The sequence below is a fragment of the Streptomyces sp. NPDC086023 genome, assembly GCF_044540325.1.
Classification (GTDB): domain Bacteria; phylum Actinomycetota; class Actinomycetes; order Streptomycetales; family Streptomycetaceae; genus Streptomyces.
The window spans coordinates 678,601-734,729 of sequence record NZ_JBITRX010000002.1; the positions used below are offsets into that span (position 1 = coordinate 678,601).

Here is a 56,129-nt window from a genome sequence, read left to right on the forward strand (position 1 = left end):
ATGCCAGCGCAATGTCACAGTCATCGAAGCCGCAACCGGCCGGCGCCGCCGCCCCCTCCGTTCCGACCAGCGCCGACGTCGCCCGCCTGGCCGGTGTCTCCCGCGCCACCGTGTCGTACGTGCTCAACAACGCCGAAGCGGTCCGGATCAGCGAACCCACCCGCCGCAAGGTCCGCGAGGCCGCCGAGGAACTGGGTTACGTCCCGCACGCCGCCGCCCGCAGCCTGCGCGCCGGGCACACCCGGATCGTCCTGCTGCCCACCCCGCACATCCCCATCGGCCCGCTCTACAGCCGCTTCCTCAACGAACTCCAGTGGGCCCTGCGCCGCCTCGACTACACCGTCGTGCAGTACGGCAGCCTCGGACTCAGCGGCGACCAGGCCGCCCGCGCCTGGGCGGAGCTGCGCCCCGTCGCCGTGATCTCCCTCGGCGAGATCACCCTCTCCCCGCGCAACGTCGCCACCCTCAAACGCGCCGGCGCCCGCGCCGTCATCACCCTCGGCCCCCGCACCGTCGCCGGAGCCCACGCCCTCCTCATGGACCAGACCGAGGTCGGCGCCCGGGCAGCCGCCCACCTCGCCGAGCGCGGCCGCCGTCGGATCGGCGTCGTCGTCCCCGAGGAGGAGGGCCTGGAACTCTTCTCCGCCCCCCGCCTCGAAGGCGCACGCACCGTCGCCGCCACCGCCGGCGTGCACGTCGAACCGCTCCCCATGAGCTACACCGAGGTCTCCGCCGAACGCCTCGCCGCCCGCTGGCCCGCCCTCGGCCTCGACGCCGTCTTCGCCTACAACGACGAGTACGCCATGCTCCTGATGCGCGCCCTCCAGGACGCCGGCCTCCGCGTCCCCGAGGACGTGGCCGTCGTCGGCGCGGACGACCTCCTCATCGGCCGGCTGCTCCGCCCCCGGCTGAGCACCGTCCAGCTGGAGATGCCCACCGGCGACAGCCTCGCCGAGCTGGTCGACCGGGTGGTCCGCGAACCCGCCGAGCCCCAGGAGCACCACGACCTGATGGCCGCCCGGCTGGTCCACCGCGAATCCAGCTGACCCGGACGCCGCCCGGCGGCGCGGCGGCCTCCCGGCCCGCCCCGAGTCACCCCGCCCCGAGTCACCCCGCCCCGCCCCCGGATGCCGTCTGCGCAGGTCAGCGGGGGTCACCGTTGACACGCGGCGGTGGCGGGCGGAGACTGCGGGCGCGTTGATCAGACGCGCCCCCGCGCAGCGGCACCCCCGCACGCGCCCCGCAGTCCCCGCACGGACCGGCCCAGGAGAGACCCCGATGAGCATCCGCGACGTGTACATCGTCGACGCCGTCCGCACCCCGATCGGCAAGTTCGGCGGTGCGCTGGCCGGGGTCCGCCCCGACGACCTGGCCGCGCACGTCGTTCGCGCTCTGGTGGACCGTACGCCCGATCTCGACCCCGCCCGGATCGACGACGTCGTCTTCGGCGACGCCAACGGCGCCGGCGAGGACAACCGCGACGTGGCCCGGATGGCCGTGCTCCTCGCCGGCCTGCCCGTGTCCGTCCCCGGCGTGACCGTGAACCGCCTCTGCGGCTCCGGCATGGAGGCCGTCGTCCAGGCCGCCCGCGCCATCGCCCTCGGCGACGCCTCGGTGGCCGTCGCGGGCGGCGTGGAGTCGATGACCCGCGCCCCCTGGGTGGTGCAGAAGCCCGAGCGGGCCTTCCCCGCCGGCCACCAGCAGATGTGGTCCACCACCCTCGGCTGGCGGATGACCAACCCGCGGATGCCCGAGGAGTGGACCGTCTCCCTCGGCGAGGGCGCCGAACTCGTCGCCGACAAGCACGGCATCACCCGCGAGGCCCAGGACGCCTTCGCGCTGGAGAGCCACCGCAAGGCGGCCGCCGCCTGGTCCGCGGGCCTGTACGACGGCGAGGTCGTCCCGTACCCGGGCGTCGAGCTGGTACGCGACGAGTGCATCCGGGAGGGCTCGACCCCCGAGGCCCTGGCCCGGCTCAAGCCCGCGTTCCGCCCGGACGGCACCGTGACGGCCGGCAACGCCTCCCCGCTCAACGACGGCGCCGCCGCCCTGCTCCTGACCGACGAGGAGGGGCTGCGGGCCACCGGCCGCGAGCCGCTCGCCCGCATCCGCACCTCCGCCGTCACCGGCATCGAGCCGCACCTGTTCGGGCTCGGCCCGGTGGACGCCGTCCAGCGCGCCCTCGCCAAGGCCGGCCGCGGCTTCGGCGACCTGACCACCTTCGAGCTGAACGAGGCCTTCGCCGCCCAGGCCCTGGGCTGCCTGGCCGAGTGGCCCGAACTCGACCCCGCCCTGGTCAACCCGCGCGGCGGCGCCATCGCCATCGGCCACCCGCTCGGCGCCTCCGGCGCCCGGCTCGCGGGCTCCGTCGCCCACCAGCTGGCCGCGGCCGGCTCCGGCACCGGCCTCGCGGCCCTGTGCATCGGCGTCGGCCAGGGCATCGCGCTGGTCCTGGAACGCTGACCGCCAGGCGACCGGCCGGCGAACGTTTCCGGTCACCAACTGCCTGATAACCGGCCTGATATGGGGACCGGCCGTGGCTAGCATGACGCGTGCCCGCTGCCCGGCCGGGCCCCCGCCGCCCGGGCGCCCACCCCCGAAAGGCGCCGTCATGCCGCTGCTCGACCCCGCCACCTGGCAGTCCGCCGCTCCGCTCACGGGCGGCACCGCCCCGGTCGTCGAGCCCGCGACCGGCGACACCCTCGCCACCGTCGAACTCGCCGTTCCCGCCGACGTGTCCGCCGCGGCGGCCCGGGCCGCCGCCGCGCAGCGCGCGTGGGGCCGCGCCCCGTACACCGAGCGGGCGGCCGTGCTGCGCCGGGCCGGCGACCTGCTCGCCGAGCACGCGGCCGAGCTGCGCACCTGGATCGTGCGGGAGACCGGCTCCATACCGGGCAAGGCCGACTTCGAGCTGGGCACCGCCGCCCAGGAGTGCTACGAGGCGGCCGCCCTGGCCTCCCGTCCGGGCGGCCAGGTGCTGCCGTCCGCCGAGCCCCGGCTCTCGTACACGCGGCGCGTGCCGGCCGGGGTGGTCGGGGTGATCGCGCCGTTCAACGTGCCGCTGGTGCTGGCCGTGCGCTCGGTGGCCCCGGCGCTGGCGCTGGGCAACGCGGTGCTGCTCAAGCCGGACGCGCGGACCGCCGTCTCCGGCGGCCTGGCCCTGGCGGCCGTACTCGCAGCCGCCGGCCTGCCCGAGGGGCTGCTGCACGTGCTGCCCGGCGGGCGGGACACCGGGGCGGCGCTGGTGGCCGAACCCCGGGTGCGGGTGGTGTCGTTCACCGGCTCCACCGAGTCCGGGCGGGCGGTCGGCGCGGCCGCCGGGCGTGAACTCAAGCGGGCCCACCTGGAGTTGGGCGGCAACTCCGCCCTCGTCGTGCTGGCGGACGCAGACGTCGAGGCCGCCGTGGGGCAGGCGGCCTGGGGCTCCTTCTTCCACCAGGGCCAGATCTGCATGACCGCGGGCCGCCACCTGGTCCACGAGTCGCTGTACGCGGAGTACGTCGAGCGGCTCGCCGAGCGCGCCGAGTCGCTGGCCGTCGGCGACCCGCACCGCGAGCAGGTGCACCTCGGGCCGCTGATCGACCGCGGTCAGCTCGACCGGGTGCACGCGCTGGTGGAGGCGAGCGCCGCCCAGGGCGCCAAGCTGGTCGCGGGCGGCACGTACCGGGGGCTGTTCTACCGGCCGACCGTGCTGGCCGGCGTCACCGACGACACCCCCGCCTACCGGGAGGAGGTGTTCGGGCCGGTCGCACCCGTACGCTCCTTCGCGACCCTGGACGAGGCGGCGGAGCTGGCCGCGGCGGGTCCGTACGGGCTGTCCCTGGGCATCGTCACACGTGACATCGCACTCGGCCTGGAGCTGGCCGACCGCATCCCGACCGGCATCGCCCACGTCAACGACCAGACGGTGAACGACGAGGCCGTCGCGCCCTTCGGCGGAGTCGGCGCCTCCGGCACCGGGGCCCGCTTCGGCGGCGAGGCCAACCTGGACGCCTTCACGGAACTCCGCTGGACCACGGTGAGGCGCGAGCCGGCCGGGTACCCGTTCTGAGGGGGACCTCCGTACGGGGCGTGCCGGGCGGCCCCCGGCACGAACCGGAATACCCGGCACCCGCCAGCGGTTGACGGGGACGCCTGAGCAGGGCCTCGGAACGGGGCCCGCGGTTGACGAAAGCAGGGACGACGCGATGGCCACCGTAGAGCTGACCAAGGACAACTTCGACCAGGTCGTGAGTGAGAACGACTTCGTCCTGATCGACTTCTGGGCGTCCTGGTGCGGCCCGTGCCGGCAGTTCGCCCCCGTTTACGAGCGGGCCTCCGACACCCACTCCGACCTGCTCTTCGGCAAGGTCGACACCGAGGCACAGCAGGAGCTGGCCGCGGCCTTCGGGATCTCCTCCATCCCCACCCTCATGATCGTCCGAGACCGCGTGGCGATCTTCGCCCAGCCCGGCGCGCTCCCCGAGGCGGCCCTGGAGGACGTGATCGGCCAGGCCCGCGCCCTGGACATGGACGAGGTCCGCAAGAAGATCGAGGCGGAGCAGGCGGGCGCGGGCGGCGGCACCACCGAGGCCTGACAGCCGGTCCCCGGCACCGCCGAAGCCCGCCCCGCCGGCGGGGCCTGTGCCCGCGGGAGCGCCCGGCACCCGCCCCGAGGCCGCGGAGGCGGCGCGTTGTGCCCACCCGCGCCGGCGCCGGCCGCCAGACTGACCGTATGACCGAAGCTGTGGAGTACGACGTCGTGGTGCTCGGCGGGGGACCGGCCGGCGAGAACGTGGTGGACCGGACCCGCGCCGCCGGGCTCAGCACCGCACTGGTGGAAGCGGAACTGATCGGGGGCGAGTGCTCGTACTGGGCCTGCGTCCCCAGCAAGGCGCTGCTGCGCCCCGCCCTGGCCCGGGCGGACGCGCGGCGGGTGCCGGCCCTGCGGGACGCGGTCGCGGGACCGCTCGACGCGGCGGCCGCGCTGGCCCACCGCGACTACTGGACCGGCCACTGGAAGGACGACGGCCAGGTCGACTGGCTCGACTCCATCGGCGCCCACGTCTACCGCGGCCACGGCCGCCTCCACGGCACCAGGAAGGTCGTCGTCACCAGCCCGGAGGGCGAGCACCACGTGCTCTCCGCCCGGCACGCGGTGGTCGTCGCCACCGGCAGCCGCGCCCGCCTCCCCGACCTGCCGGGCCTGACCGGGGCCCGCCCGTGGACCGGGCGCGAGGCGACCTCCTCCCCGCACGTGCCGGGGCGCCTGACGGTCGTCGGCGGCTCGGTGGTGGCCGTCGAGATGGCCACCGCCTGGCAGGCGCTGGGCTCCGCGGTCACCGTACTGGCCCGCGGTTCCGGGCTGCTGCCCCGGATGGAGTCCTTCGCGGGCGAGCTGGTGGCGGACGGCCTGCGCGAGGCGGGCGCGGTGGTCCGCACCGGCACCACGGTCGAGGCGGTGGTGCGCGACGGCAGCACCGGACCGGTCACGGTGGTCCTGGCGGGCGGCGAGACGATCGAGTCGGACGAGCTCCTCTTCGCGACCGGCCGCACCCCGCGCACCGAGGACATCGGGCTGGAGACGGTGGGCCTGACGCCCGGCGACTGGCTGCCCGTGGACGACGGCTGCCGGGTGCCGGGCCACGACTGGCTGTACGCGGTCGGGGACGTCAACCACCGCGCCCTGATGACCCATCAGGGCAAGTACCAGGCCCGGATCGCGGGCGGGGCCATCGCGGCCAGGGCGGCCGGGGTGCCGGTCCTGGAGACCGACCGCTGGGGGGCGCACACGGCCACGGCGGACGTCGAGGCGCTGCCGCAGGTGGTGTTCACCGACCCCGAGGTGGCCTCGGTGGGCCTGACGCTCGCGGCGGCCGAGGAGGCCGGCCGCCGGGCGCGGGCGGTCGACTACGACCTCGGCAGGGTCTCCGGCGCCGGGCTGTACGCCGACGGCTACCGCGGGCACGCCCGGATGGTCGTGGACCTGGACCGCGAGACGGTGCTCGGCGCGACCTTCGTGGGGCCCGGTGCCGGCGAACTGCTGCACGCCGCGACGATCGCGGTCGCGGGCGAGGTACCGCTGGCCCGCCTCTGGCACGCGGTCCCCGCCTTCCCGACCGTCAGCGAGGTCTGGCTCCGCCTCCTGGAGACCTACCGCGGCTGACGGGTCGGGCCGCCCCCGGCCGCCCGTGACCCGCCCGGGCCCTTCCGCCGCCGTCCGCGACGGGGGTCCGGGCCCTTCCGCCGTCCGTGGCGGGTCCGCCCGGGCGCACGGCGGCGGCGCGTCGGCGCGGCGGCGCGTCGGCGCGTCGGCCCGGTCCCGGGCGCGGCTGGTCCCCAGGATGGGGTGCCGCGAACAGCCGGGAGGCGCCGTGCAGATCACCGAGGGGACCGTGCCCTTCCGGGGCAACCGCACCTGGTACCGGATCGCCGGGCCCTGGCCGGCCCGGGACCGGCCGCCGCTGCTGGTGCTGCACGGCGGCCCCGGCGTACCGCACGGCTACCTGTGGGACCTGTCGGACTTCAGCTCGCGGGGCCGCACCGTGGTCTTCTACGACCAGTCGGGCTGCGGCCGCTCGGGCCCGCTCGCCGACCCGGCCGAGTGGACCGTCGCCACCTTCGCCGCCGAGATCGACGCGGTCCGGGCCGGCCTCGGGCTGGACCGGGTCCACCTCTTCGGGCATTCGTGGGGCGGAATGCTGGCGCTGTCGTACGCGCTGGGGCGGCCGGACGGGCTCGCGAGCCTGGTGCCGGCCGGCACGCCGGCCGCCTCGGCGCTCTTCGCGGCCGGGGTGCGCGGCCTGCCGGCCACCCTGCCGGGGACGGTCGCCGAGACTCTCGCCCGGCATGAGGAGGCGGGGACGACCGACAGCGAGGAGTACCAGGCCGCGGCCGGTGAGTTCTACGTACGGTGGATGTGCCGTGTGACACCGTACCCGGACCACGTCGCCGAGGCTTCGGCGCGACGAACCGGGAGCTGTACGGGGCGATGGTCGGCGCCGAGTGGAACCTCACCGGCAGTCTCGCGGACTGGGACGTGACCGCCCGGCTCCCGGAGCTGCGCCTGCCCGTCCTGATCACCACGGGACGGTACGACGAGCTCACTCCGGAAGCCGTGCGGCCGCCGGCCGAGGGGATCCCCGGCGCCCGGTGGGAGGTGTTCGAGCACAGTGCCCACCTCGCGACGGCCGAGGAGCCCGAGCGCTACCGCGCCGTGGTCGACGGCTTCCTGACGGAGGCCGAGGCGGCCGGCTGACGCCGGGCTCCGGCGGCCGGCGCGGGTGGGGGGCGGGGTCGGTCAGTCGAGGTGGTAGCTGTCCCCGTAGACCTTCCAGTCCAGCGGAGTGCGCAGTTCGAGGTTGCGCTTGCGGAGGAAGACGCGCTGGGCGGTGTCCACGCGGCTGGTGTCGCTGTGGGCCTCCTCCTGCCGCATGGCCCAGACGCGGGCGTCGAGGAACGCGCCGATCCAGGTCACCTCGTCGCCGCCCTGGGCCGGCGGCTTGGCCGAACGCAGCGCCCGCTTGCGGATGTTGCGGAAGCTGGTGGAGTCCGTGCCGTCGCCGTGCATCACGATGGCGTCGTAGTACGTGAACTGGCCCAGCACGCCGATGCCGTCGGCCTTGCCCTGCCGTACGGCCGGGTTGAAGTAGACGCGGTCGCGCTCGTCGTCCTGGGCCTTGCGGAAGACGGGGTCCTGGGCCGCGGTGCGCCAGTCGCGCGTGAAGTTCGGGTCCAGGCCGTCGTGGGAGTCGGAGCCGTCGACCTCGCGCAGGGCGGGGAGGTAGCGGGACAGGACGTTGCCGGGCTTGCGGCGGTCGTACAGCTCGACCAGGTCCAGCATGTCCCCGGTGCCGGAACAGAAGCCGATGATGCCCGCCGTGTATCCGCGGCCGTCGTCGATGTCCTCGATGTACTTGTACTGGGCCTTCCAGTCGAGCGAGGAGTTCTCGGCGCTGGAGACCAGCTTCATGGCGATCTCCTTCTTCGCCGGGTCGTCGAGGCCGAGCGCGGCGGCCTGCGGGGTGCTCGTGCCGGCGGCCAGGGCGGTGGCCGGCACGGCGAGGGCGGCGGCGCCCAGGAGGGCCCCGGTGAGCAGGGTCCGACGTGAGGGGTTCGGGCGCCGGTGGGGGGCTGTCACGGTACCTCCAGTGATTGACAGTAAACTTTCCTGTCAGTCTGGTGGGGGTGGCGTGCTCGCGTCAATGGGGCGGCTGGGGCAGGCTGTTGGGCCCGGCCGGCCGCTTCGCGCGGTCGGCCGAATCCCGGCGGCCCGCCGAGCGCCACCCTGCGAAAGCGGCACCCCGCGCATAGGGTGGGCGGCGTGCGACGCACGCCGCCGCCCCGCACCAGGAAAGGCCGCCCCACATGTCCGACACGATGCGCGCCATGACCTACAACCGCTTCGGAGGCCTGGAGGTACTGGAACTGACGCAGCGTCCGCTGCCCAAAGTGGCACCGGGCGAGGTCCTCGTCCGGGTGCGGCGGGCCGCGGTCAACCCGGTCGACTGGAAGCTGATGTCGGGCGGCCTCGACGGCGCCATGGACACGCTCTTCCCCGTCGTCCCGGGCTGGGACGTGGCCGGGGTGGTCGAACGCCTCGGCATCGACGTGCCCGAGTTCGCGCCGGGCGACGAGGTCATCGCGTACGCGCGGAAGGACTACGTGCACGGCGGCACCTTCGCCGAGTTCGTCAGCGTCCCCGTCCGCGCCCTGGCGCCCAAGCCCGCCGCGCTGAGCTGGGACGAGGCGGCCGGCCTGCCGCTGGCCGGGCTCACCGCGTACCAGCTGCTCACCCGGCTCGGGGTGGGCAGGAAGGACACCGTGCTGATCCACGGCGCGGCCGGGGGAGTGGGCTTCCTCGGCGTGCAGATCGCCCGCGCCCTCGGCGCCCGGGTCATCGGCACCGCCTCGCCCCGCAACCACGACCGGCTCCGCGAGGCCGGTGCCGAGCCCGTGGAGTACGGGGACGGCCTGGTCGGCCGGGTGCGCGCGCTCGCCCCCGACGGCGTGACCGTGGTCGCCGACTTCGTCGGCGGGGTGGTGGACGTGACGCGCGCCGTGCTCGCCGACGGCGGCCGGCACGCCTCCATCGCCGACCATGCGGTGCTGGCCGAGGGCGGTCAGTGGATGTGGGTGCGCCCCGTCGGCAAGGACCTCGAAGCACTCGGCCAACTCGCCGACAGCGGACGCCTGACCGTGCCCGTGGCGCAGGTCTTCCCCCTGGAGGAACTGGCCGACGCCTTCGCACTCAGCCAGACCGGCCACGTGCACGGGAAGATCGTCATCTCGGTCTGAACGGGTCGCCGTACGACTCACCAGACGGGGATGTCGGCCGCCTCCGTCGGTCCCAGGTCGGGACGGTCCCTCAACTCCACCAGCATGCCCGGCTCGTGGAGCTCCAGCACCACCAGTTCGTTGACGCCCGACCGCCACAGCGGGGCCGGCGCGTACAGCGTGCGCTGCGGTCCCCGGTCCCAATACCTGCCCAGATGGAAGCCGTTGAGCCACACCGCCCCCTTGGTCCAGCCGGGCAGCGCGAGGAACCCGTCGGCGGGAGAGGCGACTTCGAGCTCCAGCCGGTGGAAGGCCGGCCCCCCAGCCCCGCCGGGCGCACCGAACTCCAGGCCGGACAGGTCCGCCAGCGGAAGGGGCCGGACCTCCCAGCCGAACTGGTACTGGTTGTCCAGCCGCACCCCGCCGGTGATCCCCTTGCGATCGGCCAGCAGCGGACCGTAGTTGATGCGTCCCATGTTCTCCACGAGCAGCTCCAGCACCGCGCCGCCCGCCGGCACGGCGACCGGCAGCGCCTCCTCCGGCCGGTCCCGCTCCAGCACCCCGAGCGGGTGCCCGTCGAGGAGGACCAGCGCCCGGTCGGCGAGCCCGTCCACCCGCAGCTCCGCCCCGTCCAGCGGCCCGCGCAGCCGGGTCCGGTAGTGGATCAGGCCGAGGTTCTGGCCGAAGGCCTCCATCGGCTCGGGTTCGAGGCGGTGGTGTACGTCGGCCAGCGCGTCCAGCGACCCGATCAGCGAGACGCTCCCGCCGACGGCGGCGGCGGCCGGGGCCAGCCGGGCGGGTGCCCCGGGCAGCGGGTCTCCGGGCACCGGCAGGTGACGGGCGATCACCTCCCGGAACAGGTGGAACTTCTCGGTCAGTTCACCCGCCTCGCCGACCGGGGCGTCGTAGTCGTAGCTGGTGGTGTCGGGACGGTAGCGGCCGTCCTCGTGGTTGGCGCCGTTCCACCAGCCGAAGTTGGTGCCCCCGTGGCCCATGTAGATGTTGACGGAGGCGCCGGCGGTCAGCAGGCGGTCGAGCACGCCCGCGGCCTCCTTGGCGTCCCGGGTGCGGTGCGGGCCGCCCCAGTGGTCGAACCAGCCGTGCCAGAACTCCATGCAGACCAGAGGGCCTTGGGGCTGGTGGCGGCGCAGGCAGTCGAGTGCGGCGTCGGGGCGCGAGCCGAACGTGCCGGTGGTCAGCAGCCCGGGCAGGGTGCCGCCCAGCTGGAAGCCGTCCGCCGCGCCGTCGGCGGTGAACAGCAGGCAGTCCACGCCCCGCCGGACCAGACCGTCCCGCAGGTGCTCCAGGTAGCCGGTGTCGTTGCCGTAACTGCCGTACTCGTTCTCGACGGCCATCGCGACGACCGGGCCGCCCGCGGAGGCGAGCAGCGGCAGCAGGCGCGGCACGAGCAGGTCGAACCAGGCGTCGACGGCGGCCAGGTAGGGGGCGTTGCCGCGGCGGAGCCGCATCGCCGGGTCGGCCGACAGCCAGCCGGGCAGTCCGCCTGCCTCCCACTCGGCGCAGATGTACGGGCCCGGGCGGACGATCACGTCCAGGTCCAGCTCGCCGGCGAGCCGGATGAAGGCGGCCACGTCGCGGTCCCCGTCGAAGTCGGCCCGCCCCGGCGTGGGCTGGTGGAAGTTCCAGGCGACGTACGTCTCGACGGTGTTGACGCCCATCGCCCGCAGCCGCTGCAGCCGGTCCCGCCACAGTTCGGGGCGGACCCGGAAGTAGTGGATCGCGGCGGACACGATGCGGTGCGGCCGGCCGTCGCGCCGGAACATGTCACCGGTCACATCGAGCCGGCGGGAGCCGACGGCGGCGGTGGCGGCGGACCCGGGCACGTCGGCACCTTCGGACGCGGGGGACGCGGGGGACGCGGGAGACGCGGGGGATGTGGGGGAGGCAGGGGACGCGGGGGACGGCGGAGACGGCTCGGGGAGCGGGGACGGCTGGGGCGGCCGGTGCGGCGGTGGCGTCATGGGGGCATCCTGATCGAGGATCCCGGGCGGGGCGCGGTCCTTGACTACGCTGTGACCCGCGCGGCCAGCACGGCGATGTCGTCCTCGGCCCGGGCGGCGGACAGGTGGGCCAGCACCCGGTCGAGCGCCTCCGCCAGGGGCAGCTCGGGGGCCACCTCCAGCCCGACCAGCCTGGCGAGCGAGCGGTCGATGTCCTCCCCGCGCCGCTCGACCAGCCCGTCGGTGAACAGCAGCAGCACGCACCCGGGCCGCAGCCCGTACCGGATCTCCGTGTACTCGGCCAGGCCCGACCCGAGGGGCGGCCCCGGCTCCACCGGCACCAGCACCGACGCCTCCTCCGGCCGCAGCACGACCGGCGGCAGGTGGCCCGCGCTGGCGTACGTACACAGGCCCTGCCGCGTGTCGACGCTGACCAGCAGGCAGGTGGCCACCCGGTCGAACCCGGAGCGCGCGACCATGGCGTCCGCGTACCGCAGGATCTCGCGCGGCGGGTGCCCGGAGACGGCGAGCGCGCGGATCATCGACCGGTAGTGGCTCATCGCCACCGCGGCCTCCACCCCGTGCCCCATGACGTCGCCCATCACCAGCAGCGTCCGCCAGCCGGGCAGCGCGATCGAGTCGTACCAGTCGCCGCCCACCAGCGCGCCGTTGCCGGACGGCAGGTAGCGGGCCGCCACCTCCAGGTCGGGGTGCGGGAGGGAGGGCTCGGAGAGCAGCGCGCGCTGGAGTTCGAGGGCCATCGTGTGCTCGCGGGTGAACCGCTCGGCCTTGGCGAGGCTGAGCGAGGCGCGCTCGGCCAGGCTCTGCGCCACCAGCACGTCCTCCGGACCGAAGACGGGCGAGGCCCCGGCCCGGACCAGCGTGAGCGTGCCCAGGGGGTGGTCGGGGGCCAGCAGCGGCACGACGAGGGAGGAGTGGATGCCGGCGGCCCGGTACGCGGCCACCCGCTCCGCGCTCGGGGCCGCCTTGCTCATCACCTCGTCGGAGGAGAGGTTGTCCATCCAGGGGTGCCCGGTCTCCAGGCTGCGCCGGATGGCCGCGCCGGGCTGCAGGTCGACGTACGAGCCCGCGGTCCCGAAGGCGGCCACGTGCGCGGTGAGCTGGGGGACGGAGGCCATGGCCGCGCGGCGCAGCCGGAGGATGCCGGGCGGGGGGAGGGGATGGCCGTTGGGCTCCTCCGGGATGAGGAGCTCGACGCTGGCCGCGTCGGCCAGGCCGGGCACGAGGAATTCGGCCAGTTCGCGGCAGGTGGTGTCGACGTCGAGGGTGGTGCCGATCCGGACGGCCGCGGTGTCGAGCAGGATCAGCCGCTCGTGGGCCCGCTCCAGGGACCGCTGGTGCTCGCGGGATGCGCTGATCTCCAGGCCGATGCCCACCAGGCCGAGGACCTCGCCGTCCTCCTCCAGGCGGTGATATGTCACACGCCACACCCTGCTCTCGTGGGGTGAGTCGGCCAGGGTGCTGCCCGTGCCGACCACCTCACGGGGCTGTCCGTCCCGCAGCACGTCGTACAGGGCCTCGTCGGGCCGCCGGACGGCCGGCAGCAGCTCGGCGAGGGTGTGCCCCAGGTGCTCTTCGGCGGGGATGCCGGTCATCACGGCCATGTGGGGGTTGACGTAGAGGTAGCGCAGCTCGGTGTCGAGCACGGCCACCCCCGCCAGGGTGCCGTGCAGGATCTGGCGCAGCAGGCGGTACTCGCGGGCCAGGGTCCGCCCGGCCGCGGCGATCACCGCCTCGGCGTCCGCCGAGAAGAGGTACGGCCCCGGGTACGCCGGGTCGGGGCCCTCCGCGCACATCCGCCTGCCTCCTCGCCGCCCGGGGGCGCCGACCGCCCTCGGTCCCCATGGTCGGCCACGGGGCGGCCGACGGCATGCGGGACGGGGCGGCCGGTCCGGCCGTCAGCGGGTCTTGACCGCGCGGAGCACCACGAACTTGGCGTCGCTGGCCACCAGCTCGCAGTTGCCGAAGAGGCGGCGCAGTTTCAGGTGGTAACCGAGGTGGCGGTTGCCGATGACCCACAGCTCGCCGCCCTTGCGCAGGGCGCGGCGGGACCCCGAGAACATCCGCCAGGCGGTGGCGTCGGTGAGCGACTGGTGGGAGTGGAACGGCGGGTTGTTGAGCACCGCGTCCACCGAGTTCGCCGGGAGGTCGGCGATGCCGTCGCCCACCAGGAACCGGGGGATGCCGAGGGCGCCCGGGCCGATGTTCTCCCGGTACGTGGCCTCCGCGGAGGCCACCGCCTGGTACGACTCGTCGGTGAAGATCACGTCGGCCTCGGGGCTGCCCTTGGCGAGGGCGGTGCCGACCACGCCGTTGCCGCAGCCGAGGTCCACGATGGTGCCGGGGCCCCGCCACGGCGGCAGGTGGGCCAGCAGGAAGCGGGTGCCGATGTCGAGGCGGTCGGCGCAGAAGACGCCGGCGTGGTTGGTGACGGTGAGGCCCTCGGCCGGGCCCGCGCCGGCCTCCGGTCCCAGGGTGTAGACCAGCGGCCAGGGGCTGGGCACGGGCTTCTCGCGGGGCTCGGGCGTGGCGAAGATCAGCCGGGCCTTCTTCTCCGCGAGGGAGGTGACGGTCGGGCCGATGATCCGCTCGAAGAGGTCCAGGGTCGAGGTGTGGATCTCCTTGACCATGCCGGTGCCGATCACGACGCTGCCGGCGTGCAGGGAGGGCGCCAGACGGCAGAGCTGGTCCTCCAGCAGCGCCAGGCTCTTCGGGACCCGTACGAGCAGGACGTCGATGCGGGTCGGCGGCTCGTCCTGGGTGGTGAGGAGGCGTACGCCGTCCTCGGGCACGCCGGCCCGGGCGAGGTTGGCCTCGGTGGCCCGGCGGCCCAGGTACGAGTCGGTGATCTGGGTCAGGGAGGCGGCGCGCCCGGCGAGGGCGGTGGCCAGGGCGCCCCAGCGGTCACCGAACACGGTGACATTGCACTGTGACACGTCAACGGCCGGCACCTCCCCGGTGCCGCCGACCAGGTGCCTCAGCAGGTACTCGTCGGAGGCGTCCCAGGCGCGCAGCTGGTCGCGGGGGTCCTCGGGGAAGCGGGTGAGGCCGTAGTCGCCCCAGGACGTCGTCAAGCGGTTCTCAGTGGTGCCAGTCATCGTGGCCCCAGGCTAGCCGAGCCGCCCCGCCCCGGCCGCCGCGCGGCCCCGGGGCCGGCCCGGGGGAGAGGCGTCTGGCCCCGCGGCCGTTGCCGGCAGTCCGCCGCGCTCCGGGCCGCACCCACTCCAGCGCCTCCCTGCCGGCCCGCACCGCACGCCGTCCGCCCGCGCGCGCCACGCCACGCCGTCCCGCCCCCGGGCTCACTCCTCGCCGAAGTCGCCGGACATCGCGGCCGCCAGCCGCAGGTACGGAGCCGCCTCGGCCCGGCGGCCCTGCCGCTCCAGCGTCCGCCCCAGCATCAGCTGGGCGTAGTCCTCCACCGGCCAGCGCTCCAGGACGGCCCGCAGCTCCGCCTCGGCCCGCCGCAGCTGGGCCGAGTGGTAGTAGGCGCGGGCCAGCAGCAGCCGCGGCGCGAGCTGCTCGGGCGCCTCCGCGGCCAGCGGCTCCAGCACCCGCGCGGCCGTGGCGTACTCCTTGGCGTCGAAGAACAGCCCGGCCCGCTCCCAGCGCTCGGCCGCCGTGCCGTGGTCGTAGTAGTGCTCCGCACGCTCGGTCATCTCGCCGCTCGTCCTCTCTCGTCTCTCGGGTGCTCCATGGCCTCAACACCCACAGAAGGTTTAACATTCCACTACGTAGGGCGAGCATCCGGCGCGGTACGGGGCCGCGCCCCGCCCCCGCGGGACTAGGTTGTGGACATGAGCAATCTCGATCGCCAGGCAACGCTCTCCGTGTGCGGCGGCCGCGGCTTCGTCGTCGCCGAACCCGTACGCGAACTCCTCACCCCGCGCCAGGTCAGGCTGGGTGAATCCACCGAGGTGCGCAGACTGCTCCCGAACCTCGGGCGCCGGATGGTGGGCGCCTGGTGTTTCGTCGACCACTACGGCCCCGACGACATCGCCGACGAGCCCGGCATGCAGGTCCCGCCGCACCCACACATGGGCCTCCAGACCGTCAGCTGGCTCCACCAGGGCGAGGTGCTGCACCGCGACAGCGTCGGCAGCCTGCAGACCGTACGCCCCCGCGAACTGGGCCTGATGACCTCCGGCCGCGCGATCAGCCACTCCGAGGAGAGCCCCCGCTCCCACGCCCGCTTCCTGGAGGGCGCACAGCTGTGGGTCGCCCTGCCCGACGAGCACCGCCACGTGGAGCCGCACTTCCAGCACCACGCCGAACTCCCGCACGTCACCGCGCCCGGCGTCGACGCCACGGTCATCCTGGGCACCCTCGACGGCGCCACCTCGCCCGGCACCACGTACAGCCCGCTGCTCGGCGCCGACCTCAGCCTGGTCTCCGGCACCGAGACCCGGCTCCCCCTGGAACCGGACTTCGAGTACGCGGTCCTCGCCATGTCCGGCGAGGCGTACGTCGACGGCGTCCCCGTGGTCCCCGGCTCGATGCTCTACCTCGGCTGCGGCCGCACCGAACTCCCCCTGCGCGCCGCGTCGGACGCCTCGGTGATGCTGCTCGGCGGCGAGCCGTTCGAGGAGGAGATCGTCATGTTCTGGAACTGGATCGGACGCTCCCACGAGGAGATCGCCGAGGCCCGCGAGGCGTGGATGACCGGCACCCGCTTCGGCGAGGTCAAGGGCTACGACGGCGCTCCGATTCCTGCTCCCGAGCTTCCGCCGACGCACCTGAAGCCCAGGGGAAGAGTGCGTTGACCTGTTGTTCTGTGCGGATCAGGGCTGGGTGAGACGTTCGCGCCCAGCCCTCCGCGGCCGGTACGGGCGTCCGTCAGCTGCGTCCGGTCCCGCTGCCTGTGGCGGTGACCAGCCAGGAACTGCTGCGCAGCCACACGGCCCCGTCCGCCTCGTGGCGGCGCAGGGTTTGCGTCAGCGCCTGGCGCGCCTCCACCTGCTCCGGTGGGGTGATCTGGCTGAGCAGGTGGCGTCCCGGGCCGGAGTCCAGCAGGAACGCCGCGGCATCGGCCGCGTCCGCGCCCCAGTCTCCCGGCACCTCGATCCGCTGCACGTCGACCCCGGTGAATCCGCCCGCGGCAAGCAGGTCGCGGATGCGGTCGGGGTCGGTGAGCGAGAACATGCCGGGTCCGCCGGGCTTGCCGAAGCCGCCGAGCGGCAGGATGCCCTCCAGTGATGCCAGCGCCTCAAGCCACTCGTTGGCCTCGGCTTCGGCGGCGCAGACGAACGCCAGTCGGCCGCCGGGCCGCAGCGCACCGTGGAGGTTGGCGAACGCCGTGACCGGGTCGGCGAAGAACGTCATGCCGTACCGGCTGATGACCGCGTCGAAGCACTCGGTGTCGAAAGGGTGCACCTGGGCGTCGCCCTGAACGAAGGAGACGTTCTCCACCCCTTCGCGCTGGGCGCCGGCGCGGGCCCTCTCCAGCATCGGACCGGACAGGTCCAGGCCGAGTGCCCGGCCACGGGCGGCGCGCCGGGCCGCGAGGAGGGTGCTGCGCCCGGCCCCGCAGCCGATGTCCAGCACGCGATCGGTTTCCGTGATGGCCGCGGCGTCCAGGAGCGGCTGGTTGAAGCCGTCGTTGACGGCGTCCCAGCGCTCCTGGCTGCGGGCCCACTGCTCGCCCTCGTAGCCGTTCCACGCCTCGGCCTGTGAGGTGTTGGCGATGCGACTCATGGCTGCTCCGTCCCGCCTGGGCACAGCGCGGCGCCCCGGCCCTAGTATGGGCAAGTGCCCAAACAGTATGGGCGATCGCCCGTACCTGCAACGGGCTTGAGGGGAGGGGTTGTTGTGTCACCTCGTGGAGTGGCGATTCCGGACCTGCGCGAGCGGTTGTTCGCGGCGGCGGAGCGTGTGGTGGCCCGTGACGGTGCGGCGGGCCTCACGAGCCGGGCCGTCACTGCTGAGGCCGACTGCGGCAAGGGTGTCCTGCACGCCCACTTCGCCGGTCTGGACGAGTTCGTCGCCGAACTGGTCCTGGACCGGTTCGCGCACAGCGCCCGCCAGGCCGAGGCGCTGGGCGAGAAGGTGGGGCGGGCCACCGTCGCGGAGAATCTCCAGAGCGTCGTCCTCGCCCTGCTCGGTGCTCTGCCTCCCGCGGTGGTGGGTCTGGCGCTCACGCGGCCGGCGGCTGCGCTCCGGACCCGGCAGGGCTTCCAGGCCGGAGCGCCTGCTTTCGACGCGATTCAGCATGCCTTCGCCGCCTACCTGAAGGCGGAGCAGCGTGCCGGCCGGATCGCAGCGGACGCCGACACCGCCACCATCGCGCTGGCGCTGGTCGGCACGGTGCATCACCTGCTGATGACACGCGTTCCCGGCCGCGGCGAGGAGCCGGAAACCGTCATCGGGCGGCTGCTGGCCGTGCTGCTGGGTGGTGCCGGGCAGCCGCCGACGGGGTGACGTCGGAGTCGGTGCCCGTGCGCGTGCCCGTGTCGTGGGACTGCCCAGCCGACGGGGTGGCAGGAGTGGTGCGGGCCGTGGTCGGCGGTGCCGCTTCCTGGTCTTCCGCGTTCGTCCAGGCAGGCATGGGAAGGGGCAAGACCACGGGGTCGGGCTGTCGTGCCCCGCGGGTGCCCTGTTCGGCTGGCCCTCCTCGGGAGCCGAGCCGCGGCTCAGGTCGCGGTGCCGCGGTGCGCCGCCAGGGGCGGGGGGTGATCCTGGCCTCAAGGACGCCGTACGGCTTCGCAGAAGGCGAACCTCACCTCCGGTCGGCGGCGGGAGAGCGAGGGCCGTCGTCATGAACGCGCCCGTCAAAGACATGCTGCAGAGCTACCCTGCCGACCTCGGGAACATCGACCAGGACAGGCTCGCCCGCTGCATAGAGGAGTGTCTCGCCTGCGCCCAGGCCTGCACGGCCTGCGCCGACGCCTGTCTCTCCGAGGGGATGGTGGGTGACCTCACCAAGTGCATCCGCACCGACATGGACTGCGCCGACATCTGTACCGCGACCGCCGCGGTCCTCTCCCGCCACACCGGATACGACGCCAACATCACCCGCGCCCTCCTCACCGCCTGCGCCGTCGCCTGCAAGGCGTGCGCGGACGAATGCGCCACTCACGCCGACATGCATGAACACTGCCGACTCTGCGCCGAGGCGTGCCGTTCGTGCGAACAGGCATGCAACGACCTGATGGCGTCCCTCGGCTGACCGCCTCGTCGACGGAATGCGCGAGAACCGCTGCCCCGGCCCGGGGCCCGGGGCCGGGTTCGAGGACCAGCGCCCGAGCTGTCGTAGACGTCGCCTTCGCAGTTCTGCCAGACCGGATGGTGGTCCCGGCCCACGGGCGGGGCCATGGGTGGGGCCATGGGTGGGAGACGTCCGTGGTGACGTGGTCCCGGCTCGACCCCTGCCAGGGTGGCGGCGGGCCCGCGAGCGCTGAAGCGGAGCACAGGCGGGCCACCGTAAGGAACTTGACCGGCGATGTCGCTCCACCGGCACGGGGGCGAAGAGCGGTGTGGTGCCGGCGGATCGGACGCCTGCCGCCGGTCAGTTCAGCGGCACCAACGCGACCGGGGCGTGGCTGTGGTGGATGGCCGCGTGTGCGACGTGACCGATGTGCGGGCCGACCGGCACCTTGCGGCCGCGTCGGCCGACGACCAGCAGTGACGCTCCCTGCGCCGCGTCCACGAGCCGGGCACCGGGAGGACCGGTGACCGCCTCGTGGGTGACGTGGACCCCTGCGTAGGTCTTCTGCCATGGCCGGAGCAGTTCCGTCAGTGTCTGCGCCGCGTGGTGTCCGAGCTCGTCGCCGATGTGCGGGTCCATCACGCCGGCGTACACGTAGACGGCAGGTAGGCTCCAGCAGTGCAGGACGTGGAGCGGACAGTTCCTGCGCGCGGCCTCGGTGAAGGCGAAGCCGAGGAGCGGGTCGCCGGGGTCGGCGAGGTCGATGCCGGCGACGATCCGGGCCTGCGCGGCGTGGCCGGCGTCAGCTGTGGGCGGTCTCACCAGGACGACCGGATGCCGGGCGGTGCCGACGACGGCGAGCGAGACCGAGCCCATGAGGAACCCGCCGATTCCGCGGAGGCCCCGAGAGCCCAGTACGGTCAGTTCCGCGTCGTCCGCCTCCCGGCCCAGGACCGCCGCGGCGGAACCCGGGACGCACCGTGTGCTCACCTCCAGTGCCGCGTGGTCCCGGAGCGCCTGCTCGGCGGCGCCGTGCAGCAGTGTTTCGGGTCGGCTGTCGGGCTTCGGGGAAGGCCGGTGGGCCGGGGGAGTCTCCGCCCGCTCCGCCACGTACAGCAGGTGCAGCGGCACATCGCGGAGCGTCGCCTCGTGCGCTGCCCACACCACCGCTGCGAGACTCTCGGGTGTGCCGTCCACGCCCACGGTGACCTGCGCCGTCATGGCATGCCTCCTTCCGGTGCCCGCGCGGGTGGCAGGGTGATCACCTCCAGCTTGCTGCGGCGCCGGCCCCGGCTCACAGGGGCCGAGAGGGCCGGACCGGGACCGAACGGCCCCATCCCCTGGCTGCCGCGCAGCGCCCGGGGTGTGCCGGAGCGTGCCGTGGTGTGCCGGCAGCCGCAGGGCGGTGACGCGGAGGTCGGGCCGTGCGCGTGTCGCACACCGCGCTGCCCGCGCCGGGCGGTGATAGTCGGCCCATGCATACCGCCGTGGCGGTGGTGGCCGCCCTGCTGTCCGCCCTGAGCTTCGGGGTCGCGTCGGTGGTCCAGCAGCAGGCGGCCAGGCAGGCGCCCGCGCAGGAGTCGCTGCGTCTTCGCCTGGTCCTCGACCTGGCCCGTCAGCCGGTGTGGCTGGTGGGAATGGTCCTGGTGGTGTTCTCCTACGCGCTGCAGGGCCTGGCCCTGACCTTCGGCCCGCTGGTGCTGGTACAGCCGCTGGCCGCCACGGACCTCGTCTTCGCGCTGCCGCTCCTCGCCTGGCGCCACGGGCTGCCGCTGTCCCGGCAGGACCTGGCCGGGATCGTCTGCACGGCCGGTGGGGTCGCGATGTTCCTGGCGGTGCTGCCGCCGTCCCCGGAAGGCACCGCAATTCCGGCGGCACGACAGTGGCTGCCCGTGCTCCTGGCCGTCGGGAGCGCGGTGGTGCTTCTGGCCGAGATCGGCCGGAGAAGCCGGGCGACGACACGAACCGCCCTCTTCGCGATCGCCGCCGCCCTGACGTTCGCCCTGCTGGACAGCGTGACCAAGAGCGCGGCCGGACGGTTCAGGACCGAAGGGTTCGAAGCGGTCGGCCACTGGGAGCCGTACACGGTGGTCCTTGTCGGCGTGATCGGCCTGATCCTGTCGCAGAGTGCCTACCAGGCAGGCTCCCTGGCCATCAGCCTGCCGCTCATCGACTGCCTCGAACCCGTGGGTGCCGTGCTGATCGGGGTCGCCGTCTTCGGCGAGCAGCTTGCCACGTCCACCTGGGCACTCGCGGTGCAGGCACTGGGGGCCGCAACGGCTGTGACCGGCATCGTCATCCTGGACAGATCTCCGTTGGCCCGGGCCTGAACGGTTCGGAGCCCCGGCCGGTCATGCCGAGGCGGCTGCCCGCAGGTGGCAGCGGACGTCGACGACTCCCTCGACGGAGCGGGTGAGGCGTTCGGCCAGGGGGATCAGGTGCTCGTCTCTGACCTGGCCGGTCAGGGTGGCGATGCCGTGGGACACGATGACCTTGACCGATTGGTGTGAGAGCGGGAACAGGCGCTCGACGACGCTCCGGCGGATCTCGGCGGTCAGGTCCTCGTCGGTGCGGAGGAAGACCTTCAGGAGGTCGGCACGGCTGACGATGCCGCGGAGTGTGCCCTCCGCATCGACGACCGGGAGGCGCTTGATGCGCCGGTCGGCCATGAGCCGGGCGGCCTGGGGGAGTGTGGCGTCGGGGCGGATGGTGACGGCGGGGCTGGTCATGAGGTCCTCGGCGCGGGTGGAGCCGGCCTTGGCGGTGTCGCCGAGGCGGCGCATCTGCTCGATCAGGCCGGGGCGGTGCTCGTGGAACTCCTCCTTGGGCAGGAGGTCGGCCTCGGAGACCACGCCCACGACACGCCCCTCGCCCTCGACGACGGGCAAGGCGGTCACCTTCCACCGCTTCATCGCGGCGGCGATGTCCTTGAAGCCGGTCTCGGGGGTGACGGCGACGACCTTGGCGGTCATCACGTCGGCGACGGTGTACGGGGTGGAGGTCATGGCCGGGTCCTCAGCGTGCGTGGGCGAGCGGTGTCCCGCCGCCGTAAGGGGCGAAGTGAAGAGGCGGGTGCCGGCCGGGAACGCGACCCGGCGGGAGTGGGCGAGCAGGGTCTCGCCGGTTTCCGGTGCCATCCCGGCGAGGATGCCGTGCACGGTGCCCATGGTGTGCCTCCAACCCGTGCCTCCACCCTGCTCCGGCGGTCACGGCTTACGGAAGGGCCGCGCGGTGCACACCGCGGGGACCGTCCGGCCCTCTTCCTCGGGCGAGGACGGCCTCGCCGGTCGCCCGGTTGCGGCGGCGCAGGTCGGCGACACCCTGGAAGAGGCCGCAGTCCACCGGGACACGGGCGCGACCGGGACATGGCGACAGCCCTCCTCTCGGGACGGAAGCCGATCTCCAGCCTCGCATCGGACTCCATCCGGGGGAGGGTCCCGAACGGCCCCGGTACGGGTCCGACCGGCCCAGGCGCGGCAGTGGGACGGAGGGACAGCCTGGCATCGTCACCGCCGCACAGCAGAGAGGACCACGTCGTGAAGGTACTCGTCCGCCTCGCAGGCCGCGGGCCGCAGTGAAGACGGCCTGGTGCTGGGAGTACCAGGGCTACGACCCCAAGACCGAGCGCCTGGTCGAGTCCCTGTGCACCCTCGGCAACGGCCGTTTCGCCACTCGCGGATCGGCCCCGGAGAGCGCGGCCGACGCCGTCCACTACCCCGCCACCTACCTGGCCGGCTGCTACAACCGCCTCACCTCCGCCGTCGCCGGACGCGCGGTCTCCAACGAGGACATGGTCCGGCTGCCGGACTGGACCGCCCTGCGCTACCGCTGCCTGCCCGACGGCGCGCCGCCCGGCGACTGGCTCACCCCGGACCACCCGTCACTCCGGCACTGCAACGTCTCCCTGGATCTCCGCGCCGGCACACTCACCCGCCGGTTGCTCTTCCACGACGCCCAGGGCCGCCGCCTCGGCGTCACCCACACCCGCATCGTCCACATGGGCGATCCGCACCTCGCCGCGCAGCACACCGTCTTCCACGCGTACGGATGGAGCGGCCGGATCGAGGTCGTGTCCGTACTCGACGGCGACGTCACCAACACCGGGGTGGAGCGCTACCACGCCCTGGCCGGACGGCATCTCGTGGAGCACCGAGCCGGAGTCGAAGCGGAAGGCACCGCCTGGCTGTCCTGCACCACATCGGCTTCCCGGGTGCGGATCGGTCTCGCCGTCCGTACGCGCGCACGGCCGTTGACGACGGTGCGCACGACCTGCACGGCCGACACGGCCACCCAGGGGTCCGTGCTGCCGGTCCGGCGGGGGCGGCCGGCCGTCGTCGTGAAGACCGCCGCGCTGTTCAGCTCCCTCGACCGCCCCGTGACCGATCCCGTCCGACGCAGCATCGAGTACGTCGGCCAGGCCCCGGACTTCCCGACGCTGTTGGCGTCGCACCGGGCGTCCTGGGGCCGGATCTGGAGCGAAGGAGAGGTGCGGACGTCGGGGGAACCCGGAAGGATCCTGCGCCTGCACGCCTTCCACATCCTGCAGACCCTCTCGCCGCACACGGCCGAGCTCGACGCCGGTGTCCCCGCCCGGGGCCTGCACGGGGAGGCGTACCGGGGCCACGTCTTCTGGGACGAGCTGTTCGTCCTGCCCTACCTCGCCCTGCACTTCCCCGACACCGCGCGGGCCCTGCTGGCGTACCGGCACCGGCGGCTGCCCGCGGCCCGGGAGGCGGCCCGGCGGTCGGGGGCGAAAGGGGCGATGTTCCCCTGGCAGAGCGGCGGTTCCGGGGCCGAGGAGACGCAGAGGCTGCACCTCAACCCCCGCTCCGGCCGCTGGCTGCCCGACCACTCCCACCTCCAGCGCCACGTCGGGTCGGCCATCGCCTGGAACGTGTGGCAGTACGGCCTCGCCACCGGCGACACCGGCTTCATGCACGGGGCCGGCGCCGAACTCCTGCTGCACATCGCCCACTTCTGGGCGGGAGCCGCCGCCTGGGACATCGGCCTCGGCCGCTACCGCGTCCGCGGCGTCGTCGGTCCGGACGAGTACCACGACGCCTACCCGGACGCCGTCACGCCCGGCATCGACGACAACGCGTACACCAACGTCACCGCGGCCTGGGCCGTCGCCCGCGCACTGGACCTGTACGCGGAACTCCCCGTGTCCCGGCGCGCCGAACTGCTCGCGCAGCTCGGCCTCGCGGCGGAGGACCTCGGCCTGTGGGAGGACGTCTCGCGCCGCATGTACGTGCCCTTCCACAGCGGTGTGATCAGCCAGTTCCACGGCTACGGCGACCTCGCCGAGCTGGACTGGGACGCGTACCGATCCCGCTACCAGGACATCCGCCGCCTGGACCGCATCCTGGAGGCCGAAGGCGACACCCCCAACCGCTACCAGGCGTCCAAGCAGGCCGACACCCTCATGCTCGGCTTCCTCTTCAGGCCGGCGGAACTTGCCGGCCTGTTCCGCCGCCTCGGCTACGCCTTCGACGACGGCCTCTGGGCGAGGACCGTCGCGTACTACCTGCGGCGGACCTGCCACGGCTCCACGCTCAGCAGCCTCGTCCACGGCTGGGTCCTCGCCCGGCAGCAGGGCGGGGACGCCTGGCGGTACTGCCGCGAAGCGCTGCTCGGCGACATCACCGACGTCCAGGGCGGTACCACCGGCGAAGGGATCCACCTCGGCGCCATGGCCGGCACCCTCGACCTCGTCGAACGCGGAATCGTCGGGCTCGATCCCGGCCCCGACGGGCTGCGCATCGACCCGGTGCCGCTCTCGGAGATACCGGGATCCGCGTTCTCCGTCTGCTATCTCGGGCACCGGGACATCCGCATCCGGTTCCGCCCCGGCCGGCTCGGCGTCCGCGTGCCTCCGTCGCTCCTCGGCCCGGTGCCGCTGGTACTGCCCGGCGGCCGGACGGAGCGGGTCGCCCCAGGTCAGGAGCGCTGGTTCCGCCTGCCGACGGACTGAGAGGCAGGTGCAGCACCGCCTGTGGAAACACCGCACCGCCGGGTGCCTCGCGTGGCGGTCACCCTCCGCCTCGCACACGCTGAAGGTAGATCTCGGAAGGGATGAAGGGCATGGACACGCAGCAGGAGACTCCGCGCATCGTGGTGGGCGTCGACGGATCGCCCTCGTCCCAGGCCGCACTGGGCTGGGCGGTGCGGTACGCCGGCCTGGTCGGCGGCAAGGTGGAGGCGGTGACGGCCTGGGAAGTCCCCGGCGAGGCGTCGTGGTCGGCCCCGGCGGTGGACGCGACCTTCGACGAGGAGGAGGCCGAGCGACTGCTGGTCGAGGAGGTCCGCACCGTACTCGGTGACCAGGGGGCGTCCCTGGTGCACGAGCGCCTGGTGCACGGCCACCCGGTCGAGGTGCTGGTGGACGCGGCCAAGGGGGCCGACATGCTGGTGGTGGGCAGCCGCGGACGCGGCGGCTTCCGCCGGGCGCTCCTCGGCTCGGTGAGCCAGCAGGTGGCGCTCCACGCCTCGTGCCCGGTGACCATCGTCCGCCCGGACGCGGCCGACCGGTAGCCGACGTCATGCGGTGCGGCCGCCGCCGTCCGACGTCCGTTCGATGTCGAGGTCCAGGAAGTGCGCCGAGCACGAGATGCAGGGGTCGTGGTTGCGGACGGCCCGCTCGCACAGCCGGGTGAGCTCGGCCTCGGAATCCTCTCCGCGGTCGATCCCGGCCTGCACGGTCCGGCGCAGGTCCTCCTCGATGGCGCCCTGGTTCTGCGCCGTCGGCGGAACGAGGCGCGCGTCGGTGATGCGGCCGCCGTCGTCGATCGCGTAGCGGTGGTACAGCAGGCCCCGGGGCGCCTCCGTGGCCCCGTGCCCGGTGCCGGCCCGGCCGGGCACCTCCACGTACGGGCGGGGCGGCGGCTCGTACGCGTCGACGAGGCGCAGCGCTTCCTCCACGGCGTACAGGACCTCCACCGCACGGACGAGGATGCTGCGGTACGGGTTGCGGCACGCGGTGCCGCGTCGGGCGCCCGTCGCGCCGGGGGGCGCCGGGGGGTCGCCCAGTCCGGCCTGCCGGGCGGCGTCGAGGGCCGTGGGCGAGAGGAGGTGCCCGCTGATGGCCCAGCGCGCGAGTGAGCCGGTGAGGTGCCTGCGGCCGTCCAGCCGCGAGTGCAGGGCCGTGGAGTGGCGGACCTGCGCCTCGGCGACGTGGCCGCAGAAGTCCCGCAGGGGGAACGTGCGGGGCGCGGAGGGCTCGTCGTACGGGAGTACGGTGGGGACGCCGGACTCGATGGCGTAGGTGCCGGTCTCGGCCAGGGCGAACAGGTCGGCGTCGCACTCGGCGTCGGGGAAGTCGAACCCCGCCACCCAGCGCACCGTGTCCCAGGCGTCGTCGAGGGCGCCGCGCAACCGCTCTCCAAGCGGGCGCAGTTCCGCGCGGGTGGGGGTGCGGTGGAAGCCGCCGAGGCGGACGTTGACGGGGTGGATCGCGCGGCCGCCCAGCAGTTCGACCACCGCGTTGCCGGTCTGCTTCAGGCGCAGTCCGCGTTCGACGTGCTCCCGGTGGCTGCGGGCGAGTCCGATCACGTCGTGGTGGCCGAGGAAGTCCGGAGCGTGCAGCAGGTGGATGTGCAGGGTCTGGCTCTCGATCCATTCACCGCAGTACAGCAGGCGGCGGAGGGCGGCCAGTTGTCCGCCGACGGTGACGCCGCACGCGTCCTCGACGGCCCGGCAGGCGCTCATCTGGTAGGCGACGGGGCAGATCCCGCAGATGCGGGAGGTGAGGTCGGGGGGCTCCGTGTGGCCTCTGCCGCGCAGGAAGGCCTCGAAGAACCGCGGCGGCTCGTAGATCGCGAGGCGTGACTCGACGACGGTGCCGTCGTGGATCCTCAGGTGGAGCGCGGTCTCGCCCTCGACCCGGGTGAGGGCGGGGATGCGCAGTACCCGGGACCCGGGCGCGGGCTGCTTCATCCGGTCGCCTCCGCTCCCGCCGCCCCGGGCCCCTGCCCTTCGACGGCGGTGAAGGCCGTGACGTTGAAGGTGTGCAGGAACCTGTCGACCTCCTCCTCACCCATGCCGTCACGGTGCAGGAGCGGGAGGAGTGCGGGGAGGTTGGTGGTCGCGGCCGGGCCGAAGCAGCCGTAGCAGCCGCGCCCGTAGGTCGGGCACAGGGCTCCGCAGCCGGCGTGGGTGACGGGACCGAGGCACGGCGTCCCGTGGGCGACGGTGACGCAGACGTTGCCGCGCCGCTTGCACGCGAAGCAGACGCTGTGGTTCGGAATGCCGGGCCTGCGCCCGGCCAGGAACGCGGTGATCACCTCCAGCAGCTGGCCGCGGTCGATGGGACAGCCGCGCAGTTCGAAGTCGACCCGGACGTGGGCGGAGACGGGCGTGGAGGTGGCGAGGGTCGCGATGTAGTCGGGGCGGGCGTACACGGTCGCGAGGTATTCCTCGACGTCGGCGTAGTTGCGCAGTGCCTGGACGCCTCCGGCGGTGGCGCAGGCGCCGATGGTGACGAGGTGCCGGGAGTCGGCGCGGATGCGCCGGATGCGCTCGACGTGCTCGGGGGTGCTGACCGAGCCTTCGACCAGCACGAGGTCGTACGGGCCCGGTGCGGGCTCGCTGGACGCTTCCGCGAAATGGGCGATCTCCAGCTCGGTGGCGATGCCGAGCAGTTCGTCCTCGCAGTCGAGCAGGGTCAGCTGACAGCCGTCGCACGAGGCGAACTTGAAGACGCCCAGTCGGGGACGGGCGGGCTGGTGCGGTGCGTGGGGCGCGTTCATCTCACAGTTCCCGGACGGCGAGCAGGGGAGCGGCCTGGTCGTAGCCGACGACCGGGCCGTCGCGGCACAGCAGCAGCGGCCCGAGCTGGCAGTGGCCGCAGTGGCCGGTGGCGCAGCGCATGTTGCGCTCGAGGGAGACCTGGATGCGGGCCGGGGGAACGCCGCGGTGGACCAGGGCGCGCGCGGTCGCACGGATCATGACCTCGGGGCCGCAGACGAAGGCGGTCGTGTCCGCCGGAGTGAACCGGGCCTCGCCGAGCAGCGAGGTGACCACTCCGACCCTGCCGGTCCAGTCGTCCGAGGGACGGTCGACGGTGACGGCCGCGAACGGCCGGCGCCAACCGGGAAACTCGTCCGGGTACAGCAGGTCGCGGGGGGTCCTGGCACCGGCGAGGACGTTGATCCGGCCGTACGCGCCCGGCTCGGCCTGTACGGCATGGATGAGAGGGCGCAACGGGGCGAGGCCGATGCCGCCGGCGACGACGAGCACATCGCCGCCGCGCGCGGCCGCCGTGTCCCATGCGGTGCCGAAGGGCCCGCGGACCGCGACCTGTGCGCCGGGCCTCAGGTCGTACAGCGCACGCGAGACGGCACCGACGGCCCGTACCGTGTGGGCCAGCCGGCGGGCGTCGGGGATCCGGGACACGGACACGGGGATCTCCCCGACACCGAACGCGTACACCATCGCGAACCGGCCCGGCGCGAAGCGGGCCAGGGGCTCGCCGACGGGCTCCAGCGTGAGCGTGACCGTGTCGTGGGTCTCCTCCCGTCGGTCCGCCACGCGGTAGGGGAGCGGTGCCGGCGTCATGGCGTGCGCCCGTTCCCCGGCGTCCCGTACAGGTCGAGCAGCCGGGTGCGCGTGGCCCTGAGGCGTTCTCCGATGGTCTCGGCGACGAGGGTGACCAGCGCCAGGCCGAGCGTGGGCCGTACGGCGCAGAGGTCGCGTACCGCGGCGGCGTCGAACATCCAGGCGCGGGTGGGCTCCCGGGTCTCGGCGCCGAGGTGCCACTGCCGGGGCGGGCACAGCCACGACCAGCCGAGCAGGCCGCCCGCGCCGACGGTCTCGACGACGGCGCGTCCCCGGCCGGGCACCTGGACGTCGAGCGCGACCGTGCCCGAGCGAAGGACCCAGAAGCGGTCCGCCTCCTCCCCCTCTTCGAAGACCCGCGTGCCGGCCGGCATGAGGGTGTCGCGGGCCAACGCCATCAGCCGCTCGCGCTCCTCTGCCGGCAGAGCGGCGAGCAGTCCCTCGCCGCCCGGCCCGCCCGGATCCGCGGTCATGGCGTGTCCTCCTTCCCCGCTGCCTCCTGGTGCAGGGCGTGGGCCTCCTCGGTGAGGTCGATGCCCGTGGGGCACCAGACGATGCAGCGGCCGCAGCCGACACAGCCGGAGCTGTCGAACTGGTCGTGCCAGGTGCCCAGCTTGTGGGTGAGCCACTGGCGGTAGCGGCTGCGCGGGGTCGCCCGGACCGGGCCGCCGTGCAGCAGGGAGAAGTCGAGGTCGTAGCAGGAGTCCCAGCGGCGCCACCGCTCGGCGTGGTCACCGGTGAGGTCCGTCACGTCCTCGGTGGTGGTGCAGAAGCAGGTGGGGCAGACCATGGTGCAGTTGCCGCAGCTCAGGCAGCGGGCGGTGACGTCGTCCCAGCGGTCGGCCTCCAGGCTGTCCCGCATCAGCGTGCGCAGGTCCACCAGCGGCATGGACCGGCCCATGCGGTCGGCGGCCTCGCGCACCCCGCGGGCGGCGGCGGCCCGGGTGCCGTCGTCGGCGGCGTGGCTCGGGAGTTCCGCGAGGACCGCGGTTCCCTCCTCGGTCCCGCTCCGGCACAGGAAGCGGTGGCCGCCGTCGTCCACCACCTCGGTGAGCGCGAGGTCGTACCCGGCATCCACGGCCGGTCCCGTGCCCATCGACACGCAGAAGCAGGTGGCACCGGGCTCGGTGCACTCGACCGCGATCAGGAAGGCGCCCGTCCGTCGGGACAGGTAGGCGGGATCGCGGTACCGGCCGCCGGACATAACCCGGTCCAGGATGCGGATGGCGCGCAGGTCGCAGGGCCGCACGCCGAGAAACGCGTACGAGACGCTCTCCGGCCGCTCCTCGCGCACGGTCAACTCGCCGCCGGGCCCGCGGTCCGCCGACCACTGGCGGACCCGCTCGGGGTGCAGGAACGACTTCCACGACTGGGGCCCCGCGCTGTGCGCGAACGCGGCCCCGTCCTCGCGCCGGCGGACCCGGTACCGTCCCGCCTCCAGCTCCACTCCCCACCCGTACGGCAGCTCGGCGGCGGAGTCCACCTCGTCGAGCACGATCGCCGCGTCACGCAGGGTCGGGCCGATCACCGTACGGCCGCGGCTCCTGAGGACCTGCACGAGAGCGTCCAGACCGGCGCGGTCGAGCACCGCCTCGGCCCAGCCGCCGGCACCCCGTCCGATTTCCTCGGGGTCGCTCATGGTCTGCCCTCTCCTCCGTGCCCCGCGGCCCGCGAGGGGCGGGGCGCGGGGGGAGCAGCGGTCCGCCGGCGGGTGGCCGGACGGTGTCCCCGTGCTCACGGACAGGGTGTCAGGCGGACCCTTCGCAGGCCGCGAATCCGGTCCGGCGAGTCCCGTCGCGCAGGGCCGTCCGGGCGTGGGCGCCGTCGGAGGAGGCGCCGTACTGCTCGATGTCCGCCTCGATCCGCCGGACCAGCCGCGGGACCGCGCGAAGCACCGACGGGGTCAGGCCCGGCCCCGTCGACCGGTCCGCACCCTCGACCGCGTACACGATCAGGCGGCCGGGAGCGCGGCCGAGCACGGCGCCGAGACGCAGCGCATCGGGGAATCCGAGACCGTGCGTGCTGTGCCTCCCGGCGGCGGCCGTGCGCAGCGCACCGGTCGTGGCGGCATCCCAGCGGTGGGTCCGCCCCGGCTGTGCCGAAGGGGGGAAACAGGCGTCGACGACGATCGCCAAGGCGGTGTTCTCCCACAGCTCGATCAAACGCCCGGGGTCCCCGTCGCACTGCGCGAAAACGGTGTCCGCGGGCGGCCGCCGCTGCGCGGCGCGGTCCTTCATCAGGCCGGCCACGACCGGTCCGACACCGTCGTCCCTGCGGAACGCGTTGCCGACCCCGATGACCGCCGCAGGGGTGAACGCTTCCATCGGTCCCCTTCTCCCTCTCCGCGGACGGCCCGGCGGTGACGCCGACCTGCGCGACCCGGGACGGACGCGACCGCGTACCGATGGTCGGGCCGGTCGCGGTGGTCCGCACCCGGAGCACCGCGCCCGGCGCGCGGGCCGGTGCACCCGAAGCCAGACTGGACGGGGGAACTGAGGAGGCAGTCATGAAGACAGCGCGGGAGATCATGCACACCGGTGCCGCCTGCGTGCAGGAGACGGAAACGCTCGTGGACGCGGCGCGCCGGATGAGCGAGCTCGACGTCGGAGCGCTCCCCATCTGCGGTCCGGACGACCGGCTCCACGGCATCATCACCGACCGTGACATCGTGATCAAGTGCCTGGCCAAGGGAAAGGACCCGAGCCACATGACGGCTGGGCAGCTCGCCCAGGGCAAGCCGGTGACGGTGGACGCCGAAGCGGGAGCGGACGAGGTCCTGGCCACGATGCAGGACCACCGCGTCCGGCGTGTCCCCGTCATCGCCGACCACCGGCTCGTGGGAATGATCAGCGAAGCCGATCTCGCGCGGCACCTTTCCGACGAGCAGGTGGGCCACTTCGTCGAGACGGTCTGCGCCTCCCGGTGATCCGGAGGCACTCCGCCCCGGCGGGTGGCGTGCCTGCCGCGCACGGCCGCGGAGCCGGCCCGTGGCGCGAGGGTTCACCATGGCCGCCGGGACCGCCCTCAGCGCATCTCCGTCGTACGGCTGCTCGTCGTACCGCCGCCTGAACCGCCCGACCAGCGTCGGGCCGGCCCCCCGGGCCGTAGGACCATCGGCCCCCCACCGGAAGGGCCCGGTCGGTCCCGGGCAATTGGCCCTCTCGGCACTGCGGGCGGAGTGAGGCGCGGCGAGATCGTGGAAACCCGGACGCCGTCCGGGGCGCCGTTTCCCCAAGAGGGTGACCACGATGCAGCGCATACGGATCCACAGCCGGCCGAAGCAGCCCCACAGGCCCGCCCCGCTGGACCTGCGCACGCCGTCCGGGCGCCCCCTGCCGTACTGAGCCTGCGGCCGCGAGGGCTCCGGAGGATGCCATGGAACGCACGCGACGCGTCATACCGTTCACCCGGCTCGGCCGCGGCGACGTCAGCCGCGTGGGTGGGAAGAACTCCTCCCTGGGCGAGCTGACCGTGCAGCTGGCCTCGGCAGGCGTGCCGGTGCCGCCGGGCTTCGCCACGACCGCCGATGCCTACGGGGAACTGCTCGACGGACACCGGCTGCGCACCCGCATCCGGGAGCAGCTCGACCGGTTCCACGCCGGTGGCCTCCTCGCGGACACGGGCGAGGCCATCCGTTCGCTGATCATGGCCGAGCCGCTTCCCGAGGGACTGCGGGACGAAATCGTCTCGGCGTACGAGGGCCTCGGCCGCGAGCTGGGCCGTCCCGACCCGGACGTCGCCGTCCGCAGCAGCGCCACCGCCGAAGACCTGCCGGAGGCCAGCTTCGCCGGCCAGCAGGAGACGTACCTGAACGTGCGGGGTGCCGAGCAGCTGCTCCAGGCCGTCCACCGCTGTTTCGCCTCACTCTTCACCGACCGGGCGATCGACTACCGCGAGCGGATGGGCTTCGACCATCTGAGGGTCGCGCTGTCCGTCGGCGTCCAGGCCATGGTCCGCTCGGATCTCGCCGGAGCCGGGGTGATCTTCACCCTCGACCCCGAGAGCGGATTCCCCGAGGTCGTGGTGGTCAGCGCGGCCTGGGGTCTCGGCGAGACCGTCGTCAGCGGGCAGACCGACCCGGACGAGTACACGGTCTTCAAGCCGTCGCTGAAGGACCCCGTCCTGAACCCCGTCATCGACGTGCGGATCGGAGCAAAGCGCCGTAAGGCCGTCAACGCGGAACAGGGGCTGACCGACACCGTCGACACCGCCGCCGAAGAGCGGGCCCGTCGCGTCCTGACGGACGACGAGGTGCGCCGGCTCGCCGAATGGGCCGTCGCCGTCGAGGAGCACTACGGCTGCCCGATGGACCTGGAGTGGGCCAAGGACGGAGTCACCGGCGATCTGGCGATCGTCCAGGCCCGCCCCGAGACCGTGCAGTCCCGCCGCCGCTCCACCACCCTGCGCCGCTGCCGCCTCACCGGTCCTCCGGGCACGGTGCTCGCGGAGGGGACTGCGGTCGGCGAGGCCATCGGCGCCGGCCCGGTGCGGCGCCTGGACACCCCCGTGGACCTGGATCGGTTCCCCGCCGGTGCCGTGCTCGTCACCTCGATCACCGACCCCGACTGGGAACCGATCATGAAGCGGGCGGCCGCCATCGTCACCGACCACGGAGGCCGCACCTCCCACGCGGCGATCGTGAGCCGGGAACTCGGTGTCCCCGCCGTCGTCGGCACCGGCAACGCCACCGATGTCCTCCGCGACGGCGCACCCGTCACCGTCTCGTGCACCGAAGGCAGCCGTGGCAAGGTCTACGCGGGGCTGCTCCCGTACGAGGAGACCGAGACGGACCTCGCCGCGCTGCCCGCCACCCGCACCCGGGTGATGCTCAACCTCGCCGACCCCTCCGCGGCCTTCCGCTGGTGGCGGCTGCCGGCCGACGGGGTCGGTCTGGCCCGCCTGGAGTTCATCGTCGCCCACCAGGTCAAGGTCCATCCCATGGCCCTGGTGCACCCCGAGCGACTGGACGCGGCCGACCGCCGCGCCGTCGACCAGCTCACCGAGGGCCACCTCGACCGCACCCGCTACTTCACGGACCACCTCGCGTCCGGCATCGCGCGGATCGCGGCCTCCCGGTGGCCGGACCCGGTCATCGTCCGCACCAGTGACTTCAAGACCAACGAGTACGCCAAGCTCCTCGGCGGCCGGCCCTTCGAGCCGGCCGAGGCCAACCCGATGATCGGGTGGCGTGGTGCCAGCCGCTACTACAGCGACGGCTACCGGGAGGGCTTCGCCCTCGAATGCCGGGCCCTGCGCCGGGTGCGGGACGAGATGGGCCTGACCAACGTGATCGTCATGATCCCGTTCTGCCGCACCCTGTCGGAGGCCGACAAGGTCCTCGACGTCATGGCGGGTGAGGGCCTGCGCCGCGGCGAGAACGGGCTCAAGGTCTACGTGATGGCCGAGATCCCCGCCAACGTCCTGCTGGCCGGGGACTTCGCCGAACGGTTCGACGGCTTCTCCATCGGCAGCAACGACCTCACCCAGCTCACCCTCGGCGTCGACCGCGACTCCGAGGCCCTCGCCAGCGTCTTCGACGAGAACGATCCGGCGGTCACCGGACTGATCCGCATCCTCGTCCCGCGAGCCCATGCCGCGCGGCGGCCCGTGGGCCTGTGCGGGCAGCGGCCCAGTGATGATCCCGCCTTCGCGGCCTTCCTCGTCCGAGTCGGGATCGACTCGATCTCCGTGGTCCCGGACAGCTTCGCCGCCGTCAAGCAGCACGTGGCAGCGGCCGAGGACCACGGGCAGGGGGAGGGCCGAGTGGTCCCCGCCGGGAACCGTCCGACCCATGCGGATGCGCCGCCGGCCGCGTGACAGTGGCATCAGCCCGCCCGGAGGAGAGAAGGAGGCCCGGCCATGACCGGCAAGCGAGTCCTGGTCGCCTACGGCACCGAGCACGGGGCGACGGCAGGCATCGCCGAGCAGATCGGCGAGACCCTCCGCGAGGACGGCCTCGACGCCGTCGTCCTGCCCGCCGGCGACGTGGACGACGTCCGCACCTACGACGCCGTGGTCCTGGGCGGTGCCATCTACGCGGGCGATTGGAGCGGCAACGCCCAGCGCTGCGCCGAACGCAATGCCGACTCGCTCCGGCACCGCCCGGTCTGGCTGTTCAGCAGCGGCCCCCTCGACCGCTCTGCCGAGGAGCGCGACATCCCTCCCGTTCCCGGCGTCGCCCGGCAGATGCAGCTCATCGGCGCGCGGGAGCACAAGACGTTCGGCGGCAGTCTCACGGCACGCACCCCCGGACTCCTCGCGCGGTCGATGCTCCGGCAGGGCAAGGGCGGTGACTTCCGGGACCCCGACCGCATTCGGACCTGGGCCCACCACATCAGTGCCGAGCTCGCCGCCGCCTGAACCGGGCGGCCGGGTGGGCGCGGAGGCAGCGCGGAGGTGCGCCATGGACGACCGGACGAGGGGACGGGGGACCAACCCGCTGCGGCGGAAGGCCGACCGCACCCGCACCCGTCTGCGTGCCGCCTTCGCCGTGGCCTGCCTGATCGCTGTGGTCTGCGGGGTCGCCGTCGGCCGGGCGGCCTGGACCGAGAGCAGCCGCGCAGCCGAGACGGTCGCCCGCCACCGGCACGAAGTCCGGGCCGTCACGGTCGGCGAGACCACCTACCGGGCCGGTGCCCGGCCGAGCGGCACGCCCGTCACCGTTGCTCCCGCCACCTGGCACGACCCCCCGGAGCGCTCGCACACGGGCACCGTCCCGGTCCCGGCGGGCACCCGCAAGGGGGACACCGTCCGGATCTGGGTCGACGACGTCGGCAACGCGGCCACCGCCCCTCCCGGGAGGGCCGACGTCGCGTTGGACGCGGTCGGCTTCGGCATGGGCGCGCTCACCGGGATCCTGCTCGTCTCCGGTCTCGTGGTCCACGCCGGGCTCCGGATCGTCGACGCACGCAGCGCTCGGGCCTGGGAGACAGAGTGGGAGGCCGTCGAGCCCCTGTGGTCCGGACGCCTGCGGCCCGGCCAGGGAGCGGACGATGGCTGACCGCGCCGTGGGCCCGGATCTCACGCCGGACGTCACGCCGGATCCCCTCGAACCCCTTCCGCTGCTCCGCCGCGAGCTGCACACCGGGCCGCTGGGTCTGTCGAGCCGGGAGGCGGAACGGCGCCTGGCGGTCTACGGGCCGAACGAGGTCCGCCGCACCACCCGGCCAAGCATCCTCCGGGAACTCCTGCGGCAGCTGGTCCACCCCCTGGCGCTGCTGCTCTGGGCGGCGGCCGCCCTCGCCTTCATCGCCGCCATCGAGGTGCTCGGCTGGGCGATCGTCGCGATCATCCTCGTCAACGCCGGCTTCGCCCTCGTCCAGGAACGACAGGCCGAAAGGGCCGTCGAGACCCTGGCCCACTACCTGCCGGCCCAGGCACAGGTGATCCGCGACGGTCGGCCACAGCACGTCCCCGCCCGTGACCTGGTCCCCGGAGACCTCGTCGTCCTTGAGGAAGGCGACCGGATCCCCGCGGACGCCCGCCTGACGGAGGGAGGCATCGAAGCCGACCTGTCCATGCTCACCGGCGAGTCCACACCGGTCGAACGCCTGGCCGGTCCCGGTCTGCAGGCGGTACCGGTGCTCCAGGAGCCGAACCTCGTCTTCAGCGGCACCAGCGCGACCGAAGGACAGGCGCAGGCGATCGTCTTCGCCACCGGCGACCACACGGAACTCGGCCGCATCGCCGCCCTCAGCCAGCGCACCCGCAGGGAGCCGAGCCCGCTGGAGAAGCAGGTCAAGAAGGTCGCCTGGCTGATCGCGGCGGTCGCCGTCGCGATGGGAGCGGTGTTCCTCGTGGCAGGTGTGGCGGTCGGCCTGCCGGTGACCGACTCGCTGATGTTCGCGATCGGCCTGCTCGTCGCCAACGTGCCCGAAGGGCTCCTGCCCACCATCACCCTCGCGCTCGCGGTGGGCGTCCGGGTGCTGGCTCGGCAGGGAGCGGTGATCAAGCGGCTGAGCGCCGTCGAGACCCTCGGTTCCACCAACGTCATCTGCACCGACAAGACCGGCACCCTCACACGGAACGAGATGCGCCTGCACGGCTTCTGGACGCCCGAGAACCTCATGGAGGCAGGGCCCCGGAGCGCCGAGCTGATCCGGGCGGCGGCCGAGTGCACCACCGTGATCCGCGAGACCGACGGCCGGCTGCACGGCGATCCGACCGAGATCGCACTGGCCGAGGCAGCCGCGGAGCCGGCGGTGCCCTTCGACCCGGCGGACCGGGACGCACACCGACGGGCCTGCTTCCGCTTCGACCCCCGCCTGCGCCTGATGTCGGTGGTCCAGGCGACCGGCCACGGCCGCCTGCGCGTCGTCGTCAAGGGTGCGCCGGAAGCGGTCCTGTCACTGCTGACGGGTGGGGAGCCGGTCCGGGAGGCACGGGACGCCGCCGAGGCGCTGGCCTCGGCGGGCATGCGGGTGCTGGCCGTGGCGGTGCACGAGCTGCCGACCGGTGCCGAGCCTCCGGCACGGCGTCAGCAGGCTGAGCGGGAGCTGCACCTGCTCGGGCTGGTCGGCCTCTACGATCCGCCGCGCCCGGAAGTCGCGGCCGCTGTCCGGCGCTGCCACGAGGCGGGCCTGACGGTGCACATCGTCACCGGTGACAGCGGCGCCACGGCCGCCTCGATCGCGCGTGCCGTCGGCATCGGTGTGCCGAAGCTGCGGGTGATCGCGCAGTCCGAGGCGGTCGACGACCACCACCTCGACCACCTCCTCCGGCAGGCGGACACCGAGATCGTCTTCGCGCGCTCCTCGCCCGAGACCAAGCTGAAGGTGGCCGACGCCCTGCGCAGCCACGGGCAGATCGTGGCCATGACGGGAGACGGCGTGAACGACGCTCCCGCCCTGCACCGCGCCCACATCGGCGTGGCAATGGGACGCTCGGGCACCGACGTGGCCCGCGAGGCGTCGACCATGGTGCTGACGGACGACAACTTCGCCACCATCGTCACGGCGATCGAGTCCGGGCGCCGGGTCTACGACAACGTCCGCAAGTTCATCGTCTACATCTTCGCCCACCTCACCCCCGAGGTCGTCCCCTTCCTCGTCTTCGCCCTCTCCGGCGGAGCCGTGCCCCTGCCCCTGACCGTGCTCCAGATCCTCGCCATCGACCTCGGCACCGAGACCCTCCCGGCCCTGGCCCTCGGCCGCGAACGTGCCGAGCCGGGGCTGATGAACCGGCCACCCCGGCCCCGCAGCCAGGGCGTGATCAGCAAGGACATGCTGGTCCGCAGCTGGGGCTGGCTCGGCACCGTCTCCGCCGCACTGGTCATGGCCGCGTTCCTCTACGTCCTGTGGCGCGCGGGATGGCAGCCCGGCGACCCGACCGGCCCGGGCACCCCGCTCCACGACGCCTATCTCACCGCGACCACCGCCACCTTCGCCGGCATCGTCGCCTGCCAGGTCGGCACCGCGATCGCCGCACGCACCGACCACGCCGCCCTGCGCGACATCGGCTTCTTCACCAACTCCCTGCTGCTCGCCGGCATCGCGTTCGAACTCGCCTTCACCGCCGCGCTCGTCTACGCGCCCCCGCTCCAGCACCTGTTCGGCACCGCGGCCCTGCCTCTGGACGTCGTCCTCCTCATCGCGGCGTTCCCGCCGCTGGTCTGGGGAACCGACGAGATCCGCCGCTGGTCCCGCCGCCGGCTCCGCGACGCCGCCGCCTCATGACGGGCGCCCCCTTCAGCTTCAGGGGGCGGACCCCCGGACCGTGAAGTCGGCCTTGACGCCCACGACCCCCGGCACGGTGCCGGCGGCGCGGACCACCACGTCTTCCAGCGCGGGATCCGGCAGGGACCCGTGCAGGTGTGCGACGCCCTGGGCCACGTGAACGTCGACCTCGGCGGAGCCGTGCGGGAGGAGGTGGTACGCGAGCAGTTCACGGATCTCGGCGCCGATGTCCGCGTCCGGGCGGAGGTAGACCTTCAGCAGGTCCCCGCGGCTGACGACGCCGATCAGGCGGCCGTCGCCGTCGACCACGGGCAGGCGCTTGAGGTGGCCGCGTGCCATCAGCCGCGCGGCGGCAGTGACGGGGTCGTCCTTCGCCACCGTCACGGCCGGCCGGGTCATCATCCGCTCCGCGGTCGTCGCGCGGTCCGGGTCGGTGTCCTGAGCGTTGAGCAGCAGGTCGGCTTCGGAGACGACGCCGATCACCCGCCCGCCCTCGGCCAGCACGGGCAGGGCGCTGACGTGCCACCTCCGCATCGCTTCCACGACGTCCTTGAACGCGGTGTCGTGGCCGACGGAAACCACGACGCGGGTCATGACGTCGTCGACCGTGTGCAGGTGTGCCATGACCATTTCCACTCTCAGGCGTGGGCGATGACGGCCACGGGCGCTGCCGCGTGGTGCAGGACGGCGTGGGCGACGGAGCCCAGGTGAACGCCGAGGGGCGAGCGCCGCAGGTGGCGGCCCACCACCACCAGTCCTGCCCCCTGGGAGGCCTGGACGAGCCGCTCGCCCGCGGATCCCATGAACACGCCGGTGGTGACGTTCACGCCCGGATGCCTGTGGCGCCACGGCAGCAGCATGTCGTCGACCATGTGCGTGACGCTCCGTCCGATGTCCCGCTCGTTTTCCGGGTCGAAGAAGGGGACGTACGCGTAAGCGGGCGGCATCTTCCAGCCGTGCACGACCCTCAGCGGGCATCCGCGCCGTTCCGCCTCCTCGAAGGCGAAGGCGAGCACGCGGTCGCCGGCCTCGTGGATGTCGACGCCGACGACCACATCGGCGGCGGCACCGGTGCCGGGGCCGTCCGGGTCGTCGGCGACCCGGACGAGGACGACGGGGGTGTCGGTGGCGACCACCGTGGACAGTGCCACCGAGCCGACGAGGAAGCCGACCAGGCCGCCCACGGCGCGCGATCCGAGGACCAGCAGGGCCGCGTCGGCAGCCTCGGCGGCGAGGGCGGCCGCCGGCCGGGCCTTCGGGCAGCGGGTCGTGATCTCCAGGTCCGGATGGCGCCGGCCGAGCTCCCGTGCCGCCTCGCTCAGGGCCTCGTCGGCCCACCGGTCCATGTCCGGTCTGCCCACGCCCGGCAGGACGGGGTCCAGCGGCCAGTCGACGGCGTGCACGAGCCGCAGGGGTACCTGCCGCAGAGCGGCCTCCTGCGCGGCCCACCGGGCGGCCGCCCGGCTCTCGGCGGAACCGTCGACCCCGACCGCTACATGGTTCTTCATGACGACGAGCTCCTTCGTGCGGTGGACCGGCCGTCACCACGGCATCGCGTGCCCAGCGGGGCCGGCAGCCGAGACCACCGCGTGGCTGTTGGGCGTGTGACACCCACCCTCCGCCGCGGCGCAGAGCGAAACGAGGGCCGAACGGGCCCCTCCAGGTGCCGGAGGGACCACTCTGCCCGGGGCGGGACGGGCCGGCACCGCGGAATGGGCCCATTGGTCCCGGCGAGCGGTCCCGGGCGGCCCTCTTCCCCACCGCACCCCGGGTGACAGCGTGGGTGGTGTCCCCCCATCGGATTCTCGGTTGGGAGTAGCCGTGGAAAGCACCCTCCGTACCCCGGACACCAGCTCGGTCGTCGTCGGCGTGGACGGCTCGGAGCCGGCACGCCGCGCCGCCCTGTGGGCCGCCGGCGAGGCCGTGCGCCGCGGCCGCCCCCTGCACATCGTGTACGGCGCGGACACGGACGGCAGGGCGCTGTACGTGTCCGCGGAGACCATCGAGAAGGTCCGTGCCGCCGGCCGGGAACTCCTGGCCGACACGGCGAAGGCCGTGGCCTCCGAGCACCCCGGTCTTCAGGTGACCACCGAGTTCAGTCGCGCGGACGCCGTCACCAGCCTGCACCGGGCCGGCGGCCTGCACGGCACGATCGTGGTCGGCAACCGCGGCCTGGGCGGCTTCCACGCGCTCATGCTCGGCTCCGTCGGCCTCAACACGGCAGCCGGGGCCAAGACCCCCGTCATCGTGGTCCGCGACGTCGACGAGACGGTGGAGCACGGCACCGTCCTCGCCGCCGTCCGGGACGAGCACGACCTCGTGTGCGCCCGGTACGCCGCCCGCGAGGCCGAACTGCACAAGGCCTCCCTGCGGCTGCTGCACGTGTGGAACATCCTCCAGTCGGTCGGTGACGTGGCGCCCCTGCTCGACGACGTGGACGGGATCGCCGGCAAGCACGCCTCGGCCCTGGAGGCCGTCACCGACACGATCCACGACGAGTTCCCCGACCTGACCGTCGCGAGTGACGCGACGAAGAGCCGGTCCGTGGCCGGAGTCCTCGTGGAGGCGTCCCGCCGGGCCGACCTGCTCGTCATGGGCGGCCGCAGGGCCCCCGCCCCGTTCGGACTCGGCCGCAACCTGGGCGGGGCCACCCACAGCGTGCTGCACCACGCCCACTGCCCCGTGCTCCTCGTCCCCCGCGCGGGAACCGACTCCGCGAGCCGGTCATGACGGGCCCCCGGGAGGGTGCTCGGGACATCCTCGTGGCCATCGACCCGGTCCGGGACTGGCACCTTCCCCTGGCCTGGGCCGCCGACGAGGCCCACCTGCGCCACCTCCCGCTGCGCCTGGTGCTCGCCGTGCCACCCCGGCACGAGGTGCACCACGCCGATGACACCCCACGGCAGACGGCCTTGCGACGGGCAGGTGCCGAGAGACTCGGGCAGGCCCGGGAGTGGGTCCGTGACAGGCATCCGGAGCTGGCGGTGACCGAGGACCTGAGGGGCGGCTTCCCCGCCCCGGTGATCGCCGGTGTGGCCGGGCACGCCCGCATGGTCGTACTCGGCTCCCGGCACCTCGGCCGAGTGGCGGAAGTGCTCAGTGCCGGGGCGCTCGTGGTCCCGGTGACCGCCCGGGCCCCGTGTCCGGTCGTGGTCGTGGGCGACGCCGCGCACACCACCCAGCAGCCGCCGTACATCGTCGCCGGCGTCGACGGCAGCGCCGCCTCGGTCACAGCGCTCCGGTTCGCCTTCGACGAAGCCGATCTGCACGGCGCGGCCGTCCGCGCCGTCTCGGCGTGGCAGCCCCCCGTCCTCGCGCTGCACGGTGAGGAAGGCGCCGTACGCGCTCAGCGGGCCCTGCTCGCCGAGGCCACCGCGGGACTGGCCGGGACGTACCCGGACGTGCGGCTCACCCACGAAGTCCCGGTCGGCCACCCGGTGGAGGAACTGGCACGGGCGGCCGAGCACGCGCTGGCCGTCGTCGTCGGCCGCCGCGGCCGCGGGGGCTACACGGGCATGCGCGTCGGTTCCACGGTGCACGGACTGCTGCACCGGGCGCACTGCCCGGTGATCACCGTCCCCGAGGGGTGAGGCCGGCATGACCGGCAGCGCGACCGAGGCACCGCCCGTCCGAGCCCCCGGCCGGCCGGGGCTGTCGCAGGCCGAAGCCGAACGCCGGCTGGTCCGCTACGGCCGCAACGAGGTGGCACCGCCCCCGCCGACGCCGTTGTACCGCCGGGTGCTGGCCCAGCTCCGCGATCCGCTGATCATGGTGCTGCTGGGGGCCGCACTCCTGACCATCGCGATAGGGGACCACCCGGACGCCGTCGTCATCGGACTGGTGATCGTCTTCAACACCACCGTAGGGGTCGCGCAAGAGGTCCGTGCCGACCGGGCCGTCGCCGCGCTCTCCGCGCTCTCCGCCCCCCACGCCCGGGTGCTGCGCGACGGAGCCGCGCACGAGGTCCCGGCGGCGCTCGTCGTCCCGGGCGACGCCCTGCTGCTGGGCGAGGGCGACATCGTCGCCGCGGACGCCGACCTCACGGACGCGTCCGCGCTTCTGCTGGACGAGTCCATGCTCACCGGCGAGTCCGAGCCGGTCGACAAGGCTCCGGGCGAGCCGGTGAGTGCCGGCACCGTCGTCGTACGGGGCCGGGGCACTGCCACCGCCACGGCCACCGGCCCGGCGAGTGCCCTCGGCCGGATCGCCGCACTGCTCGACGGCGGCCACGACCCCACGCCGCTCCAGCGCCGGCTCGCCTCCCTCGGGCGCGTCCTGGCCGGCGTCACCATCGCCCTGTGCGTGCTGGTCTTCGCCCTGGGCCTGCTGCGCGGCCTGGCACCGAGCACGATGGCCGTCACGGCCATCAGCCTGGCGGTCGCCGCGGTGCCCGAGTCCCTTCCGGCCGTGGTCATCCTCGCCCTCGCCCTGGGCGCCCGCAGGATGGCCGCGCGGGGCGCGCTCGTCCGCCGTCTGCCCGCCGTCGAGACCCTGGGTTCGGTCAGCGTCCTCGCCACCGACAAGACGGGCACTCTCACCGAGGGCCGCATGGTCGTCCAGCACGTCTGGACGCCCTCCGGCGCCGCCGACGTGTCGGGCAGCGGTTACCAGCCGGAGGGCGAGCTCACCCGTGCCGGACACGCACTGACGCCCGAGGAGCTCCGGCCACTGCGGGAACTGCTCACCACGGCCGCCCTGTGCAACGACGCGAGCCTCACGCCGCCAAGGCCCGGCTCGGACGCCTGGAGCGCCGTGGGCGATCCCATGGAGGCCGCTCTGCTGGCCGCCGCAGCCAAAGCCGGCTGCCCCACCCGGGCCGAGCTGCGCCGGGCCTGTCCCCGGATCGCGGAAGCTCCCTTCGACAGCCTGCGCAAGCGGATGACCACGCTGCACCACCTGCCCGACGGAAACGTGCTCGTCTGCCTCAAGGGGGCTCCCGAGGCCGTCCTCACCCCGCTCGTGCTCGCAGACCCCCCCGAAGTGCTGACCCGGGCCCGCGAGCGGGCCGCCGCGCTGGCCGCGCGGGGGTTCCGCGTCCTGGCCGTGGCAGGCGCAGAGCGGCTCCTGTGGCGCCTGCCGGCCGCCGAGGCCGAGCAGGGACTTCACCTGCTGGGCCTGATCGCCGTCAGCGACCCGCCGAAGGCCGCTGCCGCCGCGACCCTGGCGGCCTGCCGGGACGCAGGGATCACCTCCGTCCTGATCACCGGCGACCACCCCGCGACAGCACGTGCCATCGCCGAGCGCACCGGCCTCGTCGAGGACGGGCAGGCCGGTGAGGTGCTCACCGGCCCCGAACTGGCCGCCGCGCCGGACACGGACCTGACCGGCGTACGCGTCTTCGCCCGCACCAACCCGCAGCAGAAGCTGGACATCGTCCGCGCCTGGCGGGCACACGGCGCCGTCACCGCCATGACCGGCGACGGCGTCAACGACGGTCCCGCCCTCCGGCAGGCGGACATCGGCGTCGCCATGGGCGCCCGCGGCACCGAGGTCGCCCGGCAGGCCGCCGACCTCGTCCTCACCGACGACGAGCTCTCCACCGTCGTCACGGCCGTGGAGGAAGGCCGCCGGGTGTACGACAACATCCGGCGCTTCCTCGTCTACGCCATGGCCGGCGGCGCCGCCGAGATCCTCGTGATGCTGATCGGTCCGCTGCTCGGCCTGGCCCTGCCGCTCCGCGCCGGGCAGATCCTGTGGATCAACCTCCTCACCCATGGCCTCACGGGCGTCGCCATGGGCGCCGAGCCCGTGGCTCCGGAGGCCATGCGGCGCCCGCCGCGGCCGCCCGGCCAGCACATCCTGGCCGCCGGCGTGTGGCAGCGCCTGCTCGTCCTGGCCTGTGCCGTGACGTCGGTCAGCCTGCTCGCCGGCATCGCGGCCCGGGCCCTGGACCTGCCCTGGCAGAGCGTGCTCTTCCTGGCCCTCCTCGCGGCCCAGCTGGGCGTGGCCCTGGGCCTGCGGGCCCGCCTCCTGACCAGGGCCAACCTCTTCCTTCCGGCCTCCGTGGCCGGATCCGCCGCGCTGGCCATGGCGGCCCTGCACCTTCCCGCCCTGCAGTCCCTCCTGGACACCGAGCCCGTCGGCTGGACGGGTGTCTGGCTCGCTGCGGCCGCCGCTCTCGCGGCCTTCGTGGCGGCCCGGCTCCTGCGGGGCGCATTCCGCAGAAAGGCATGATCATGAACACCTACGCGTCGGAACGCGGACCCGGTGTCCACGCCGAGATCGGCGACCAGATCGTCGTGGGCGGCCCCGCCGTCGGCAAGCCCGGCCGGGACGGGGAGGTCGTCGCCCTGCACCACCCGGACGGGACCCCGCCGTACGACGTCCGCTGGTCGGACACGGGCCGTACGACGGTGTTCTTCCCGGGGCCGGACGCCCGTGTCCGGCACCTCCACGAAACGGCGGCGCACGAAGCTGCCGGGAAGTAGCCCCGGGAGCCCGGTGGCTCCTGACCCAGCAGGAAGGCTCCTCCGGCCGGGGCTACGGTGGACAGGTGGTCCTCCCATCGTTGTTGCGGGCCGGAGGTGGGACATGGGCGCAGGCGGTCAGCCTGCCGCGAGCGGCATGCCACGGCTGCGGCTGGATGAGCTGCTCGACGAGCTCCAGGCGCGGATCGACGAGGTCAGGGGCACCCGGGACCGGCTGAACGGCCTTCTGGAGGCCGTGATGTCGGTCGGCCGGGAGCTGGATCTGCCGCAGGTGCTGCGCGGCATCGTCGAGGCCGCCGTGGTGCTGGTGGACGCCGAGTACGGTGCTCTCGGTGTGATCGGCGACGACAAGAGGCTCGCCGAGTTCCTTCCCGTCGGCATCGGCGACGACCTCCGGGCACAGATCGGGGACCTGCCCTCGGGCCACGGCATCCTGGGCGAGCTGATCCGGCACCCCGAGCCCCTGCGCCTGTCCGAGCTGTCCGAGCACCCGGCCTCGTACGGCTTCCCTGCGCACCATCCGCCGATGCACTCGTTCCTCGGGGTCCCCATCCGGGTCCGGGAAGAGGTCTTCGGCAACCTCTACCTCACCGAGAAGCGCGGGCGTGCGGACTTCGACGCCGAGGACGAGGCGGTCCTCTCCACCCTGGCCGTGGCCGCCGGCATCGCCATCGAGAACGCCCGCCTCTTCGAGGAGGTCCGCCTGCGGGAGCGCTGGCTGGCAGCCAGTTCCGAGATCACCAGTGCCCTCCTCTCCGGAACTCCCGAGGACGAGGTCCTCGAAGGCATGCTCGAGCGCGTGAAGGACATCACCGGCGCCGACATGGGCGTGTTCTACCTGCTCGGTGCCGCCGGCGAACTGCGCGGCTCCATCGCTCTGGGGCAGGGTGCCGAAGCACACCGGGGGATCGTCCTTCCCAGCACCCGGGGAACCCTGGCCGAAGCCGCCCTGGCCCAGGACTGCATCGTCACGGTCACGGACGTGGAGTCCGACGAGCGGGTCACGGTGCAGCCCGAACGCTGGACGGGCTTCGGCCCCACCGTCGCCGTCACCGTGGGCACCAAGGAGCGGCTGAGCGGCGTGCTCATCCTGGCCAGGCGTCGGGGCCGCCCGGTGTTCGCCGGCGCGGAAGTCGCCTCCCTGCCGGGATTCGCGGGCCAGGCGGCTCTCGCCCTGGAACTGGCCGACCGACGCCGCGACGCCGAGCAGATGAGCATGCTGGAGGACCACGACCGCATCGCCCGCGACCTCCACGACCTGGCCATCCAGCGCCTCTTCGCGACCGGCATGACCCTGCAGAGCGCCCAGCGGTTCGCCGAGCATCCCGAGGTGTCCGAACGGCTCGGCCGCGCCGTCGACGACCTCGACGCCACCATCAAGATCATCCGGTCCACGATCTTCGGACTTCGCGAGCACGAAGCACCTGCGACCGGTGCGAACCTGCGCTCCCGATCCGTCCAGACCCTGGACGAGGTGTCCGCCGGCCTCGGCTTCGCCCCGGCCCTGCGCATGGAAGGGCTGATCGACACCGATGTGCCGCCGGCCGTGGCCGACGAGGCTCTCGCCGCACTCAGCGAGGCCCTCAGCAACGTCGCGCGGCACGCGAAGGCCGCGCGTGCGGAGGTCTCCATCGTCGCGGCGGACGGGGTGTTGACGCTGACTGTGACCGACGACGGCGTCGGCATGCCCCAGGGTGGCCGTCGCAGCGGACTGCGCAACCTCGCCGAACGGGCCGAGAAGCTCGGAGGCCGGATGGAGGTCACCAGCCCGGGGGGTGCGACGCGCGGCACCCGCCTGGAGTGGGAGGTGCCGCTGGCCCCGCCGACGCTGTGACCGCCCCTGCTCCCCGGGGCGGCGGTGGGCAGGTCCGGCCCGGCATGGGGACCGACCGGCCCATGCGGAGAGGCCTGGTGCCGGCCCAGCATGGCGGTACCGGGGAAAGGAACGCGGCGCGTCCCGCCCGACCGCGGCACGACGCGGCGACCTGGTCCCCCGAGGAGGGCTGACGCCATGACCACCGACCTGGGGCGGCGGCTCGCCGCCCGCCGAACCGCGGCCGGAATGAGTCGCGAGGAGCTCGGGGAGCGTTGCGGTGCCGACGCGCACTACATCGCCTCCTTGGAGGAGCATGCCGCCCTGCCGGCGATCGGGACGCTGGTACGGGTGGCCGATGCGCTGGGCACCACCGTCGACGACCTGGCCGGCACGGGTTCCGATCGCGATGGCGATCGTCGGCCGGCGGCGAGGGCGCCGGACGGAACCGCTCACCCGGTCGTTCTGGAAGAGGAGGAGTGCCGGCGGCTGCTCGGCGTCCGGGGCATCGGGCGGGTGGCCGTCTTCACTTCCGAAGGTCCCGCCGTCCACCCGGTGAACTACCTGGTGGTCGAAGGCGACGTGGCCTTCCGGACCGCGGCCGACACCGTGCTGGCACGGGCCGCGGGCACCGAGGCCGCCTTCGAGGTGGAGCGGATCGACGACGTGTCGGCAAAGGGGTGGAGCGTGCTGGCCGTGGGGCTGCTCCAGGCGGCGTCCGACCCCGAGGAACTGGACGGCAGGGCCGCAGCCGCCCACTACGAGCCCTGGGCAGGCGGCACGCGTACCCACTGGATGAGACTCGCCCCGGTCCGGCTCACGGGTCGCCGCGTGGTGGGCCGCGCGTGATGCGGTCTACGCGGCGTCCCCGCCCCGGCGGCGCACCGGGGCCGAACGATCCCGTCGCTGCCCCGACAGGCCCAAGCGGATCCTGGGCCGGCAGGCCGACAGTGGGGGCAGAAGCCCGTGAAGGCGCCGTCGCACGGCGCCGGAGATCCAGGAGCACCCCATGTCAGGCAAGCAGATGGAGCGGAGGCGCAGCCTCTTCCCCGACCTCACCGACTGGTTCGGAGCCGACTTCCCGCGCTTCCCGATGTGGCGGTCGGCCCTCGACGCCCATCCGATCCCGATCGAGGTGAGCAGCAAGGAGGGCACGTACACGCTCCGCGCCGAAATGCCGGGGCTGGACCCCGAGAAGGACATCGAGATCACCGTCGACGGCGACACCCTCACCGTCGGCGCCGAGCACACGGAAAGCACGGAGGACAAGGACCACTCCGAGTTCCGCTACGGGTCCTTCCGCCGCACTGTGCGCCTGCCCGGCCGGATTCCCGCCGAAGGAGTCGAGGCCGCCTACCAGGACGGCATCCTCACCGTCCGCGTCCCGATGGAGACCGAGCCCCCGGCCGGCAGCCGCAGCATCCCCGTCAAGCGCTCCCAGGACCCGGGGACGGGCGAGAAGCCGTGACCGCCAAGAGGGTGCTGGTCGCCTACGGCAGCAAGCACAACGCGACCGCCGGCATAGCGGCGGAGATCGGCAGGACCCTCCGCGAAGACGGTCTTCACGCCGTGGTCCTCCCGGCGGAAGCCGTGGACGACGTCCGCGGCTTCGACGCCGTCGTCCTCGGCGGGTCCCTGTACGCCGGCCGCTGGAGCGGCAAGGCCCTGCACTGCGCAGAACGCAACGAGCACCAGCTCAAGCACCGTCCCGTCTGGCTGTTCAGCAGCGGCCCGGTGGACAGCTCTGCCGAGCAGCAGGAGATCCCGCCGGTGCCGGCCGTGGCCCGGCAGATGGAACGGCTGGGCGCCCGCGAACACATCACGTTCGGAGGCAGCATCACCGCGAAGACACCGGGCCTCATCGCCAAGGCCCTCGTCCGGCACGGCAAGGGCGGCGACTTCCGCAACCCGGAACGGATCCAGACCTGGGCCCACCACATCAGCAGCGAACTCGCGGCCGCCTGACCGGTCGTGGGGTCACCGAACCGACCCGCCGCCGCTCCGCTCAGGGAGCGTCCCCCTGCGGTCCGGTGGTGCGAGCGCTCACGTACTCCGCGCAGCCGTTCAGGGTGGTGAGCGCGGGGTAGTCCTGTTCCGGCAGAGCGAGGCCCGTCCTGCCGCTGAGGACCTCGACGAAGCTGAGGAAGTCCAGCGAGTCCATCTCCAGTCGCGGCTCCTCGTCCGTCACGAGGCGAGATGGGGGTGCGAGAACCACCATCCGTCACACGCACCCTGTCCGGGGAGGGCCGAACGGTACCGGGCGGGGACCGCTCGGACCACTCCAGGCGCCTCACGGCGGGGTCACCGTGCTGCCGTAGCCCCCGCCGCCCGGTGTGTGCAGCACGAACACGTCCCCGGGCCCGACGGCCGTGGAGTCGCAGCCCGCCATCGGGACGACCGTGCCGTCCGCCCGCTCGACGTGGTGGGCGCCCAGAGCTCCGGGCTCGCCGCCGGCCATTCCGTACGCCGGAACACGCCGGTGGCCGGAGAGGACGCTGACCGTCATCGGCTCGCAGAAGCGGATCCGGCGCACGACTCCGTCGCCGCCGTGCCAGCGGCCCGCGCCGCCGCTGCCCGCACGAACCGAGAACTCCTCCACGAGCACCGGGAGCCGCAGTTCCAGCACCTCGGGGTCGGTGAGGCGGGAGTTCGTCATGTGGGTCTGCACGGCCGAGGCCCCGTGGAAGCCGGGGCCGGCTCCGGCACCGGAGGCCACGGTCTCGTAGTACTGGTGGCGTTCGTTGCCGAAGGTGACGTTGTTCATGGTGCCGCTGCCCTCCGCCTGGGCGCCGAGTGCGGCGTAGAGCGCTCCGGTGACGGCCTGGGAGGTCTCGACGTTCCCGGCGACGATGGCGGCAGGGGGAGCGGGGGCGAGCATGGAGCCTGGCGGGGTGATGATGCGCAGCGGCCGCAGGCAGCCGTCGTTGAGGGGGATGTCCCGGTCGATGAGGGTACGGAAGACGTACAGCACGGCGGCGGTGACGACCGAGGTCGGGGCGTTGAAGTTGGAGTCGAGCTGGGGTGAGGTGCCGGTGAAGTCGACGGTCGCGGTGTGCCGTGCGCGGTCGACGGTGACGCGGACGGCGATCACGGCGCCGGAATCGGTTTCGTAGCGGCAGGAGCCGTCGTCGAGGGTGTCGAGGGCTCGGCGGACCGCCTCTTCCGCGTTGTCCTGCACGTGCCGCATGTACGCCTGGACCACGTCGAGGCCGAAGTGGCGGATCATCCGATCGACTTCCTCCACTCCCTTGGCGTTGGCGGCGATCTGGGCACGGAGGTCGGCGAGGTTCGTTGCGGGGGCTCGGGAGGGGTGGCGGGCACCGGTGAGGAGGGCCAGGGTCTCCCGCTCGCGGAGCCTGCCGTCCTGGACCAGGAGCCAGTTGTCGAACAGAACGCCTTCCTCGTCGATGCGGCGGCTGTCTGCGGGCATGGAGCCGGGGGTGAGGCCGCCGATCTCGGCGTGGTGGCCGCGGGAGGCGACGAAGAAGAGGACGCGGTTTCCCTGGGCCGTCCCCTGCTCCCCGAACACCGGGCTGATCACGGTGATGTCGGGCAGGTGCGTGCCGCCGTGGTACGGGTCGTTGACCGCGTACGCGTCGCCGGGGCGCATGGTGCCGGCGCGGCGGCGGACGATCTCGCGGACGGCGGTCCCCATGGAGCCGAGGTGGACGGGGATGTGCGGGGCGTTGGCGACCAGGTTGCCCTGGGGGTCGAAGAGGGCGCAGGAGAAGTCGAGCCGCTCCTTGATGTTGACCGACTGGGAGGTGGCCGCGAGGCGGGCACCCATCTGCTCCGCGACGGAGACGAACTGACTGTTGAAGATCTCCAGCATGACCGGGTCGGCCCGGGTGTCGACGTCGGCGGCCGCGGGGGCGGCGGCGCGGTCCAGGCGCAGGTGGCCGAGCTCGGTGGCGGTGGCCTCCCAGCCGGGGTCCACGACGGTGGTGGCGTCCTGTTGCGTGATCACGGCAGGGCCCCGGACCACGGATCCGGGCCTCAACCGGTCGCGTTCCCACAGCGGCACCGACCGCCACGCCCCCTCGGCGTACAGGCGCGTGGTGAGGGTGCGAGCCTCGTCCCCGCCGGGGTCTTCCGAGGCCGTGAGCCGGCCGAGGTCGGTCTGTTGAGCCAGCCCCCGGGCCTCGACGGACAGGGCGTCCACCACCACCGGCCGGTCCAGCAGGAACGAGTAGAGCGCGAGGTGCCGTTCGGCGAATTCATCGGCCATGGGGCCCGCTCTTCCCAGCGGTACCGTCACGGACGTGTCCGTACCGTCATAGCGCAGCCGGACGGAGCGCGTGAGACGAACACGGTCCTCGGGAACGTCCTCATCGCGCAGCACGGCCCGGGCGGCCGCTTCGAGCTCGTCCGCCAGGATCTCCACCCGCGCCATGCTGCCTTCGGCCAGAGGCATTTCGACGGAGCGCTCCTGGACGGTCGAGATGTCCGCCAGTCCGAGGCCGACGGCGGACAGGACTCCGGCCAGCGGCGGTACGAGCACGGTACGGATACCGAGGGAGTCCGCCACGGCGCAGGCGTGCTGGCCCCCGGCACCGCCGAACGTCGTGAGGACGTACTGCCGGACGTCGTGGCCGCGCTGGACCGAGATCCGCTTGACGGCGGCCGCCACGTTGGCGACGGCGACCTGGAGGAAGCCATCGGCCACCTGCTCCGGGGTCCGCGGGTCACCCGTGGCGTCCCGGATCCGCGCCGCGAGACCGGTGAACTCGCGACGTACGACACCCTCGTCGAGGGGCTGGTCGCCGTTCGGGCCGAAGACGCGCGGGAAATGGGCGGGCGGGATGCGTCCGAGCATCACATTGGCGTCGGTCACGGTCAGCGGCCCGCCTGCCCGGTAGCAGGCGGGGCCCGGAGCCGCGCCGGCGGAGTCGGGACCGACGCGGTAGCGGCCGCCTTCGAAGCGCAGGACCGAGCCACCCCCGGCCGCCACGGTGTGGATGTCCAGCATCGGCGCCTGGAGGCGTACTCCGGCGACCTGGGCGACGGACACGCGCTCGAACTCACCGGCGAAGTGTGAGACGTCGGTGGAGGTGCCGCCCATGTCGAAACCGACGACGTGGTCGTGACCGGCCTGTTGGGAGAGCCGGGCCATGCCGACGATGCCGCCGGCGGGGCCCGACATGACGGCGTCCTTGCCGCGGAAGTGGTCCGCCCCGGCCAGGCCGCCGTTGGACTGCATGAACATCAGCCGGACACCGCGGAGTTCGGCGGCCACCTGCTGTACGTACCGGCTCAGCACCGGGGCGAGGTAGGCGTCGACGACGGCGGTTTCGCCTCGCGGGACGAGCCGGGTGAGCGGTCCGACGGCCGAGGACAGGGAGACCTGGGTGAAGCCGGTGCTCTCTGCGAGCCGCCCGATCAGCTGCTCGTGCGCCGGATGCAGGGCGCTGTGCAGGCAGACCACGGCGGCGCAGCGGAAGCCGTCGTCGTACGCGCGCCGCAGATCGGCAGCCAGCGCGTCGAGGTCCGGCGGACGGAGTACCTCTCCCTCGGCCGTGATGCGCTCGTCCACCTCGACGACCCGCTCGTACAGGGCCTCGGGCATGACGATCTCACGGGCGAACAGGGACGGGCGGTTCTGGTAGCCGATGCGCAGGGCGTCGCGGAAGCCTCGCGTGATCACCAACAGCGTGCGTTCGCCGGTGCGCTCCAGAAGGGCATTGGTCGCCACGGTGGTGCCCATGCGGACACTCTGGACCGCGTCCGCGGGGATCGGCTCGTCCGGAGCAAGGCCGAGGACGGTCCGGATGCCCGCGATGGCGGCGTCGCGGTACCGCAGCGGGTTCACGGAGAGGAGCTTGAGGCTGCGCAGTCGCCCGTCCGGCATGCGGGCCACGACGTCCGTGAACGTGCCGCCCCGGTCGATCCAGAACTGCAGGCCCCTGGCGGTGCCGGAGTGCATGGACGCGTGCTCCTTCCCGTGTCCCGGTCTGCCGCGAGGCTCCGGCATGCCCCTCGGGAGGGGCACCCGGGTGACCGGGGGATCGGACGGTTCCATAATGAACGGGCAGGTGGCGCGATGCCGGGAGGTGACCGGCGTGATCCCCACGAGGCTGGGCGTGTGCCGCGAGACCGCGCCGGGTGACCGCCGTGTGGCGCTCGTTCCGGACGACGTGCACCTCGCCGCCGGGACGGGACTCCGCGTACTGGTGGAGTCCGGTGCCGGGGAGGGGGTCGGCCTGCCGGACCGCGCCTACCGTGCAGCGGGCGCCGAGACCGCCTCGCGTGCGGACGTGAGGGAAGCCGAGATCGTCGTGGGCCTGTCGCCGCCTGCCCCCGCGCCCGGGGCCGGATTCCGGCGGGGGCAGGTGCTGGTCGCCCTCGTGGATCCGTTCAGGTCTCCCTTCCGGATCCGCCGGTGGGCCGACGAAGGCCTCACCGTGATCGGCCTCGACCTCGTACCGGAAGGATCGGACGAGGCCCGCAGTCTCGATGCCGCCTCGTCCCTGGAGCGGTTGGCGGGCTACAAGGCCGGCCTGCTCGCGGTGGACCTCCTCGACCGGCCGGTCCGCGGCTCCTGGGGACCCGGCGCGCCTGCGAACGCCGCCCGTGCCCTGGTCATCGGCTGGGGCCCCGGTGCCGAAGAGGCGGCACGAGTCCTGCGGGACTGCGGGGCGGACGTACACACCGACTCCGGCCGACCCGGCGCCGGCGTCGTGCCCGGTGGCCTGGACATCCTCGTCACGGCGGTCCGGCCCCGCCTCCCCGGGCCGCCTCCCAGACTGGTGACGGCACGGGTCCTCGACACCATGCGCCCCGGTTCCGTCGTCGTCGACCTGGCCGCAGGCCCCGACGGGGGCAACGTCGTGGGCGCCCGTCCCGGAGCGCCGTCCACAGCGGGGCACGGCGTGGTCCTGGTCGGCGCGGGTCCCCGCGCCGACCAACTGCCCGGTGCGGCGTGCCAGGCGTTCTCGCGGCACGTCGTCGCACTGCTGGAGCGCATCATGTCCGACGGCGTTCCGTGGATCGACGTGGAGGACGCCGTCCTGGCGGCCGTCCTCGTCACCCACGGGGGTCTTGTGCGGCGGAGGGACATCCGGCGCATGGTCCTGGAGCAGACGGCGTTGGCGGGCCTGCCCTGACCTCCCGGGGCCGGGCGACGGCAGATCACGGCTGTCCGCGCCGCTCGATCCGCAGTGCTCCGATCCGGGCCACGGCGGCGACCCGGAACGCGCACTCCTCGTAGCATCGTCCGAGTACCGCTGCGTCGGCGGCATCCGCCAGGAGGGCGGGGTCACACGTGTCCGCCAGCAGCAGCCGCTCCAGGCCGCGCTGGCGTGCGGTGATCTCTGCCAGGCCGCTGTCCATGACGGCCGGGGGTGCGGCCGACCGCAGGACATCCTGGGCCCGCGTGACCAGCCCCAGGGTGGCCCCACCGAGCTCTCGGAGGGGCACGAGCACGCGTTCCGCCGGCGGCGGGCCGGAACTGCGCGCCTGCAGGATCTCCCCGGCCTGCCCCAGCAGCACGGCGATCCGCCCGGCGTCCTCGGACACGTACAAGGCCGTGAGCACGGAGGACCGGTCCGGCTGTTCCGGGAGGACGCCGAGGGCGGCGGTGGCGAGCTCGGCGGACCCGCTGTGCAGCTCGCGCAGTGTCCGGCCGAGGCTCGCCATGGAGCGCTCGGTCCCCGGGCCCGTCGAGAGGGTGAGGGCCCGAACAGTGACGTCGAGGGCGGAGTGAGCCCGGCGCAAGAGGCTCACCAGGCACTCGACATCGGCCGTCGCACGGATCGTGTCGTCCACGTCGGTCTCCTCGTCCGGGTGTCGGCCGTCCAGACGCACGCCGGAGCGTGGTCCGTGTGCCTGCAGCCGCCCAACGGTCCGGTGCCACACGTTCTGGCTCCTCCGCGCGTGCCGCGCGCCCGGGGTGGGGGCCACCGCACCATCAGGATCCGCGAGAAGCGGGCGGACTCCCTCCGCTGCCTGGCGCACGCGGGCCGATTTCGTCCTGTGGCCCGGGAGGCTCCTCCAGGACACTCCATGCGATCGGGCCGAGCAGGTCCCCCACCCTTCGGAAGACGTCCATCAGCATGTCGTCCACCGTCAGGATGCCCACGACGCGCTGTCCGTCGACGACGGGCAGCCGCCGGACGCCGCTGTGGCGGAACATGCGGTACGCGGCCTGGATGTCGTCGGCCACGTCGACCGTGACGGCCGGGGTGGTCATGACCTTCCGTACCGGCTCGTCGCGGTCGAGGCCCGCGGCCACTGCGCGTACGGCTATGTCACGGTCGGTGACGATGCCGCGGAGGGTGCCCTGTTCCGTCACGACGAGGCAGCCGACGCCCTGGACGTCCATGTGCCGGGCCGCCTCGCCGATGGTCGTCGCGGGGGTGACGGTCACTGCGGGCGCGGACATGGCAGCGGACACGTTCATCGTGCAGCTCCTTCAGGCAGGCTTCGTGATGTTCACGTGTGCCGGACGTGATGTGCCGCCACGGTGAGCCGGGGCCGGGTCGCGAGGGCCCGGCCGGCTCAGTGACCCGTACCGGTGTCGTCCGTATCCCAGGCGAGCTGTTCCGTGACCCCGACGACGCCGTCGACGGTGCGGCACAGCCGGTCCATGACGGCAATCAGGCTGCGGAAGCGCACCACGCCGCGCAGCGTCACGTGTCCGTCCACCACCTCGACGGATACGGCCGAGGGGTCCGTGTGCAGGGTCCGGTCGAGGATGTCCCCGGTGATCTCGTGTCGGATGGCGTCGTCTTCACGCAGGAAGATCCGCAGAAGGTCGCCGCGGGTGACGATGCCGACGAGGACGTCCGAGTCGTCGACGACCAGCAGCCGTTTGACGTGCTGGCTCTCCATGAGCCGAGCGGCCTCCGCCACGGTCCACTCCGGCCGTGTGCAGACCGCGGGCGCCGACATGAGCTCCTCCGCCTTCGTGCCCGCGGCCTTGTCGCTTTCCCAGGGTTCGGGGCGTGGCAGAGAGCGGAACCAGTCCCCTTGGTCGGCCGGCTTCGGCAGCAGATCGCCCTCGGAGATCACGCCGAGGGGGTGTCGGGCGGCGTCGGTCACCGCCACCGCGGAGACCCTGTGCTCGCCGAGCGTGCGGACGATGTCCTTGAAGGTGGCGTGCCGGGGGACCGTGACGACCTCGCGGGTCATCAGCTCGCCCACTTCCCTGTGCCTCACCGTGTTCTCCTTCCCCTGTTGCGGCCGGGCGTCGCCGTCAGGCGACGGTGCGTGCGTCCTTCATGGTTCCTCCAGCCCCGGATTCCGCGCTTCCAGCCTCGCCGCGCGTTCCGGAGGCGGTATAGGGCCGACCGGGCCCCTGCGCGGGGGCCGGCCGGACCGGATGCTGCGCTCGACGCCGAGCCTTCGGGTGGCACCCGCGTGTGGGCCTATGCGGTGGCCGAGACCGGTCCGTCGAGTTCCATCCGGACGTCGACGACCCCCTCGACCGCGCTGACGGCCCGCGCCAGGAGCGGAATCAGGGCGCGATCGTGCACAGGGCCCCGCAGGGTGACGACACCGTCCTGGACGGAGAAGTCCGGGGAGACACCTGGGACGAGTTCGGCCAGCACGGCCTGCCGGATCTCCTCCGCCAGCTCCTCGTCCGGGCGCAGGAACACCTTCAGGAGGTCACTGCGGCTGACCACGCCCTCCAGCATGCCGAGTCTGTTCACCACCGGCAGGCGCTTGACGCGCCTGCGGGCCATGATCCGGGCCGCCTCGGCAACGGTCGCGTCCGGATGGACGGTGACCGCGGGGCTCGACATCAGTTCCTCGGCGAGCACGCCACCGGCCTTGGACGCTTCCTCCAGCTGGTCCGGCAGGTGGGGCTCCTCGCGGCGGAACTCCTCCTTGGGCAGCAGGTCAGCCTCGGAGACGACCCCGACGACGCGGCCCTCACCTTCGAGGACGGGGAGCGCACTCACCTTCCATTCGTGCATCAGTTCGACGATCTCCTTGTAGGACGCCTCGCGGCCGATGGCCACGGCGGTGTGCGTCATGACGTCACTGACGGTGTGGCGAGATGCGGGCATGACCGGCTCCTTCACCTCGATCGGTCGTGGATCCTGCTGCCGCCCGAAGGCGCGTGGCAGGTCGGGGCGAACCCTCCTTCCATCTGAGCACCCCGACCACGTGCGCGCCCATGGGCCCTGTGGGCAAGGGGAGGGCCGGATGGCCCCGGGCCGGCGCGGTGTCGCCGGCGCCGTGCACCGATGCCCGCAGGATCCGCGGCCGGGGGACGGACGCGTTCGCCGGGTCCCGGAGGCGCGGCAGGTCCACGCGGGGAGCGGCGATCACGCGCAG

General features: G+C 73.6%; 50 protein-coding genes. 28 read left to right on the plus strand and 22 right to left on the minus strand.

Going from position 1 to position 56,129, the window contains the following annotated elements:
• The first annotated feature begins 11 nt into the window (after window positions 1-11).
• From ACIF6F_RS06400 to ACIF6F_RS06430, 7 genes are all read left to right on the plus strand, one after another.
• Window positions 12-1,046 carry a LacI family DNA-binding transcriptional regulator gene (locus ACIF6F_RS06400; protein WP_399941972.1) on the plus strand — a complete coding sequence of 345 codons (1,035 nt, stop codon included), beginning with the start codon at window positions 12-14 and terminating at the stop codon, window positions 1,044-1,046.
• 232 nt (window positions 1,047-1,278) lie between these two features.
• Entirely contained in the window at window positions 1,279-2,463 is a 1,185-nt protein-coding gene (locus tag ACIF6F_RS06405; RefSeq protein ID WP_399941975.1) for a thiolase family protein, read from the plus strand.
• A gap of 148 nt (window positions 2,464-2,611) precedes the next feature.
• Window positions 2,612-4,051, plus strand: a complete 1,440-nt coding sequence (locus ACIF6F_RS06410; RefSeq protein ID WP_399941978.1) for an aldehyde dehydrogenase family protein — start codon at window positions 2,612-2,614, stop codon at window positions 4,049-4,051.
• A 136-nt stretch (window positions 4,052-4,187) separates the two neighbouring features.
• Window positions 4,188-4,577 (plus strand): thioredoxin, encoded by a 390-nt coding sequence (gene trxA / locus ACIF6F_RS06415; RefSeq protein ID WP_399941979.1) that lies wholly within the window; start codon window positions 4,188-4,190, stop codon window positions 4,575-4,577.
• A gap of 137 nt (window positions 4,578-4,714) precedes the next feature.
• The gene (locus ACIF6F_RS06420; protein WP_399941981.1) at window positions 4,715-6,145 is read left to right on the plus strand and encodes a dihydrolipoyl dehydrogenase family protein; all 1,431 of its coding nucleotides are present in this window, start codon (window positions 4,715-4,717) and stop codon (window positions 6,143-6,145) included.
• 208 nt (window positions 6,146-6,353) lie between these two features.
• A complete protein-coding gene (locus tag ACIF6F_RS06425) occupies window positions 6,354-7,022 on the plus strand; it encodes an alpha/beta fold hydrolase (protein WP_399941984.1) in 669 nt (222 codons plus the stop codon).
• The gene (locus ACIF6F_RS06430) at window positions 7,019-7,237 is read left to right on the plus strand and encodes an alpha/beta fold hydrolase (protein WP_399941987.1); all 219 of its coding nucleotides are present in this window, start codon (window positions 7,019-7,021) and stop codon (window positions 7,235-7,237) included. The genes ACIF6F_RS06425 and ACIF6F_RS06430 overlap by 4 nt, the downstream gene beginning before the upstream one ends.
• 42 nt (window positions 7,238-7,279) lie before the next feature.
• Here the strand turns inward: ACIF6F_RS06430 and ACIF6F_RS06435 are convergent, their stop codons facing one another.
• Window positions 7,280-8,119: a chitosanase gene (locus ACIF6F_RS06435; RefSeq protein WP_399941990.1), complete on the minus strand. Its 840-nt coding sequence runs from the start codon at window positions 8,117-8,119 to the stop codon at window positions 7,280-7,282.
• Between the two features lie 239 nt (window positions 8,120-8,358).
• On the opposite strand from ACIF6F_RS06435, the gene ACIF6F_RS06440 reads away from it, so the two are divergent.
• Window positions 8,359-9,276 (plus strand): NADP-dependent oxidoreductase, encoded by a 918-nt coding sequence (locus ACIF6F_RS06440; RefSeq protein WP_399942212.1) that lies wholly within the window; start codon window positions 8,359-8,361, stop codon window positions 9,274-9,276.
• A 17-nt stretch (window positions 9,277-9,293) separates the two neighbouring features.
• On the opposite strand, the gene ACIF6F_RS06445 is transcribed toward ACIF6F_RS06440, so the two are convergent.
• The 4 genes from ACIF6F_RS06445 to ACIF6F_RS06460 all read right to left on the minus strand — a co-directional run bounded on the left by ACIF6F_RS06445 (window position 9,294) and on the right by ACIF6F_RS06460 (window position 14,893).
• Window positions 9,294-11,099, minus strand: a complete 1,806-nt coding sequence (locus ACIF6F_RS06445; protein ID WP_399941993.1) for a beta-galactosidase family protein — start codon at window positions 11,097-11,099, stop codon at window positions 9,294-9,296.
• A 182-nt stretch (window positions 11,100-11,281) separates the two neighbouring features.
• Window positions 11,282-13,033 carry a SpoIIE family protein phosphatase gene (locus ACIF6F_RS06450; protein ID WP_399941994.1) on the minus strand — a complete coding sequence of 584 codons (1,752 nt, stop codon included), beginning with the start codon at window positions 13,031-13,033 and terminating at the stop codon, window positions 11,282-11,284.
• A gap of 102 nt (window positions 13,034-13,135) precedes the next feature.
• The gene (locus tag ACIF6F_RS06455) at window positions 13,136-14,335 is read right to left on the minus strand and encodes a methyltransferase (RefSeq protein ID WP_399941997.1); all 1,200 of its coding nucleotides are present in this window, start codon (window positions 14,333-14,335) and stop codon (window positions 13,136-13,138) included.
• A 201-nt stretch (window positions 14,336-14,536) separates the two neighbouring features.
• Complete coding sequence (locus ACIF6F_RS06460; protein WP_399941999.1) at window positions 14,537-14,893, minus strand: tetratricopeptide repeat protein; 357 nt, start codon at window positions 14,891-14,893, stop codon at window positions 14,537-14,539.
• Window positions 14,894-15,031: 138 nt separating this feature from the next.
• Between ACIF6F_RS06460 and ACIF6F_RS06465 the strand changes: the two genes are divergently transcribed.
• A complete protein-coding gene (locus tag ACIF6F_RS06465) occupies window positions 15,032-15,997 on the plus strand; it encodes a pirin family protein (protein WP_399942001.1) in 966 nt (321 codons plus the stop codon).
• A gap of 73 nt (window positions 15,998-16,070) precedes the next feature.
• Here the strand turns inward: ACIF6F_RS06465 and ACIF6F_RS06470 are convergent, their stop codons facing one another.
• Complete coding sequence (locus tag ACIF6F_RS06470; protein WP_399942004.1) at window positions 16,071-16,928, minus strand: class I SAM-dependent methyltransferase; 858 nt, start codon at window positions 16,926-16,928, stop codon at window positions 16,071-16,073.
• A gap of 114 nt (window positions 16,929-17,042) precedes the next feature.
• On the opposite strand from ACIF6F_RS06470, the gene ACIF6F_RS06475 reads away from it, so the two are divergent.
• On the plus strand, window positions 17,043-17,651 hold the full coding sequence (locus tag ACIF6F_RS06475) for a TetR/AcrR family transcriptional regulator (RefSeq protein ID WP_399942006.1): 609 nt from the start codon (window positions 17,043-17,045) through the stop codon (window positions 17,649-17,651).
• A 337-nt stretch (window positions 17,652-17,988) separates the two neighbouring features.
• Window positions 17,989-18,399 carry a four-helix bundle copper-binding protein gene (locus ACIF6F_RS06480; protein WP_399942008.1) on the plus strand — a complete coding sequence of 137 codons (411 nt, stop codon included), beginning with the start codon at window positions 17,989-17,991 and terminating at the stop codon, window positions 18,397-18,399.
• Between the two features lie 339 nt (window positions 18,400-18,738).
• Here ACIF6F_RS06480 and ACIF6F_RS06485 read toward each other — a convergent pair whose 3' ends face one another.
• Entirely contained in the window at window positions 18,739-19,599 is an 861-nt protein-coding gene (locus ACIF6F_RS06485) for a universal stress protein (protein ID WP_399942010.1), read from the minus strand.
• A 254-nt stretch (window positions 19,600-19,853) separates the two neighbouring features.
• Here ACIF6F_RS06485 and ACIF6F_RS06490 point away from each other — a divergent pair, with 254 nt between their 5' ends.
• On the plus strand, window positions 19,854-20,708 hold the full coding sequence (locus ACIF6F_RS06490) for a DMT family transporter (RefSeq protein WP_399942013.1): 855 nt from the start codon (window positions 19,854-19,856) through the stop codon (window positions 20,706-20,708).
• Window positions 20,709-20,729: 21 nt separating this feature from the next.
• On the opposite strand, the gene ACIF6F_RS06495 is transcribed toward ACIF6F_RS06490, so the two are convergent.
• Window positions 20,730-21,383, minus strand: coding sequence for a CBS domain-containing protein (locus ACIF6F_RS06495; RefSeq protein ID WP_399942214.1), 654 nt, complete (start codon window positions 21,381-21,383; stop codon window positions 20,730-20,732).
• A 569-nt stretch (window positions 21,384-21,952) separates the two neighbouring features.
• Between ACIF6F_RS06495 and ACIF6F_RS06500 the strand changes: the two genes are divergently transcribed.
• Complete coding sequence (locus tag ACIF6F_RS06500) at window positions 21,953-24,352, plus strand: glycoside hydrolase family 65 protein (RefSeq protein ID WP_399942014.1); 2,400 nt, start codon at window positions 21,953-21,955, stop codon at window positions 24,350-24,352.
• A 110-nt stretch (window positions 24,353-24,462) separates the two neighbouring features.
• Window positions 24,463-24,912 (plus strand): universal stress protein, encoded by a 450-nt coding sequence (locus tag ACIF6F_RS06505; protein WP_399942017.1) that lies wholly within the window; start codon window positions 24,463-24,465, stop codon window positions 24,910-24,912.
• A gap of 6 nt (window positions 24,913-24,918) precedes the next feature.
• On the opposite strand, the gene ACIF6F_RS06510 is transcribed toward ACIF6F_RS06505, so the two are convergent.
• From ACIF6F_RS06510 to ACIF6F_RS06535, 6 genes are all read right to left on the minus strand, one after another.
• Window positions 24,919-26,313 (minus strand): Ni/Fe hydrogenase subunit alpha, encoded by a 1,395-nt coding sequence (locus ACIF6F_RS06510; protein ID WP_399942020.1) that lies wholly within the window; start codon window positions 26,311-26,313, stop codon window positions 24,919-24,921.
• Window positions 26,310-27,125 carry an oxidoreductase gene (locus ACIF6F_RS06515; RefSeq protein WP_399942023.1) on the minus strand — a complete coding sequence of 272 codons (816 nt, stop codon included), beginning with the start codon at window positions 27,123-27,125 and terminating at the stop codon, window positions 26,310-26,312. Before ACIF6F_RS06515 ends, ACIF6F_RS06510 begins: the two co-directional genes overlap by 4 nt.
• Window position 27,126: 1 nt before the next feature.
• On the minus strand, window positions 27,127-27,933 hold the full coding sequence (locus ACIF6F_RS06520; protein ID WP_399942026.1) for an FAD/NAD(P)-binding protein: 807 nt from the start codon (window positions 27,931-27,933) through the stop codon (window positions 27,127-27,129).
• A complete protein-coding gene (locus ACIF6F_RS06525; RefSeq protein ID WP_399942029.1) occupies window positions 27,930-28,406 on the minus strand; it encodes a cyclic nucleotide-binding domain-containing protein in 477 nt (158 codons plus the stop codon). Before ACIF6F_RS06525 ends, ACIF6F_RS06520 begins: the two co-directional genes overlap by 4 nt.
• Window positions 28,403-29,572 (minus strand): 4Fe-4S dicluster domain-containing protein, encoded by a 1,170-nt coding sequence (locus tag ACIF6F_RS06530; RefSeq protein WP_399942032.1) that lies wholly within the window; start codon window positions 29,570-29,572, stop codon window positions 28,403-28,405. The genes ACIF6F_RS06525 and ACIF6F_RS06530 overlap by 4 nt, the downstream gene beginning before the upstream one ends.
• Before the next feature lie 109 nt (window positions 29,573-29,681).
• Window positions 29,682-30,257, minus strand: a complete 576-nt coding sequence (locus ACIF6F_RS06535; RefSeq protein WP_399942035.1) for a hydrogenase maturation protease — start codon at window positions 30,255-30,257, stop codon at window positions 29,682-29,684.
• Between the two features lie 182 nt (window positions 30,258-30,439).
• On the opposite strand from ACIF6F_RS06535, the gene ACIF6F_RS06540 reads away from it, so the two are divergent.
• The 5 genes from ACIF6F_RS06540 (at window position 30,440) to ACIF6F_RS06560 (ending at window position 37,607) form a co-directional block, all read left to right on the plus strand.
• A complete protein-coding gene (locus tag ACIF6F_RS06540) occupies window positions 30,440-30,859 on the plus strand; it encodes a CBS domain-containing protein (protein ID WP_399942038.1) in 420 nt (139 codons plus the stop codon).
• A 449-nt stretch (window positions 30,860-31,308) separates the two neighbouring features.
• Window positions 31,309-33,750, plus strand: a complete 2,442-nt coding sequence (ppsA, locus tag ACIF6F_RS06545; RefSeq protein ID WP_399942041.1) for a phosphoenolpyruvate synthase — start codon at window positions 31,309-31,311, stop codon at window positions 33,748-33,750.
• Window positions 33,751-33,792: 42 nt separating this feature from the next.
• A complete protein-coding gene (locus tag ACIF6F_RS06550; RefSeq protein ID WP_399942043.1) occupies window positions 33,793-34,293 on the plus strand; it encodes a flavodoxin domain-containing protein in 501 nt (166 codons plus the stop codon).
• 43 nt (window positions 34,294-34,336) lie between these two features.
• Window positions 34,337-34,933, plus strand: a complete 597-nt coding sequence (locus ACIF6F_RS06555; protein ID WP_399942046.1) for a hypothetical protein — start codon at window positions 34,337-34,339, stop codon at window positions 34,931-34,933.
• On the plus strand, window positions 34,926-37,607 hold the full coding sequence (locus tag ACIF6F_RS06560) for a cation-translocating P-type ATPase (RefSeq protein WP_399942048.1): 2,682 nt from the start codon (window positions 34,926-34,928) through the stop codon (window positions 37,605-37,607). Before ACIF6F_RS06555 ends, ACIF6F_RS06560 begins: the two co-directional genes overlap by 8 nt.
• Window positions 37,608-37,625: 18 nt before the next feature.
• Here the strand turns inward: ACIF6F_RS06560 and ACIF6F_RS06565 are convergent, their stop codons facing one another.
• Both ACIF6F_RS06565 and ACIF6F_RS06570 read right to left on the minus strand, forming a co-directional pair.
• Window positions 37,626-38,231: a CBS domain-containing protein gene (locus ACIF6F_RS06565; RefSeq protein WP_399942051.1), complete on the minus strand. Its 606-nt coding sequence runs from the start codon at window positions 38,229-38,231 to the stop codon at window positions 37,626-37,628.
• 14 nt (window positions 38,232-38,245) lie between these two features.
• A complete protein-coding gene (locus tag ACIF6F_RS06570; RefSeq protein ID WP_399942053.1) occupies window positions 38,246-39,115 on the minus strand; it encodes a universal stress protein in 870 nt (289 codons plus the stop codon).
• 313 nt (window positions 39,116-39,428) lie between these two features.
• Here ACIF6F_RS06570 and ACIF6F_RS06575 point away from each other — a divergent pair, with 313 nt between their 5' ends.
• From ACIF6F_RS06575 to ACIF6F_RS06610, 8 genes are all read left to right on the plus strand, one after another.
• Window positions 39,429-40,337 carry a universal stress protein gene (locus tag ACIF6F_RS06575; RefSeq protein ID WP_399942056.1) on the plus strand — a complete coding sequence of 303 codons (909 nt, stop codon included), beginning with the start codon at window positions 39,429-39,431 and terminating at the stop codon, window positions 40,335-40,337.
• Entirely contained in the window at window positions 40,334-41,197 is an 864-nt protein-coding gene (locus ACIF6F_RS06580; protein ID WP_399942058.1) for a universal stress protein, read from the plus strand. Before ACIF6F_RS06575 ends, ACIF6F_RS06580 begins: the two co-directional genes overlap by 4 nt.
• Window positions 41,198-41,204: 7 nt before the next feature.
• Entirely contained in the window at window positions 41,205-43,781 is a 2,577-nt protein-coding gene (locus ACIF6F_RS06585; RefSeq protein WP_399942061.1) for a cation-translocating P-type ATPase, read from the plus strand.
• A gap of 2 nt (window positions 43,782-43,783) precedes the next feature.
• Window positions 43,784-44,035 carry a DUF1918 domain-containing protein gene (locus ACIF6F_RS06590; RefSeq protein WP_399942063.1) on the plus strand — a complete coding sequence of 84 codons (252 nt, stop codon included), beginning with the start codon at window positions 43,784-43,786 and terminating at the stop codon, window positions 44,033-44,035.
• Between the two features lie 103 nt (window positions 44,036-44,138).
• Window positions 44,139-45,869: a GAF domain-containing protein gene (locus ACIF6F_RS06595; RefSeq protein ID WP_399942066.1), complete on the plus strand. Its 1,731-nt coding sequence runs from the start codon at window positions 44,139-44,141 to the stop codon at window positions 45,867-45,869.
• Between the two features lie 177 nt (window positions 45,870-46,046).
• The gene (locus tag ACIF6F_RS06600; protein WP_399942069.1) at window positions 46,047-46,697 is read left to right on the plus strand and encodes a helix-turn-helix domain-containing protein; all 651 of its coding nucleotides are present in this window, start codon (window positions 46,047-46,049) and stop codon (window positions 46,695-46,697) included.
• Between the two features lie 160 nt (window positions 46,698-46,857).
• The gene (locus tag ACIF6F_RS06605; protein WP_399942071.1) at window positions 46,858-47,316 is read left to right on the plus strand and encodes an Hsp20/alpha crystallin family protein; all 459 of its coding nucleotides are present in this window, start codon (window positions 46,858-46,860) and stop codon (window positions 47,314-47,316) included.
• Window positions 47,313-47,813: a flavodoxin domain-containing protein gene (locus ACIF6F_RS06610; protein WP_399942074.1), complete on the plus strand. Its 501-nt coding sequence runs from the start codon at window positions 47,313-47,315 to the stop codon at window positions 47,811-47,813. Before ACIF6F_RS06605 ends, ACIF6F_RS06610 begins: the two co-directional genes overlap by 4 nt.
• Window positions 47,814-47,853: 40 nt before the next feature.
• Here the strand turns inward: ACIF6F_RS06610 and ACIF6F_RS06615 are convergent, their stop codons facing one another.
• Both ACIF6F_RS06615 and ACIF6F_RS06620 read right to left on the minus strand, forming a co-directional pair.
• Window positions 47,854-48,066 carry an acyl carrier protein gene (locus ACIF6F_RS06615; RefSeq protein WP_399942077.1) on the minus strand — a complete coding sequence of 71 codons (213 nt, stop codon included), beginning with the start codon at window positions 48,064-48,066 and terminating at the stop codon, window positions 47,854-47,856.
• Window positions 48,067-48,138: 72 nt separating this feature from the next.
• On the minus strand, window positions 48,139-51,771 hold the full coding sequence (locus ACIF6F_RS06620) for a hydantoinase B/oxoprolinase family protein (RefSeq protein ID WP_399942080.1): 3,633 nt from the start codon (window positions 51,769-51,771) through the stop codon (window positions 48,139-48,141).
• Between the two features lie 136 nt (window positions 51,772-51,907).
• On the opposite strand from ACIF6F_RS06620, the gene ACIF6F_RS06625 reads away from it, so the two are divergent.
• Window positions 51,908-52,951, plus strand: coding sequence for a hypothetical protein (locus ACIF6F_RS06625; RefSeq protein WP_399942082.1), 1,044 nt, complete (start codon window positions 51,908-51,910; stop codon window positions 52,949-52,951).
• Between the two features lie 25 nt (window positions 52,952-52,976).
• On the opposite strand, the gene ACIF6F_RS06630 is transcribed toward ACIF6F_RS06625, so the two are convergent.
• The 4 genes from ACIF6F_RS06630 to ACIF6F_RS06645 all read right to left on the minus strand — a co-directional run bounded on the left by ACIF6F_RS06630 (window position 52,977) and on the right by ACIF6F_RS06645 (window position 55,858).
• Entirely contained in the window at window positions 52,977-53,612 is a 636-nt protein-coding gene (locus ACIF6F_RS06630) for a hypothetical protein (RefSeq protein ID WP_399942085.1), read from the minus strand.
• A gap of 142 nt (window positions 53,613-53,754) precedes the next feature.
• Entirely contained in the window at window positions 53,755-54,246 is a 492-nt protein-coding gene (locus ACIF6F_RS06635; protein WP_399942088.1) for a CBS domain-containing protein, read from the minus strand.
• Window positions 54,247-54,344: 98 nt separating this feature from the next.
• On the minus strand, window positions 54,345-55,004 hold the full coding sequence (locus tag ACIF6F_RS06640; protein ID WP_399942091.1) for a CBS domain-containing protein: 660 nt from the start codon (window positions 55,002-55,004) through the stop codon (window positions 54,345-54,347).
• A 209-nt stretch (window positions 55,005-55,213) separates the two neighbouring features.
• Window positions 55,214-55,858 (minus strand): CBS domain-containing protein, encoded by a 645-nt coding sequence (locus ACIF6F_RS06645; RefSeq protein WP_399942094.1) that lies wholly within the window; start codon window positions 55,856-55,858, stop codon window positions 55,214-55,216.
• Between the last annotated feature and the right edge of the window lie 271 nt (window positions 55,859-56,129).

Bases quoted from the DNA above. Each gene is read 5' to 3' on its own strand.
- ACIF6F_RS06400 (WP_399941972.1), top strand. From the start codon at position 12: ATGTCACAGTCATCGAAGCCGCAACCGGCCGGCGCCGCCGCCCCCTCC.
- ACIF6F_RS06405 (WP_399941975.1), top strand. From the start codon at position 1,279: ATGAGCATCCGCGACGTGTACATCGTCGACGCCGTCCGCACCCCGATC.
- ACIF6F_RS06410 (WP_399941978.1), top strand. From the start codon at position 2,612: ATGCCGCTGCTCGACCCCGCCACCTGGCAGTCCGCCGCTCCGCTCACG.
- trxA (WP_399941979.1), top strand. From the start codon at position 4,188: ATGGCCACCGTAGAGCTGACCAAGGACAACTTCGACCAGGTCGTGAGT.
- ACIF6F_RS06420 (WP_399941981.1), top strand. From the start codon at position 4,715: ATGACCGAAGCTGTGGAGTACGACGTCGTGGTGCTCGGCGGGGGACCG.
- ACIF6F_RS06440 (WP_399942212.1), top strand. From the start codon at position 8,359: ATGCGCGCCATGACCTACAACCGCTTCGGAGGCCTGGAGGTACTGGAA.
- ACIF6F_RS06450 (WP_399941994.1), bottom strand. From the start codon at position 13,033: ATGTGCGCGGAGGGCCCCGACCCGGCGTACCCGGGGCCGTACCTCTTC.
- ACIF6F_RS06455 (WP_399941997.1), bottom strand. From the start codon at position 14,335: ATGACTGGCACCACTGAGAACCGCTTGACGACGTCCTGGGGCGACTAC.
- ACIF6F_RS06460 (WP_399941999.1), bottom strand. From the start codon at position 14,893: ATGACCGAGCGTGCGGAGCACTACTACGACCACGGCACGGCGGCCGAG.
- ACIF6F_RS06465 (WP_399942001.1), top strand. From the start codon at position 15,032: ATGAGCAATCTCGATCGCCAGGCAACGCTCTCCGTGTGCGGCGGCCGC.
- ACIF6F_RS06470 (WP_399942004.1), bottom strand. From the start codon at position 16,928: ATGAGTCGCATCGCCAACACCTCACAGGCCGAGGCGTGGAACGGCTAC.
- ACIF6F_RS06480 (WP_399942008.1), top strand. From the start codon at position 17,989: ATGAACGCGCCCGTCAAAGACATGCTGCAGAGCTACCCTGCCGACCTC.
- ACIF6F_RS06485 (WP_399942010.1), bottom strand. From the start codon at position 19,599: ATGACGGCGCAGGTCACCGTGGGCGTGGACGGCACACCCGAGAGTCTC.
- ACIF6F_RS06490 (WP_399942013.1), top strand. From the start codon at position 19,854: ATGCATACCGCCGTGGCGGTGGTGGCCGCCCTGCTGTCCGCCCTGAGC.
- ACIF6F_RS06495 (WP_399942214.1), bottom strand. From the start codon at position 21,383: ATGACCTCCACCCCGTACACCGTCGCCGACGTGATGACCGCCAAGGTC.
- ACIF6F_RS06505 (WP_399942017.1), top strand. From the start codon at position 24,463: ATGGACACGCAGCAGGAGACTCCGCGCATCGTGGTGGGCGTCGACGGA.
- ACIF6F_RS06510 (WP_399942020.1), bottom strand. From the start codon at position 26,313: ATGAAGCAGCCCGCGCCCGGGTCCCGGGTACTGCGCATCCCCGCCCTC.
- ACIF6F_RS06515 (WP_399942023.1), bottom strand. From the start codon at position 27,125: ATGAACGCGCCCCACGCACCGCACCAGCCCGCCCGTCCCCGACTGGGC.
- ACIF6F_RS06520 (WP_399942026.1), bottom strand. From the start codon at position 27,933: ATGACGCCGGCACCGCTCCCCTACCGCGTGGCGGACCGACGGGAGGAG.
- ACIF6F_RS06525 (WP_399942029.1), bottom strand. From the start codon at position 28,406: ATGACCGCGGATCCGGGCGGGCCGGGCGGCGAGGGACTGCTCGCCGCT.
- ACIF6F_RS06530 (WP_399942032.1), bottom strand. From the start codon at position 29,572: ATGAGCGACCCCGAGGAAATCGGACGGGGTGCCGGCGGCTGGGCCGAG.
- ACIF6F_RS06535 (WP_399942035.1), bottom strand. From the start codon at position 30,257: ATGGAAGCGTTCACCCCTGCGGCGGTCATCGGGGTCGGCAACGCGTTC.
- ACIF6F_RS06540 (WP_399942038.1), top strand. From the start codon at position 30,440: ATGAAGACAGCGCGGGAGATCATGCACACCGGTGCCGCCTGCGTGCAG.
- ppsA (WP_399942041.1), top strand. From the start codon at position 31,309: ATGGAACGCACGCGACGCGTCATACCGTTCACCCGGCTCGGCCGCGGC.
- ACIF6F_RS06550 (WP_399942043.1), top strand. From the start codon at position 33,793: ATGACCGGCAAGCGAGTCCTGGTCGCCTACGGCACCGAGCACGGGGCG.
- ACIF6F_RS06555 (WP_399942046.1), top strand. From the start codon at position 34,337: ATGGACGACCGGACGAGGGGACGGGGGACCAACCCGCTGCGGCGGAAG.
- ACIF6F_RS06560 (WP_399942048.1), top strand. From the start codon at position 34,926: ATGGCTGACCGCGCCGTGGGCCCGGATCTCACGCCGGACGTCACGCCG.
- ACIF6F_RS06565 (WP_399942051.1), bottom strand. From the start codon at position 38,231: ATGGCACACCTGCACACGGTCGACGACGTCATGACCCGCGTCGTGGTT.
- ACIF6F_RS06570 (WP_399942053.1), bottom strand. From the start codon at position 39,115: ATGAAGAACCATGTAGCGGTCGGGGTCGACGGTTCCGCCGAGAGCCGG.
- ACIF6F_RS06580 (WP_399942058.1), top strand. From the start codon at position 40,334: ATGACGGGCCCCCGGGAGGGTGCTCGGGACATCCTCGTGGCCATCGAC.
- ACIF6F_RS06585 (WP_399942061.1), top strand. From the start codon at position 41,205: ATGACCGGCAGCGCGACCGAGGCACCGCCCGTCCGAGCCCCCGGCCGG.
- ACIF6F_RS06590 (WP_399942063.1), top strand. From the start codon at position 43,784: ATGAACACCTACGCGTCGGAACGCGGACCCGGTGTCCACGCCGAGATC.
- ACIF6F_RS06595 (WP_399942066.1), top strand. From the start codon at position 44,139: ATGGGCGCAGGCGGTCAGCCTGCCGCGAGCGGCATGCCACGGCTGCGG.
- ACIF6F_RS06600 (WP_399942069.1), top strand. From the start codon at position 46,047: ATGACCACCGACCTGGGGCGGCGGCTCGCCGCCCGCCGAACCGCGGCC.
- ACIF6F_RS06605 (WP_399942071.1), top strand. From the start codon at position 46,858: ATGTCAGGCAAGCAGATGGAGCGGAGGCGCAGCCTCTTCCCCGACCTC.
- ACIF6F_RS06615 (WP_399942077.1), bottom strand. From the start codon at position 48,066: ATGGTGGTTCTCGCACCCCCATCTCGCCTCGTGACGGACGAGGAGCCG.
- ACIF6F_RS06620 (WP_399942080.1), bottom strand. From the start codon at position 51,771: ATGCACTCCGGCACCGCCAGGGGCCTGCAGTTCTGGATCGACCGGGGC.
- ACIF6F_RS06635 (WP_399942088.1), bottom strand. From the start codon at position 54,246: ATGAACGTGTCCGCTGCCATGTCCGCGCCCGCAGTGACCGTCACCCCC.
- ACIF6F_RS06645 (WP_399942094.1), bottom strand. From the start codon at position 55,858: ATGCCCGCATCTCGCCACACCGTCAGTGACGTCATGACGCACACCGCC.